Annotated in this window: 54 protein-coding genes and 2 pseudogenes (1 of these 56 running past the window's edge); 35 read left to right on the top strand and 21 right to left on the bottom strand. The window is 67.0% G+C overall.

The genetic code is table 11. From position 1 onward, the window contains the following. From AC50X6_RS16095 to pdxS, 5 genes are all read left to right on the top strand, one after another. Positions 1-321 carry the end of a DNA polymerase III subunit alpha gene (locus AC50X6_RS16095; protein WP_494967176.1) on the top strand. 3,180 nt of this gene lie to the left of the window's left edge, so 321 of the gene's 3,501 nt are visible here — the last part of the coding sequence; the start codon falls outside the window, past its left edge; it ends in the stop codon at positions 319-321. Between the two features lie 106 nt (positions 322-427). Continuing rightward, positions 428-2,434: a threonine--tRNA ligase gene (thrS, locus tag AC50X6_RS16090; protein ID WP_494967175.1), complete on the top strand. Its 2,007-nt coding sequence runs from the start codon at positions 428-430 to the stop codon at positions 2,432-2,434. Between the two features lie 9 nt (positions 2,435-2,443). Then, entirely contained in the window at positions 2,444-3,067 is a 624-nt protein-coding gene (locus AC50X6_RS16085; protein WP_494967174.1) for an HIT family protein, read from the top strand. Further along, positions 3,057-3,695 (top strand): phosphatidylinositol phosphate synthase, encoded by a 639-nt coding sequence (pgsA, locus tag AC50X6_RS16080; protein ID WP_494967173.1) that lies wholly within the window; start codon positions 3,057-3,059, stop codon positions 3,693-3,695. The genes AC50X6_RS16085 and pgsA overlap by 11 nt, the downstream gene beginning before the upstream one ends. A gap of 172 nt (positions 3,696-3,867) precedes the next feature. After that, a complete protein-coding gene (pdxS, locus tag AC50X6_RS16075) occupies positions 3,868-4,794 on the top strand; it encodes a pyridoxal 5'-phosphate synthase lyase subunit PdxS (RefSeq protein WP_494967172.1) in 927 nt (308 codons plus the stop codon). Positions 4,795-4,874: 80 nt separating this feature from the next. Here pdxS and AC50X6_RS16070 read toward each other — a convergent pair whose 3' ends face one another. Continuing rightward, a complete protein-coding gene (locus tag AC50X6_RS16070; RefSeq protein WP_494967171.1) occupies positions 4,875-6,923 on the bottom strand; it encodes a M3 family metallopeptidase in 2,049 nt (682 codons plus the stop codon). Between the two features lie 82 nt (positions 6,924-7,005). Between AC50X6_RS16070 and AC50X6_RS16065 the strand changes: the two genes are divergently transcribed. Next, positions 7,006-8,301 carry a CapA family protein gene (locus AC50X6_RS16065; RefSeq protein WP_494967170.1) on the top strand — a complete coding sequence of 432 codons (1,296 nt, stop codon included), beginning with the start codon at positions 7,006-7,008 and terminating at the stop codon, positions 8,299-8,301. Between the two features lie 152 nt (positions 8,302-8,453). Beyond that, entirely contained in the window at positions 8,454-9,290 is an 837-nt protein-coding gene (locus AC50X6_RS16060) for an alpha/beta fold hydrolase (RefSeq protein WP_494967169.1), read from the top strand. A 221-nt stretch (positions 9,291-9,511) separates the two neighbouring features. On the opposite strand, the pseudogene AC50X6_RS16055 reads toward AC50X6_RS16060, so the two are convergent. The 6 genes and pseudogenes from AC50X6_RS16055 to AC50X6_RS16030 all read right to left on the bottom strand — a co-directional run. Further along, positions 9,512-9,715 (bottom strand): annotated as a pseudogene (locus AC50X6_RS16055) (GNAT family N-acetyltransferase); the annotation flags it as partial. 203 nt (positions 9,716-9,918) lie between these two features. After that, on the bottom strand, positions 9,919-10,188 hold the full coding sequence (locus AC50X6_RS16050) for a putative antibiotic biosynthesis monooxygenase (protein WP_494967168.1): 270 nt from the start codon (positions 10,186-10,188) through the stop codon (positions 9,919-9,921). A gap of 53 nt (positions 10,189-10,241) precedes the next feature. Then, the gene (locus tag AC50X6_RS16045; RefSeq protein ID WP_494967167.1) at positions 10,242-10,409 is read right to left on the bottom strand and encodes a hypothetical protein; all 168 of its coding nucleotides are present in this window, start codon (positions 10,407-10,409) and stop codon (positions 10,242-10,244) included. Positions 10,410-10,928: 519 nt separating this feature from the next. After that, the gene (locus tag AC50X6_RS16040; protein ID WP_494967166.1) at positions 10,929-11,204 is read right to left on the bottom strand and encodes a DUF8691 family protein; all 276 of its coding nucleotides are present in this window, start codon (positions 11,202-11,204) and stop codon (positions 10,929-10,931) included. A 405-nt stretch (positions 11,205-11,609) separates the two neighbouring features. Then, complete coding sequence (locus AC50X6_RS16035) at positions 11,610-12,302, bottom strand: hypothetical protein (protein ID WP_494967165.1); 693 nt, start codon at positions 12,300-12,302, stop codon at positions 11,610-11,612. A gap of 127 nt (positions 12,303-12,429) precedes the next feature. Beyond that, a complete protein-coding gene (locus AC50X6_RS16030; protein WP_494967164.1) occupies positions 12,430-15,084 on the bottom strand; it encodes a winged helix-turn-helix domain-containing protein in 2,655 nt (884 codons plus the stop codon). A gap of 271 nt (positions 15,085-15,355) precedes the next feature. Between AC50X6_RS16030 and AC50X6_RS16025 the strand changes: the two genes are divergently transcribed. Beyond that, positions 15,356-15,598, top strand: coding sequence for a hypothetical protein (locus AC50X6_RS16025; RefSeq protein ID WP_494967163.1), 243 nt, complete (start codon positions 15,356-15,358; stop codon positions 15,596-15,598). Positions 15,599-15,741: 143 nt separating this feature from the next. Here the strand turns inward: AC50X6_RS16025 and AC50X6_RS16020 are convergent, their stop codons facing one another. Both AC50X6_RS16020 and AC50X6_RS16015 read right to left on the bottom strand, forming a co-directional pair. After that, on the bottom strand, positions 15,742-16,488 hold the full coding sequence (locus tag AC50X6_RS16020; RefSeq protein WP_494967206.1) for a type 1 glutamine amidotransferase: 747 nt from the start codon (positions 16,486-16,488) through the stop codon (positions 15,742-15,744). A 98-nt stretch (positions 16,489-16,586) separates the two neighbouring features. After that, positions 16,587-17,891 carry a Mur ligase family protein gene (locus AC50X6_RS16015; protein ID WP_494967162.1) on the bottom strand — a complete coding sequence of 435 codons (1,305 nt, stop codon included), beginning with the start codon at positions 17,889-17,891 and terminating at the stop codon, positions 16,587-16,589. A gap of 81 nt (positions 17,892-17,972) precedes the next feature. Between AC50X6_RS16015 and pdxT the strand changes: the two genes are divergently transcribed. The 9 genes from pdxT to AC50X6_RS15970 all read left to right on the top strand — a co-directional run bounded on the left by pdxT (position 17,973) and on the right by AC50X6_RS15970 (position 27,990). Continuing rightward, positions 17,973-18,674, top strand: a complete 702-nt coding sequence (gene pdxT / locus AC50X6_RS16010; RefSeq protein WP_494967161.1) for a pyridoxal 5'-phosphate synthase glutaminase subunit PdxT — start codon at positions 17,973-17,975, stop codon at positions 18,672-18,674. Positions 18,675-18,677: 3 nt separating this feature from the next. Continuing rightward, entirely contained in the window at positions 18,678-19,433 is a 756-nt protein-coding gene (locus AC50X6_RS16005; RefSeq protein WP_494967160.1) for a YebC/PmpR family DNA-binding transcriptional regulator, read from the top strand. Then, a complete protein-coding gene (ruvC, locus tag AC50X6_RS16000; protein WP_494967159.1) occupies positions 19,430-20,017 on the top strand; it encodes a crossover junction endodeoxyribonuclease RuvC in 588 nt (195 codons plus the stop codon). The genes AC50X6_RS16005 and ruvC overlap by 4 nt, the downstream gene beginning before the upstream one ends. Positions 20,018-20,108: 91 nt before the next feature. Then, on the top strand, positions 20,109-20,759 hold the full coding sequence (gene ruvA / locus AC50X6_RS15995; RefSeq protein WP_494967158.1) for a Holliday junction branch migration protein RuvA: 651 nt from the start codon (positions 20,109-20,111) through the stop codon (positions 20,757-20,759). Further along, positions 20,752-21,864, top strand: a complete 1,113-nt coding sequence (gene ruvB, locus AC50X6_RS15990) for a Holliday junction branch migration DNA helicase RuvB (RefSeq protein ID WP_494967157.1) — start codon at positions 20,752-20,754, stop codon at positions 21,862-21,864. Before ruvA ends, ruvB begins: the two co-directional genes overlap by 8 nt. 244 nt (positions 21,865-22,108) lie before the next feature. Then, the gene (gene yajC, locus AC50X6_RS15985) at positions 22,109-22,546 is read left to right on the top strand and encodes a preprotein translocase subunit YajC (protein WP_494967205.1); all 438 of its coding nucleotides are present in this window, start codon (positions 22,109-22,111) and stop codon (positions 22,544-22,546) included. A 105-nt stretch (positions 22,547-22,651) separates the two neighbouring features. After that, positions 22,652-24,412 carry a protein translocase subunit SecD gene (gene secD, locus AC50X6_RS15980; RefSeq protein ID WP_494967156.1) on the top strand — a complete coding sequence of 587 codons (1,761 nt, stop codon included), beginning with the start codon at positions 22,652-22,654 and terminating at the stop codon, positions 24,410-24,412. Further along, entirely contained in the window at positions 24,413-25,432 is a 1,020-nt protein-coding gene (gene secF / locus AC50X6_RS15975) for a protein translocase subunit SecF (RefSeq protein ID WP_494967155.1), read from the top strand. It begins immediately after the preceding gene. A gap of 164 nt (positions 25,433-25,596) precedes the next feature. After that, the gene (locus AC50X6_RS15970) at positions 25,597-27,990 is read left to right on the top strand and encodes a RelA/SpoT family protein (protein ID WP_494967154.1); all 2,394 of its coding nucleotides are present in this window, start codon (positions 25,597-25,599) and stop codon (positions 27,988-27,990) included. Positions 27,991-28,002: 12 nt separating this feature from the next. Here the strand turns inward: AC50X6_RS15970 and AC50X6_RS15965 are convergent, their stop codons facing one another. The 3 genes from AC50X6_RS15965 to AC50X6_RS15955 all read right to left on the bottom strand — a co-directional run bounded on the left by AC50X6_RS15965 (position 28,003) and on the right by AC50X6_RS15955 (position 31,318). Further along, the gene (locus tag AC50X6_RS15965; RefSeq protein ID WP_494967153.1) at positions 28,003-28,707 is read right to left on the bottom strand and encodes a hypothetical protein; all 705 of its coding nucleotides are present in this window, start codon (positions 28,705-28,707) and stop codon (positions 28,003-28,005) included. Positions 28,708-28,803: 96 nt separating this feature from the next. Beyond that, complete coding sequence (locus tag AC50X6_RS15960; RefSeq protein ID WP_494967152.1) at positions 28,804-30,444, bottom strand: DUF349 domain-containing protein; 1,641 nt, start codon at positions 30,442-30,444, stop codon at positions 28,804-28,806. A gap of 61 nt (positions 30,445-30,505) precedes the next feature. Continuing rightward, positions 30,506-31,318: a peptidylprolyl isomerase gene (locus tag AC50X6_RS15955; protein WP_494967151.1), complete on the bottom strand. Its 813-nt coding sequence runs from the start codon at positions 31,316-31,318 to the stop codon at positions 30,506-30,508. Positions 31,319-31,577: 259 nt separating this feature from the next. On the opposite strand from AC50X6_RS15955, the gene hisS reads away from it, so the two are divergent. From hisS to AC50X6_RS15940, 3 genes are all read left to right on the top strand, one after another. Next, positions 31,578-32,936 carry a histidine--tRNA ligase gene (gene hisS, locus AC50X6_RS15950; RefSeq protein WP_494967150.1) on the top strand — a complete coding sequence of 453 codons (1,359 nt, stop codon included), beginning with the start codon at positions 31,578-31,580 and terminating at the stop codon, positions 32,934-32,936. A gap of 124 nt (positions 32,937-33,060) precedes the next feature. Continuing rightward, on the top strand, positions 33,061-34,863 hold the full coding sequence (gene aspS, locus AC50X6_RS15945) for an aspartate--tRNA ligase (RefSeq protein ID WP_494967149.1): 1,803 nt from the start codon (positions 33,061-33,063) through the stop codon (positions 34,861-34,863). A 70-nt stretch (positions 34,864-34,933) separates the two neighbouring features. Beyond that, positions 34,934-35,773, top strand: a complete 840-nt coding sequence (locus AC50X6_RS15940; RefSeq protein WP_494967148.1) for a GNAT family N-acetyltransferase — start codon at positions 34,934-34,936, stop codon at positions 35,771-35,773. A gap of 10 nt (positions 35,774-35,783) precedes the next feature. Here the strand turns inward: AC50X6_RS15940 and AC50X6_RS15935 are convergent, their stop codons facing one another. From AC50X6_RS15935 to AC50X6_RS15910, 6 genes are all read right to left on the bottom strand, one after another. Then, positions 35,784-36,281 carry a hypothetical protein gene (locus AC50X6_RS15935; RefSeq protein WP_494967147.1) on the bottom strand — a complete coding sequence of 166 codons (498 nt, stop codon included), beginning with the start codon at positions 36,279-36,281 and terminating at the stop codon, positions 35,784-35,786. A 51-nt stretch (positions 36,282-36,332) separates the two neighbouring features. Next, positions 36,333-37,001 (bottom strand): class I SAM-dependent DNA methyltransferase, encoded by a 669-nt coding sequence (locus tag AC50X6_RS15930; protein WP_494967146.1) that lies wholly within the window; start codon positions 36,999-37,001, stop codon positions 36,333-36,335. Positions 37,002-37,038: 37 nt separating this feature from the next. Next, entirely contained in the window at positions 37,039-38,301 is a 1,263-nt protein-coding gene (locus AC50X6_RS15925) for a P-loop NTPase family protein (protein WP_494967145.1), read from the bottom strand. Next, on the bottom strand, positions 38,283-39,047 hold the full coding sequence (locus AC50X6_RS15920; RefSeq protein WP_494967144.1) for a phosphotransferase enzyme family protein: 765 nt from the start codon (positions 39,045-39,047) through the stop codon (positions 38,283-38,285). The genes AC50X6_RS15925 and AC50X6_RS15920 overlap by 19 nt, the downstream gene beginning before the upstream one ends. An 83-nt stretch (positions 39,048-39,130) precedes the next feature. Next, entirely contained in the window at positions 39,131-39,340 is a 210-nt protein-coding gene (locus AC50X6_RS15915; RefSeq protein WP_494967143.1) for a hypothetical protein, read from the bottom strand. 300 nt (positions 39,341-39,640) lie between these two features. Continuing rightward, complete coding sequence (locus AC50X6_RS15910; RefSeq protein ID WP_494967142.1) at positions 39,641-40,552, bottom strand: alpha/beta fold hydrolase; 912 nt, start codon at positions 40,550-40,552, stop codon at positions 39,641-39,643. Positions 40,553-40,745: 193 nt separating this feature from the next. On the opposite strand from AC50X6_RS15910, the pseudogene AC50X6_RS15905 reads away from it, so the two are divergent. Further along, positions 40,746-40,952: pseudogene (locus tag AC50X6_RS15905) on the top strand (AAA family ATPase); the annotation flags it as partial. A gap of 247 nt (positions 40,953-41,199) precedes the next feature. Here the strand turns inward: AC50X6_RS15905 and AC50X6_RS15900 are convergent. After that, a complete protein-coding gene (locus AC50X6_RS15900; RefSeq protein WP_494967141.1) occupies positions 41,200-41,847 on the bottom strand; it encodes an acVLRF1 family peptidyl-tRNA hydrolase in 648 nt (215 codons plus the stop codon). 98 nt (positions 41,848-41,945) lie between these two features. On the opposite strand from AC50X6_RS15900, the gene AC50X6_RS15895 reads away from it, so the two are divergent. From AC50X6_RS15895 to nusB, 14 genes are all read left to right on the top strand, one after another. Next, on the top strand, positions 41,946-43,454 hold the full coding sequence (locus AC50X6_RS15895) for a replication-associated recombination protein A (protein ID WP_494967140.1): 1,509 nt from the start codon (positions 41,946-41,948) through the stop codon (positions 43,452-43,454). 194 nt (positions 43,455-43,648) lie between these two features. Next, the gene (gene rpsD, locus AC50X6_RS15890) at positions 43,649-44,275 is read left to right on the top strand and encodes a 30S ribosomal protein S4 (RefSeq protein ID WP_326966120.1); all 627 of its coding nucleotides are present in this window, start codon (positions 43,649-43,651) and stop codon (positions 44,273-44,275) included. A gap of 144 nt (positions 44,276-44,419) precedes the next feature. After that, positions 44,420-44,794 (top strand): DUF948 domain-containing protein, encoded by a 375-nt coding sequence (locus AC50X6_RS15885; protein WP_494967139.1) that lies wholly within the window; start codon positions 44,420-44,422, stop codon positions 44,792-44,794. Between the two features lie 21 nt (positions 44,795-44,815). Continuing rightward, positions 44,816-45,070, top strand: a complete 255-nt coding sequence (locus AC50X6_RS15880) for a DUF6167 family protein (RefSeq protein WP_494967138.1) — start codon at positions 44,816-44,818, stop codon at positions 45,068-45,070. Between the two features lie 150 nt (positions 45,071-45,220). Continuing rightward, entirely contained in the window at positions 45,221-47,899 is a 2,679-nt protein-coding gene (gene alaS / locus AC50X6_RS15875; protein ID WP_494967137.1) for an alanine--tRNA ligase, read from the top strand. Between the two features lie 2 nt (positions 47,900-47,901). After that, positions 47,902-48,531 carry a Holliday junction resolvase RuvX gene (gene ruvX, locus AC50X6_RS15870; RefSeq protein WP_494967136.1) on the top strand — a complete coding sequence of 210 codons (630 nt, stop codon included), beginning with the start codon at positions 47,902-47,904 and terminating at the stop codon, positions 48,529-48,531. Further along, positions 48,512-50,092 (top strand): endolytic transglycosylase MltG, encoded by a 1,581-nt coding sequence (gene mltG / locus AC50X6_RS15865; RefSeq protein ID WP_494967135.1) that lies wholly within the window; start codon positions 48,512-48,514, stop codon positions 50,090-50,092. The genes ruvX and mltG overlap by 20 nt, the downstream gene beginning before the upstream one ends. Continuing rightward, positions 50,089-51,042: a shikimate dehydrogenase family protein gene (locus tag AC50X6_RS15860; RefSeq protein WP_494967134.1), complete on the top strand. Its 954-nt coding sequence runs from the start codon at positions 50,089-50,091 to the stop codon at positions 51,040-51,042. Before mltG ends, AC50X6_RS15860 begins: the two co-directional genes overlap by 4 nt. A 26-nt stretch (positions 51,043-51,068) precedes the next feature. Next, entirely contained in the window at positions 51,069-52,268 is a 1,200-nt protein-coding gene (gene aroC, locus AC50X6_RS15855; RefSeq protein WP_494967133.1) for a chorismate synthase, read from the top strand. A gap of 47 nt (positions 52,269-52,315) precedes the next feature. After that, the gene (locus AC50X6_RS15850) at positions 52,316-52,855 is read left to right on the top strand and encodes a shikimate kinase (RefSeq protein WP_494967204.1); all 540 of its coding nucleotides are present in this window, start codon (positions 52,316-52,318) and stop codon (positions 52,853-52,855) included. A gap of 12 nt (positions 52,856-52,867) precedes the next feature. Continuing rightward, complete coding sequence (gene aroB, locus AC50X6_RS15845) at positions 52,868-53,959, top strand: 3-dehydroquinate synthase (protein ID WP_494967132.1); 1,092 nt, start codon at positions 52,868-52,870, stop codon at positions 53,957-53,959. After that, positions 53,959-54,474, top strand: a complete 516-nt coding sequence (locus AC50X6_RS15840; protein ID WP_494967131.1) for a tetratricopeptide repeat protein — start codon at positions 53,959-53,961, stop codon at positions 54,472-54,474. Before aroB ends, AC50X6_RS15840 begins: the two co-directional genes overlap by 1 nt. A 166-nt stretch (positions 54,475-54,640) precedes the next feature. After that, positions 54,641-55,204: an elongation factor P gene (gene efp, locus AC50X6_RS15835; RefSeq protein ID WP_326966112.1), complete on the top strand. Its 564-nt coding sequence runs from the start codon at positions 54,641-54,643 to the stop codon at positions 55,202-55,204. Beyond that, positions 55,204-55,614 carry a transcription antitermination factor NusB gene (gene nusB, locus AC50X6_RS15830; RefSeq protein ID WP_494967130.1) on the top strand — a complete coding sequence of 137 codons (411 nt, stop codon included), beginning with the start codon at positions 55,204-55,206 and terminating at the stop codon, positions 55,612-55,614. The genes efp and nusB overlap by 1 nt, the downstream gene beginning before the upstream one ends. A gap of 90 nt (positions 55,615-55,704) precedes the next feature. Here the strand turns inward: nusB and AC50X6_RS15825 are convergent, their stop codons facing one another. Continuing rightward, positions 55,705-56,955: a PrsW family intramembrane metalloprotease gene (locus tag AC50X6_RS15825; RefSeq protein WP_494967129.1), complete on the bottom strand. Its 1,251-nt coding sequence runs from the start codon at positions 56,953-56,955 to the stop codon at positions 55,705-55,707. A gap of 141 nt (positions 56,956-57,096) precedes the next feature. After that, a partial coding sequence (locus AC50X6_RS15820) for an HNH endonuclease signature motif containing protein (protein WP_494967128.1) occupies positions 57,097-57,671 on the bottom strand: 575 nt, incomplete at its 5' end.

Raw genomic sequence — 57,671 nt, 5'->3', positions numbered from 1 at the left:
ATGCGCGGCGGACGGCGGGTGGTGTTCATCAGCATCGACGACGGTACAGGCTGCGTGGACTCGGTCTTCTTCCACGAGGCCCAGGAACTGGCCGGACCGCTGCTGTTCGGCACCCGGCTGCTGCTGATCCGGGGGACCACCCGCCGGACCGGTCCCCGCGGCATCAGCATCAGCGCGAGCATGGCCTGGGACCTGAGCCGCACAGACACCCTGCCGTTCCCGGTCCCGGCGGCCGGGATCCCGGAACAGCCGGAACCGGAGCCGCCCGGTGCGTTGGACGGGATCAGGCGAAACCTCGCCATTACCGGGTTTGGAGGCTGAGCGGCGCGTTGGGTGGCCTCTGCAGAAACCGATAGCATGGATGAGGCTGGCTGTGGTCCCCGTATGCCACAAGCTACGAAGCCTTAACCTTGAATAGGAGACACCCGTGTCAGATGCCCAGCAGATCACCCTTCTCGTCGATGGCGAAGAGACCAAGGTGACTACCGGGACCACCGGCGCGGACCTCTTCTTTGAGCGCCGCGACGTCGTAGTGGTTCGCGTCAACGGCGCTCTGCTGGACCTGGACCAGCCGCTGCCCGAGGATGCCACCATCGAGGCCGTCACCATCGACTCCCCGGACGGGCTGAACGTCCTGCGCCACTCCACAGCCCACGTTATGGCCCAGGCCGTGCAGCAGCTGCGCCCCGATGCCAGGCTGGGGATCGGCCCGTACATCACCGACGGCTTCTACTTCGACTTCGACGTCGAGGAGCCGTTCACCCCGGAAGACCTGAAGACCCTGGAAAAGATGATGCAGAAGATCATCAACCAGAACCAGAAATTCGTCCGCCGTGTGGTCAGCGAGGATGAGGCCCGCGAGGCAATGAAGAACGAGCCCTACAAGCTCGAACTCATCGGCCTGAAGGGTGCAGGCTCGGACGCCGACGGCTCCGCCGTCGAGGTGGGCGGCGGCGAGCTGAGCATCTACGACAACGTCGAGCGCAAGGAGGGGACCACCGTCTGGTGTGACCTCTGCCGCGGCCCGCACCTGCCCAACACCAAGCTGATCTCCAACGCCTTCGCCCTGACCCGGTCCTCCGCGGCGTACTGGCGCGGCAGCGAAAAGAACAAGCAACTGCAGCGCATCTACGGCACCGCCTGGCCCACCAAGGACGCCCTCAAGGCCTACCAGGAGCGGATCGCCGAGGCCGAGCGCCGCGACCACCGCAAGCTGGGGGTGGAACTGGACCTGTTCTCCTTCCCCGATGAGCTGGGCTCCGGCCTTCCGGTGTTCCATCCCAAGGGCGGCATCATCCGCAAGGCGATGGAGGACTATTCCCGCCAGCGCCATGTCGAGGCCGGCTACGACTTCGTTTACACCCCGCACATCACCAAGGGCCACCTCTACGAGGTCTCCGGCCACCTGGACTGGTACCGCGACGGCATGTTCCCCCCGATGCATATTGACGCGGAACTCAACGAGGACGGCACCGTCCGCAAGCCCGGCCAGGACTACTACCTGAAGCCGATGAACTGCCCCATGCACAACCTGATCTTCCGTTCCCGCGGCCGGTCTTACCGCGAGCTGCCGCTTCGGCTGTTCGAGTTCGGTTCCGTCTACCGCTACGAGAAGTCCGGCGTGGTGCACGGCCTCACCCGCGTCCGGGGCATGACCCAGGATGACGCGCACATCTACTGCACCCGCGATCAGATGAAGGATGAGCTCACCAAGACGCTGAACTTCGTCCTCGCCCTGCTCAAGGACTACGGCCTGAACGACTTCTACCTGGAGCTCTCCACCAAGGACCCGGAAAAGTCGGTGGGCCCGGACGAGATCTGGGCGGAGGCCACCCGGACCCTGGCCGAGGTCGCCGAGGAATCCGGCCTGGACCTGGTCCCGGATCCGGGCGGCGCCGCGTTCTACGGCCCCAAGATCTCCGTCCAGGCCCGTGATGCGATTGGCCGGACCTGGCAGATGTCCACGATCCAGCTGGACTTCAACCTGCCGGAACGCTTCGAACTGGAGTACCAGGCGGCCGACGGCACCCGCCAGCGGCCGGTCATGATTCACCGTGCGCTGTTCGGCTCGATAGAACGCTTTATGGGTGTCCTGACCGAGCACTACGCCGGCGCCTTCCCGGCCTGGCTCGCCCCCGTCCAGGTGGTCGGCATTCCGGTCGCCGAGACGTTCAACGACTACATGTTCGACGTCGTCGGCCAGCTTAAAGCTGCCGGCATCCGGGCCGAGGTCGATATTTCCTCGGACCGCTTCCCGAAGAAGATCCGCACGGCCAGCAAGGACAAGGTCCCGTTCGTGCTGATCGCCGGGGGAGACGACGCCGACGCCGGTGCCGTGTCGTTCCGCTTCCGCGACGGCAGCCAGGACAACGGCGTGCCCGTCGCCGAGGCCGTCCAGCGGATCGTGGACGCCGTCCGCGACCGGACCAGCTAGGGGACGGGCGTGCAGGAGAGACCGGCGGCCGGTCCGGAATACCCCGGCGACGACGGCGTGACGGACGACTTTGGCCTGGCGGGGGTTCCGGACGCGTTCCAGCGCCTGTGGACCCCGCACCGGATGGCGTATATCAAGGGCGGGCAGCACCAGTTCAAGAACCCGGACGACTGTCCGTTCTGTGTCGCTCCCGAGCGTGAGGACGCGGATTCGCTCATCGTGTACCGGGGGCGGAGCTGCTACGTGGTGCTGAACCTGTTCCCGTACAACCCCGGCCACCTGCTGGTCTGCCCGTACCGGCACATCCCGGACTACACGGACCTGACCGTGGCGGAAACGGCGGAGTTTGCCGGGCTGACCCAGACCGCCATGCGTGTGCTGCGCAAGGTCGCGAATCCAAGCGGTTTCAATCTGGGCATGAACCAGGGTGTGACCGGCGGGGCCGGAATCGCCGGCCACCTGCACCAGCATGTGGTGCCGCGCTGGGGCGGGGACGGCAACTTTTTCCCGATCATTGCCCAGACCAAGGCCATCACCCAGACCCTGGCCGAGGTCCGCCAGCAGGTCTCCGAGGCCTGGCCCGGGGACATGCCGTCCCGGGAAGAACCAACCAGGGGGACGGATGCTGAATAGGCACGCGCGCGGCTTCTTCACCGCGCTGTTCTCCCCGCTGGCCCGCTGGCTGCTGCGGATCGGTGTCTCCCCGGACGCCGTGACCATTGTGGGCACGCTCGGCGTGGTGGTGGGCGCCCTGGTGTTCTACCCGCTGGGCCAGCTCTGGTGGGGCACGCTGTTCATTACTGCTTTCATCTTCTCCGATGTCATCGACGGCATCATGGCGAGGATGCAGGAGAGCGGCGGGCGCTGGGGGAACTTCCTGGACTCCACCCTGGACCGGGTCGCCGACGGCGCGCTGTTCGCCGGTGTCGCGGTCTGGTTCTTCACCGGAGGCGCGAATACCGCCATCGCGATTGCCGCCGTCGTCTGCCTGGTCCTGGGGATGGTGGTGTCCTACGCCCGGGCCAAGGCCGAGGCGCTGGGTTTCCATGCCAACCTGGGCGTTGCCGAACGCGCCGAACGGCTCGTTTCCGTGCTGGTGGTCACCGGCTTCACCGGCCTGGGCCTGCCGGTGATCGTGCTCTTCGTGACACTGTGCCTCCTGGCCGCGGCAAGCCTGGTGACCGTGGTGCAGCGGATCGTTGCCGTGCACCGCCAGTGGCTCGCTGAAACCGAAGGCACGGCCACCGAACCGGCCGTCTGAGCACCCGAGTCCGGCGTGCCCCGACGGCCGTAACCGGAGTTCAGCGGCGTCGCGGCGGGGTACTAGTATTAGCTCTACCGGCCAATGGATCCGGTAATCCGGGGTGTGCGTGGCGGTACTGGTGTGCCGTCCGTGCCCCGGCGAGGTCATCTATCTACCCATAGGGGTTTTTGTGTCTACACCTGATGTAAGCAGCGAAGCCGGCGCGTCCGCCCAGAGCATCACGGGCAGCAACCGCGTCAAGCGCGGCATGGCGGAGATGCTCAAGGGCGGCGTCATCATGGACGTTGTCAACGTCGAGCAGGCCCTCATCGCCGAGGATGCCGGAGCCGTGGCAGTCATGGCGCTGGAGCGTGTTCCCGCCGACATCCGCGCCCAGGGCGGCGTCTCCCGGATGTCTGATCCTGACATGATCGAGGCGATCATCGCCGCCGTGTCCATCCCGGTCATGGCCAAGGTCAGGATCGGCCACTTCGTCGAGGCCCAGGTCATCCAGACCCTCGGCGTGGACTACATCGACGAGTCCGAGGTCCTGACCCCGGCCGATTACGCGAACCACATCGACAAATGGAACTTCACCATTCCCTTCGTCTGCGGTGCCACGAATCTCGGTGAGGCCCTGCGCCGGATCAATGAGGGCGCGGCCATGATCCGTTCCAAAGGCGAGGCCGGCACCGGCGACGTCTCCAACGCCACCACCCATATGCGCCAGATCCGCTCGGAGATCAAGAGGCTCGCCGGCATGGCAGAGGATGAGCTCTACGTCGCCGCCAAGGAACTGCAGGCCCCCTACGAACTGGTCAGGGAAGTGGCCGCCACCGGCAAGCTCCCGGTGGTGCTGTTTACCGCCGGCGGCATCGCCACCCCGGCCGACGCGGCCATGATGATGCAGCTCGGCGCCGACGGCGTGTTCGTCGGCTCCGGCATCTTCAAGTCCGGCAACCCGGCCCAGCGGGCCGCCGCCGTCGTGAAGGCCACCACCTTCTTCGACGATCCGGAAGAGATCGCCAAGGCCTCCCGCGGCCTGGGCGAGGCCATGGTCGGCATCAACGTGGACGAGATCCCGGCCCCGCACCGCCTCGCCGAGCGCGGCTGGTAAAACGTCTTTCCTCCATCGACTGCTCCGTAACGGCCCTTATCAGGGGTCAAAGCGGCGTTTACGGAGCAGTCGATGAGGGGTCAGTCGAGGCCGCGGCGCCGAATTAGCGGCCCGAGCTCTGCGTCGCGTCCGCGGAAGGCCCGGAAGGACTCCAGCGGATCGCGGCTGTTGCCCCGGGACAGCAGCTCGTTCCGGAAGAAGTCCCCGTTGGTGCGGGTGAGGCCGCCGTTGTCCTTGAACCAGTCCACCGTCTCGGCGTCCAGCACTTCGCTCCAGATGTAGGAGTAGTAGCCGGCGGCGTACCACCCGCCGGCGAAGATGTGCTGGAAATAGCCCGTCCGGTAGCGCGGCGGGATCAGGCTGTGCGCCACCCCTGCCGCGGCCAGCGCCTTCGCCTCGAACTCGATCGTGTCCGCCGGCACATCGGCGCCGTCCAGCAGATGCCAGGCGAGGTCCAGCAGGGCGGCGCCCAGATATTCGGTGGTGCCGAAGCCCTCGCCCCAGAGCCGGGCGGCGTCGAGACTGTCCACCACCTCCTGCGGCAGCGCCTCGCCGGTGGCGTAGTGCCGTGCGTAGTTGGCCAGCACCTCCGGCCACATGATCCACATTTCGTTCACCTGCGAGGGGTACTCCACAAAGTCCCGCGGCACGGACGTGCCGGCGAACCGCGGGTACGTGACGGCGGAGAACAGGCCGTGCAGGGCATGGCCGAACTCGTGGAACGCGGTGCGGAGTTCGTCCAGGGTCAGGAGCGTGGGTTCGCCGGCCGGCGGCTTGGAGATGTTGAGGTTGTTGATCACCACGGGCCGGGTATCGAGGATTGAGGACTGCTCGACGAGGGAGTTCATCCAGGCCCCGCCGCGCTTGGAATCGCGGGTGTAGTAGTCGCCCAGGAACAGACCCAGTCCGGTACCGTCCGGGTTCCTCACTTCCCAGACCCGGACGTCCGGGTGGTAGCCCGCGAGGTCGGTGCGTTTGTGGAACGTGATGCCGTAGAGGGCGTTGGCGGCGAAGAAAACGCCGTCGTTGAGGACCCGGTCCAGCTCGAAGTAGGGGCGCAGGGCCTGCTCATCCACGGCGTAGCGTTCACGCTTGACCCTGGCCGAGTAGAAGGCCCAGTCCCAGGCTTCGAGCGGGTGGCCGGCGATCCCGGCCAGCGCTGCGGCTTCGGCATCGGCGTTCCGGACGGCCGCCGGGGCCAGCGTGTTCAGCATGGTCTGGACGGCCTCGAAGTCGGGGGCGGTCTGCCGGTCCACCATGAGTTCGGCGAAGTTCGCGAAGCCCAGCAGCCGGGCCTTTTCGGCGCGGAGCCGCACCATGTCCTTGACCAGGTCCTGCACGTCGAGGCTGCCGCCGTCGCTGCCGCGTCCGATGGAGGCCTCGTAGAGGCGCCGGCGGACGTCACGGTTTTCCAGGGCGGCCAGGGCCGGCTGGTTGCTGGGCTGGATGAGGGTGAGCAGGAATTTGTCCCCGTGACCGGCGGTGCGGGCGGCTTCCGCGGCGCTGGCGACGTCGTCAGCCGGCAGGCCGGCCAGCTCGGCGGAGTCGTCCAGCAGCAGCGAGGCGGACTTCATCCCTTCCTTGACGCGCTGGCCGAACTCGGTGCCCAGCGTCGCGAGCCCGGCGTTGACGGCCATGAGCCGCTCCTGGCCGGCCCCGTCCAGCGCGATGCCGGACTGGCGGAACTCCTTGAGGTACTCGTCCACCAGCCGCGCCGCCTCGCCGTCAAGCGCCGCCTCGCCGTCGAGTACAGCCTCGCCGTCGGGCACAGCGGAGTCCAGAGCGGCGAAGCGCTCGAAGAGGCCACGATTGAGGTAGACGGCGTCCTGATGCGCCGACAACAGCGGGGACAATCGGGTCTCCAGCTCCAGGATCGGGTCCGAGGCGTCCGCCGAGACGAGGGTGTAAAAGGCTGCCGCGGCACGGCCCAGCAGCTGGCCGGACTGCTCCATGGCCAGTGCGGTGTTCTCGAAGCTCGCTGGTTCCGGGTTGTCCACGATTGCCTGGATCTCGGCCAGTTGCTCCGCGAGACCGGCCTCGACGGCTTCGGCGTAGTGCGCGTCCTCGATGTCCGCAAACGGGGGCAGGCCGAACGGCAGGGTGCTGGGGCTCAGCAGGGGGTTGGTCATGAAATAACTCTTTCATGTAATGCTGCGGTTCTCAATGGACGGCTAAGCGTGTTGTGGTGGCGCCCGCCGTAGGATGCCCAGTATGGGGAATACCAACTCAACTCTTCGCGGACGGCTGTTGGCCGTGGCCGCGGCAGCGTCGCTCGTGGCGTCCGTAGCATCCTGCGGCGTCATCGCCCGGCCGGACCACGGCAGCCCGACTTCTTCAGCGGCCGCCGGCGCCACGGCAGCAACAACGCCGGCGGAGCCGCAGGCGTCGAACGGCCAGCCGCCGACCTCGACCCCGACGGCGTCGACCACCCCGACGCCGACCCCGACGGCGGGTAAGGGTCCCGCCTGCCCGGCCGTCCGCTGCACCTCCGTTGTCCTCACCGGGGACATGCTGGTCCACGCCCAGCTGTGGGAGCAGGCGCGTGCCGATGCCCTCGCCACCGGGGCGAAGGGACTCGACTTCGGCCCTCTGCTGGAGGGACAGCGGAGGTATATCGAGAAGAGCGACCTCGCGATCTGCCACCAGGAGACTCCGGTGGCCGGACCGACCGGACCGTTCTCGGCGTATCCCTCCTTCAACGTTCCCCCGCAGATCATTACCGCGGCCCAGCAGGTGGGCTACCAGGCCTGCACAACGGCCAGCAACCACACCATCGACCGCGGGACCGCCGGACTGGTGCGCACTCTGGATGCCCTCGACGCGGCCGGGCTGCAGCACACGGGCTCATACCGGACCGAGGCCGACGCGCAGGACGTTATGATACTGCAGACCGCCGCGGCGAAAATCGCGGTGATCGATGCGACGTACGGGCTGAACGGACAGCTCCCGGAGGCGGCCTGGCAGGTGGACATGCTTGACCCTGACGTCATGATCGCCAAGGCGAAGAAGGCCCGGGACCAGGGTGCGGACATCGTGCTCGGCGCCATGCACGCCGGTGAAGAGTACTCGAGCGTGCCCAACGCCGAGCAGCAGAGCGTCGCCCACGCCCTCGCGGACAGCGGCCAGTTCACCATGATCTACGGCCATCACACGCATTCGGTGCTCCCGATCGAGCAGTACAAGGGGACCTGGATTGTCTACGGCCTGGGCAACGGGGTCACCGAACTTTCGCCGAACTATGTGGTGAACAACGAGGGCCTGCTGGTCCGGGCCCAGTTCAGCCAGGACGCCGCCGGAAAGTGGACCGCCTCGGACCTGGGCTGGGCGCCGTCGGTGATTGTCCGCGGACCATACCGCTGGTGCTCCGTGGCGTTCGACGCCCCGCAGGGTCCCTGCGCCGGTGCCGCGGCCGACGCCGCCACCCGCCAGCGCACCCAGACCGTGGTGGAGTCGATGGGCGCCGCGACGGCGGGAGCCCACGAATTGCTCATCACCAGGGAACCGTAGCCGGCGGAGGACCAGCAGATCCTGGGTGTTTCGGGCGGCGGCTCCACGGCCCGTGCGTTCTCTCTTGTCGTGATACCGACCGGCGAATACCGTGGTGATGGCGCGGGGAAATCGGTAGGTTTGCTCCTGTCGTTCGCGGACAGGAGGCCTGCATGGCGAAAGTATCGACGGCGGACCGGGAACCGCGGTCGGGGACCTTCCGGAACGGGATGGACTACCTGGCCTGGGGCAGCGGCCCCAGAACGCTCCTCTTCATCCCGGGCGGCCCGGGGAGTGCTGTGCCGAAGGGGCTCATACGGGGGATGTTCAGGCAACAGTTTGAGCCATACCTGAACGCCGGATACGCCGTATGGTTCGTAACCCGCCGCCGCGGCATGCCAGCCGGGCACACGATTGCCGACATGGCCGAGCACTGCGCGCAGCTCATTGCCGAGGACTTCGGCGGACGGGTCGACGTCGTCGTGGCTGAATCCTTCGGCGGAATGATCGGACAGTACTTGGCTGCGCTGCATCCAGGCTCCTTCGGGCGGATGGCCCTCCTCATCACCGCAGCCGAGGTCAGCGCCTGGGGCAAGGACGTTGATTCCCGTCCGGCCGCAGCCCTGGCCCGGGGTGACATCGCCGGGGCCGGAACGGCCTTTGCGGAGTACCTGATTCCGGGGGACGGCAAACTGTGGTTCCGCCGGCTGCTTGGGCCGCTCATCGGCCGCAGGCTGCTCGCCGGCTCCGACTACCCGTCGTCGGACATCCTGACCGAGGTTCAGGCGGAGCTGAGATTCAACTCGCGGGAGGTGCTTCCGTGCATTGAGCCGCCTGTCCTGCTCGTATGCGGCGACAGTGACCGGTTCTTCCCGAGGGAGGTCGTGAGCGAAACAGCAGAGCTGATCCCGGATTGCATCCTCGTCTGGTATTCAGGGAAGGGCCATCTCCGGGTGGGCTCAAGCGGCCGAGTCCACCGGGACGTGCTTGGGTTCGCTGGCCGCAGCTGACCCGCGGCCGGGAGGAGCGGCGCTAAAGCTGGCTTGAGTCCAGCTCCGGAGTCATATAAGACACTGTTGGGGTCGTCTTCGTTGTCCGCAAAAGAGCGGGCAAAAGCTGAAACCATGACGCTGGTACAGCCGCCGGACCGGAGCGAAAATGCCCTGGCTTCCGGTTTCAGGTAGAGGCGTTCATATTCTCCACGCCGGGCTTCGGCCAGGATGTGGGTCAGCAGAAGGGCGGCGCTGCCGCGGCCTTGTGCGTAGGCTGCGATGTGCATGGACTTGATCTCGCCCTGGCCCTGCTGGAGCCTTTCCGGCGCCCCACAGCCAAGCAACTCGGCATCCTCCCGCCCGGTCCAGAAGGTGATGGCCGGCCCCAGGAGCGCCGCAGCATCGAGGGTATGCACGCTTTCGGCCGGCGAGGCGGCAAACATGGCCGCAAGGTGCTCGCTCAGGAGTTGCTGGACATCCGCGCGGCCGAGGTTGTCCCGCTCAATCCGGATCATCGTGAACTGCTCCTCCACAGAATCTGAATTCGGTCATCCCATCTACCGGCTTACAGGACTTTAATAAGCTAGCGCCATGGAACGACGCTTGATTCTGCACCAGGGTCCGTCTTCTCGTCGACCCCACATTGCTATCTTTGGGCGGTTCGGGCCAGCAGGCGCCCGTGGAGCCGGTGCAGGTTCGGCATGATTCCGTAGATAACGATTGGGACGGCGACAATGGCGAGCACGAAGGTACGCAGGACAGAAGGCAGCCTCGCTAGCCAATCGCCGAACACGAGGTTGAGGACAGTGAGTGTGGGGAACACAGCCAGCCAGATCATAGGCGCCACTTGGCGCCTGCTCGGGGGCGAGACCTTGGCGGCCTGCGGTGCTGTGGTTTGGTCTGCGTTGATTGCCATGGCGGCCGCGGATCCTTCGCCGGCGGCGGTGATGACTTGGGCTCGTGGGTTGGCTAGGTCGCGGGCCACCCGGCCTCGTCGGCATCGCAGCCTAGGCCGATGAGGAGGTCGATGTGCGGGACGAAGCGTGGTGGCACGAAGAGTGCGCCGCGACGGATGGTGCGGCCGTCCTCCATCTCGACACCGCGCAGGTTTTCCTCTTCGATCAGGATCCGATTCACCGTTACCTCGACGATTCCGATCGCCCGCCCGCTGTCGGACGATTTGTGCGTAGCGAACGGTGTCGGGCGAACCGCCCAGAACGCCAGGCTGCATATCGCTCACCTCGTAGCCGTGGCATGAGGCAGTGCAGAACGTCGCGCGCCCACCTGTCACCAAGACCGGTGATATCGGGCAATTCATCGCGCAAACCTGTGGCCACGAGCAGCCGCCGTGCAAAAACTCGCTGACCGTCTGAAGTCAGAACCCAGAACCCGGATTTGCCGCACCGCACAAGTTCCGTGACGGACCCATCGAGGAAGTCGCCGCCGTAGCCTTTCACTTCTTCGCGTCCGAAGGCCAACAGCTCACCGGGCGCCACCCGTCCCGCGACAGGAACCCATGCATGTGCGGGGCTGGACCGCGCCGGGGACCAGGCCGCGGAGGTCCTCAGCGTTTTTCGGCGGACAGGACGGGCGGTTGCACGTCCGCGCGAAGTCGCGCCACAAATGGGCCAGAAAGCCGGGTCCCACAATTCGGGATCACCCCGGAATGGGCTGACCCGACCCGATGCGTGCCCTCCCGACTGATGGGTCGATGGCCTCCACGGAGATCAGGATGACGCCGAGGTCCCGGACCTTCATCAGCAGTCCGTGCAGCGCTGCCTGGTCCGGGACGAAACCGGTCAGGCTTGTCGTGCCGTCGCTTTCGTGGGTCAGTGTGAGGTCACCGATCCAGGCAGCCCAGTGGTCGTCGAGGTGTCCGTCGACCCGAAGCCGGTAGCCCGTGGGCACCGGTCGTTTGGGGGACTGGGTCATGAGGACCCGACCTCCGCCGTCGCCTTGCTGGTTCGGCTGCTGCCGCTCCATCGGATGATGTACTCCGCGACCGTGAGGTTAATGGCCCAGGCGGCGCCCAGCATCAGAAGGCCCCGCCCGGCTGAACGGTGCCAGCGCGGCCAGCGGCGCCGAACCCGGGGCGAGAACTGGAAGGCCCGACGAACGCGTAGGTGATTGCGCTGATGATGTGAAGGACCACGGGCATTGGCGAGGCGGTCATGCGGGGATTCGCAGGCATGAGCTGCGGACCGCCGGACAACTCGACCAGCCGCAGAGAGCCGGCTATCGCGGGTACCAGGGCGAGGGCGACGAGTGCGATCGGCACCCACCGGCCCGATGTGCCCGTCCTTGCTGCCGGGTGCGTGGGGTGCGTAGGGTGCGTGGTCACTTGGCGCCGGCCGGGTCGAGCGGTGAGCTGGCGACCTGGGGCAGGGATTGACCGGCCGCGGTACGCTGATCGCGCCACAACGAATAGCCGAGGCCGACCAGGGCGACGCCGGTGGGAATGGCGAACAGCCTGAAGTTGATCTGCGGCAGCAGGGGGATCGCGAGGATTGCGACGGCGCCGACGGCGAGGAGCGCGGCGGCCCATCGGGCGAGGATGCGGGCGCGGAAGAGCGCGATGCCGAAGAGGAGGCCACCGGCCAGGTAGCCGACGCCGGCGAGCTGGCTGAGCTGTTGCATCAGGCCGATGTCGCCGGTCGCGTGGCCGCCGGGAACGGCCACGGCGAGGACGTCGGTGACGTATCCGGGTGAGGTGCCAGTGATGGAGGGGAAGACGACCACACCAACGACTTCGGTGCTGAACATGAGGAGGAAGCCGGTGGCGAGCACGAGGTACCCGATCAGGCCGAGGACTCCGGTCCGCGTCACCTGGCGCAGGTACATGCCGGTGATGCCGGCGAGCGCCAGGGCGGCGAAGAGCGCCTTCATCGTCTGGCGCACCTTCCACTCGGTCGTGGAGATGAAGGCGAGGTCCAGGTGAGGGTGGTTGATCTGAACGCCGATGTACAGCAGTCCTGCGACGGCGGCGGCAACGCCGGCCGCCCGGGTGAGGGTGGTGGTGGTGATGGTCATGTCCGGCTCCCTGGTTCTGGGTTTCCGTGGCCGGGCGCCGCGGGATGACTCAAATCTAGGGACGGACGGGGTGACCCGGCGTCACCCCACGATGTGACTGACAGGGTGAGATCCGGTGGCGGGCAGGCTACATCAAGCCGTGATCGTGGGAGGTGCGGACCGCCGCCCGGCGGCTGTTGACGCCGAGCTTGGTGAAGATGTGCTTGGTGTGGGTTCGCAGCGTGTTGAGCGAGATAAAGAGCGCGCGGGCGATCTCGGGCCCGCTCAGCTCACTGCCAAGTAGCCGGAGCACCTGCAGCTCCCGCTCGCTGAGCGAGTCAACGGCCGACGTCGGGAGCTCCCCTGACCGGGGAACTGGCGTTGGGGACCCCTCACCCAGGGCGATGAGCCGGGACGCGTGGCCGGCGGCGTCGGCGCCGTGCGTGGCCTCGCGGAGCAGCACCATCATGGGCGCTCCTTCGTCCAGGAAAAGCCGCACATACTGATCTGCCTCGGGTGCCTCGGCGAAAGCGCGGCCCAGTGCCTCGCGGGCCTGCGGCCGGTGTCCCTGCGCGTCCTGTGCCAGTGCCTGCAGCATGCGGATCTCCACCAGGCTTCCGGCGCGTCCGGATGATTCGGCGGCCTCAAACAGCCGGTCCAGCAGGCGACGTGCACGGTCGATCGATATTGCGTGGGGGCGTGCCCGGTGCTGCGCGATGAGCAGCCGGACCAAGGTGAGGTGGTCGAACTCGCTTAGATAGCTGGCATCGTCCGTGACGGAAACGCCTCGATCGCGTGCCCAGTCGGCAGCTTCCGGCATCTTGCCCTGCGCGATCCAGACCCGGGCCTTCATCGCCGCGATAGGGCGAACGTCCGGGAAGAAACCCGGCCGGTAGAGTTGCTCCGCCTGGTCCAGGAGCCTGATGGCGCTGTCCGGGTCTCCTTCGGCCTGGGCAACCAGTCCCAATGCCACGAACCACCGGTAGCGGCTCTCGGTCATCGGTGCATGGTCCAGGAATACTGCGGCGGTCTCGAGGTGTCGCTTGGCTCTGCCGAGGTCTCCGGCTTCGCGGTAGATCTCGCTTAGGCCCACGTGCAGGTCGGCGGCTGCCCGCGCCACGGGCTCGCCCTGGGTCTCGGCCAGCTGCAGCGCACTCTGGTAGAGCAGGCGTGCCCTGCTGAGTCGACCTGCCGCGAGCCACATGTCAGCGAGCACCACCGTGCTGCTGAGCTCGTCGACCAGGTTGCCGGCTGCGTGCAGGCTTGCCACAGCCTCCGTGAACGTCTGCAGCGCGGTCGGCACGTCCCCCCTCGCCCACGCGGCGAGCCCCAGAAACCCGGCCGCAGCTCCCCGCGCAAGATGGTCGCTGGGGCGGGCTAGGTCAAGTGCGTGCCGGGCGTGCTCCGACGTGCCTGCCACATCGCCCCGTGCTTGGGCGAGCGAGGCGCGGTAGACGGCGATGGTCGCCGGCAACGTCTGGAGCTCTTCGGTGTCAGGCCAGGGGGGAGCCGCCCCGTCCTGCACCGCAGCCATCGCCCGCTCGGCGTCCGCGAATCGTGGCTCGACGCTGGTGAGGTCACCGGACAGCATGAGCATAAATCCGTAGAAGGCGCTGAGCACCGGGCTGCGCCGGACGGCGGCGTCGGGGAGCGCCTTCAGCCAGCCGAGCAGCATCGCATCCTGCCGGTTGCGGCGGATCGTCGGCGCGGCCAGCTCCATGAGGTGTGCCGCGCGGTCGAAGTCCCGGGCAGACAATGCATGCCCGACGGCGTCCCCTGCCATATCGTGGCTCTCATACCAGCGGCTGGCGCGCTGATGCAGCAGCGGAATCTGCTCGGGCCGCTCGCTGAGCAGGCGTGCCCGCAGCACGTCGGCGAAGAGGTGGTGGTAGCGGTACCATTCCCGCCGGCCGTCCAGAGGTACGGTGAAGAGGTTGGCGCGCTCCAGTGCCACGAGCATGTCGCTCCCGTCGTCGCGGCCGGTGACGGCGTCACAGAGCGGCCCCGTGAGCCGGTCGAGAACCGCTGAGTGCAACAGGAAACTGCGGACTGCGTCGGGTTGATGCTGTAGGACCTCCTCGACCAGGTAGTCGACGATATACCGGTCGTTCCCGGCGAACCGGGCGATGAAGCCTGCGACGTCTTCGCGCCCCTGGAGAGAGAGGGCAGCGAGCTGAAGCGCGGCAATCCATCCCTCCGTTCGCTGCTCCAATGCCGCTACCTCCTCCGCGGCGAGGTCCAGTCCCGCCACCTCATTGAGGTACGCGGCGGCCTCCTCCGACGTAAAGCGCAGCTCCGCAGCTCGGATCTCGACCAGCTCGCCGCGCACCCGCAATCGAGACAGTGGCAGATCGGGGTCGGCGCGGGTGCTGATCACGACGTGCACGTGCGGCGGAAGGTGTTCCAAAAGGAAGGCCATCCCGTCACCGACATCGCGGCTGTCAACCGAGTGGTAGTCGTCGAGCACCAGCCATACACCGTTCGGTGCCGCGGCGAGCTCGTTCAACACGGTGTTGAGCACATGCTCGGTCGGCATTGGAGAAGACGCAATGAGCTCAAGCGCAGTCGATCCGACGCTGGGCATCGCCGTTTGGAGTGCGGTCACGACGCCGGTCCAGAATGAAGCCGGCTCGCTGTCCGCCGCATCGAGCGAGAGCCACGCCACGCAACGGCCTTCGCCAGGTGTCTCGCCCAGCCACTCGGCGAGGAGCGTCGTCTTGCCGAACCCGGCGGGGGCGGACAGCAGAGTCAGCCTCGACTCGGCTCCGCGACGCAAACGCTCACTGAGTCGTGGGCGGGTCACAAGACCACCTCGCAGCTTCGGGACGTACAGCTTGGTTGCAATCATCGGGCGTGCCATGCGATCCCCGTTCCAACGTGCACAACCGTGTCCGAAGTGTGCGGCTGATAGCACCAGCGTACCGGGGCTGGTGTTCAGGGGCATGTACGCACGGACCGAGAGCTGTCGCTGTGCCAGGGTTTGAGAGCGCCTGGAAACAAGTGAAGAGCGCCTCGAATTCGAGATCACCACGTGCCCTCGCCGGACCGTCGCGATTCCGGATGAACGTGGCCGGATGGACGACGGCGCCTTCGTTGCGGAAGTGATCGAGCAGGGCATCTTCCGCAACGGGATCCCCGGCAGATTCACGGAAGGCTACGGTGTTGACCCTTCAGACGCTGCGGACGTCTTCGACGAGGCCGGGCTGGCCACCGTGGTGATGGCATCCACCCACGGTTCGCCACCCGCCTGGAAGACCAGATCGAAAGACTCCGGCAAGAAAATCCTGCGGCCTACGAAAGGACGCTGCGCGTTTTGAAAACCACTGCAGCCGATCCGAGTCCTTTCGGCACCGCCGGGCATCCGCAGCTAATCGAAGTCAACCCGGCGTGACACCCGGTAGGACCGCGACTTGCCGACTCGGCGCTGACTCAGTGCTCACTCTGAGCCGGCTCGGCCGCTTCAGCGTGGCCGGCGGGCCGCGTGTTCGCGGGCGAGGGCCGCGTAGGAGTCGTCCGGTGTACCGGGGGAGAAGGTGCCGTACTTGCGTTCGACGGCGGTCCGGATGAGGAAGTCCGCCAGCGCCGGGTTCTTGGGCAGCAGGGAGCCGTGCAGGTAACTCGCCACGATGTTCCGGTAACGGGCGCCTTCCTGGCCGTCGTCGCTGTTGTTGCCGGTGCCCCTGGCCGTGGTTCCCAGCGGCGAAACGCCGGGGCCAAGCATGGTCTGGCCGCTGTGGTTCTCGTAGCCCAGGACGGTGCCGAACTCGGGGGAGGACACGGAGACGTTTCCGATCAACCGCTCGTCCGTGCCGTGGGTCTCTACGTCCAGGATGCCGATTCCCGGCAGGACCGAGCCCGTCCGGGTCCTGAAGAACTTCCCGAAGAGCTGGTACAGGCCGCAGATCACCAGCATGGGCGTGCCGTCCTCCGCCAGTTCCTTGAGGGCAGGCCCCCGGGAGCGCAGATCGTCCTGGATGACCAGCTGGCCGCTGTCCTGCCCGCCGCCGCCGACAACCAGGTCAACATCCGCCGGGAACGCGTCTCCCACGTTGTACTCGAGCAGTTCGGGGGTATAGCCGTGCCAGCGCAGGCGCTGCGCGAGCACCAGGGCGTTGCCCCAGTCGCCGTAAATGTTCATGTCCCGCGGGTACAGCTGCAGGACACGGATGCTGCCCTTGCCGGGCGCAGCGGATTCCTCCGGCGGCAACTCGTGGCCGAAGGAGAGCCTGTGCCCGGGCACGCTGGACTCTGTCTGCTTGGATTCGGGCAGCTTGGACCCGGGCTGTCCGGATTCGGGCTCGGGGGTCATGAGACCACCTCCACTGTGGTGATTTTGGCCAGCTCGCGGCGGATGGCCAGCATGGCTGTGTAGGTGCAGAAGATCCGCTTTGGTTTGTCCTTGGCGCCGCGGATGAAAGCGGCCAGCGCGGGTGCGATCTCGGTGTTCACCGCACCGATGGCGACGTCGTCGTACTGCAGCCGCAACGCCATGTCGTAGGCGCGGGAGCCGGTCAATCCGTCCACGCCGCCCGCACGGAGGGTATCGAATTCGACGTCCCACAGCCAGGACATGTCCCGGCCGTCCGCGTAGTTGTCATTGATCGCGATCATGGTGGCGTAGCCGGCGGCCGGGAAGGATTTCAGGCCCAGCCGGAAACCGCTGGGGTTCTTGACCAGCACCAGTTCCAGCGGCAGGCCATCGACCACGAGGCTTTCGCCGCGGCCAAACGCCGGCGCCACCCTAGACAGCGCCGTGAGCAGTCCGGCCTGGTCGGTGCCTGCGCCGCGGGCGCCTGAAATCGCCCGGGCCAGGGTCAACGCGGCGGCGGCGTTGAAGATGTTGTAGACGCCGCGCAGGTTCATTGCGGTGGTGACGGTGACGCCGTCGTACTCGAAGTCCGCATTGTCCGGACCGACCCTGCGCAGCACGACGTCGGCGGACGGCTTTGCGGGGGACGGCGGCACCGGGCTGCCGGGGGCGGCCCGCATCTCGTCGTCGTTGGGGAAGGTGCCCAGCAGCGAATCATCGAGGCCGAAGTAGAGGACGCCGGGTCCGGTGAGGGTGTCCGTGTTCAGCGTTTCCGCGATTCGGGCGACGCGGGGGTCCTCCCGGTTCAGCACAACGGTTTCCGTGGTTTTGGCGGCAACGTGCTGCAGCAGCTGCGCGGTCTTGTCGATCTCCCCGAAGCGGTCCAGCTGGTCCCGCAGGACGTTCAGCAGAAGGCTGTAGCGCGGCGGCACCTGGTTGACGAAGTGCACGGCGTGCGCCTCATCCAGCTCCAGCACGGCGACGTCGGCGCTCAGCCGGCCCCGCCAGTCCACCTCGCCAAGCAGGGCGGCGGCCACGCCGCGGGTGAAATTGCTGCCGGTGCGGTTGGTGAAGACCGCCAGGCCCTGGCTCTCGAGCAGCTCCACCACCATTTTGGTGGTGGTCGTCTTCCCGTTCGTACCGCTGACGACGGCAACGCCCAGCGGCAGGGAGGACAGGGTCCTACGCATAAAGCCGGGGTCGATTTTTTCGACGACCAGCCCGGGGAGGGCAGAGCCTCCGCCCCTGAGCCGGGAGACCCGGCGGACGAGCTTGCCGAGCGGAACGCTGAAGTAAAACATGCTTTGTAATATATCCCAGCGGCGGCATGGAAGCCTGCCGGGCCGGGGTGCCGGGGGTGTTCGGGCCACTATGCTGGTCGGATGACCAACCCCTCTTCTGCGCTTCCTTCCCGCGCGGGTGCAGGCCTGCGGATCGGCGTGCTGGCACTCCAGGGCGATTTCCGCGAACACCTGCACGCGGTGGAAGCAGCCGGTGCCACCGGCATCGGCGTCCGGCGTCCCGCCGAGCTCGACGGCCTCGACGGCCTCATCATTCCCGGCGGCGAATCGACCACCATTGACAAGCTCGCCGGGATCTTCGGGCTCCGGGACCCGCTGCGCGAACGCCTCCGGGCCGGGCTGCCGGCCTACGGTTCCTGCGCCGGCATGATCCTGCTCGCGGACGAGATCACCGACCCGGCGAGGGACCTCGCCGGCAACCCGCAGCAGACCTTCGGCGGCCTGGATATTACGGTGCGCCGCAACGCCTTTGGCCGGCAGCGCGAGTCCTTCGAAACGGACCTCGACTTCAGAGGCCTGGAGTTCAGCGCCACGGAGCACGGCGTGGCGCCTGTTCATGCGGTCTTCATCCGCGGGCCGTGGGTGGAGCGCGTCGGGGACGGCGTGGAGATCCTCGCCACGGTGGAACCAGGCAGGGCGTCCCACCCCGAAGCGCTGGCCGGGACGGCTAGAATTGTGGCTGTGCGCTCCGGCAAGCTGCTGGCGACCTCCTTCCACCCGGAAGTGACGGGAGAGAAGCGCGTGCACGAACTGTTTATTCGAATGATCAGAGGAGAAGCGTAAAGTATGTCAGGCCACTCCAAATGGGCGACGACCAAGCACAAGAAGGCCATCCTCGACAGCCGCCGGGCCAAGTCGTTCGCCAAGCTGATCAAGAACATCGAAGTGGCCGCCCGGATGGGAGGCCCGGATCTTGCCGGCAACCCGGGCCTGGAACTGGCCGTCACGAAGGCCAAGAAGACCTCGGTTCCCGCTGACAACATCGACCGCGCCATCAAGCGCGGTGCCGGCCTCACCGGCGAAGTGGTGGACTACACCGAGATCATGTACGAATGCCGCGGGCCGCAGGGCTCCGCGCTGCTGATCGAGTGCCTCACGGACAACAAGAACCGTGCCGCCTCGGAAGTCCGCCTCGCCATCTCCCGCAACGGCGGCACCATCGCCGATCCCGGGTCGGTCAGCTACCTCTTCTCCCGCAAGGGTGTTGTGTCACTGCCGAAGAACGGCCTGACCGAGGATGATGTCCTGATGGCCGTGCTCGACGCCGGCGCCGAGGAAGTCAAGGATAACGGTGACAGCTTCGAGATCCACTCCGAACCGACCGATCTCCAGGCCCTTCGCGATGCGCTCAAGGAGGCCGGCATCGAGTACGAGTCCGACGAAGCCGAGTTCGTGCCCTCCATGGAGGTTCCGCTGGACCTCGAGGGTGCCAAAAAGTTCATGAAGCTCGTGGACGCGCTAGAAGAACTCGACGACGTCCAGAACGTCTACAGCAACGCCGACCTCAGCGACGATGTACAGGCCGCACTGGGCGCCGAGTGAGCCTTCGCGTCCTCGGCGTCGATCCGGGCCTCACCCGCTGCGGGATCGGCGTCGTGGACGTGGAGCGGAACCGCCGCGCCACCCTGGTGGCGTTCGGCGTCGTCGGAACCCCTCCCGGGGAAAGCCTGGACCAGCGGCTGCTGGTCATCGCCACCTCGATCGATGAGTGGCTGGACAAATACGAACCGCACGTCCTCGCCGTCGAACGCGTGTTCTCGCAACTTAATGTCAGTACCGTGATGGGGGTCGCGCAGGCATCCGGCGTCGTGATCGCCGCGGCTGCCCGCCGCGGCATCCCGGTGGCGCTGCACACGCCGTCGGAAGTCAAGGCCGCCGTCACCGGCAGCGGCAGGTCCAACAAGGAAGCCGTCACCAAACTGGTCACCAAGATCCTGCGGCTCGACGCCCCGCCCCGCCCGGCCGACGCCGCCGACGCGCTGGCGCTTGCCATCACCCACGCGTGGCGTGCCGGCAGCGGAACTTCCAACGAGGGCGCCGTCAGCACCGGACCGGGCAGCCGGGCCCTGACCCCGGCCCAGCGTGCCTGGGCGGACGCCGAGGCCAAAGCGCGGCGTTCACGCTGAATGTCCGGCTGTACCGGCGCAGAGCTTGGTAGGGTATTCGTAGATATGTTCGATAGCCGGCATTTGCCGGCGGTATTTCAGGAGCCCGGCCTTGATCAGTTTTCTCCGCGGAACCGTAGCGCACGTCGGTCTGTCCTCCGCCGTGATCGACCTCAATGGTGCCGGCATGAGCGTGAACGCCACGCCACAGACGCTCAGCAGTCTCCGCATGGGCGAGGAGGGAAAGCTTTACACCTCGCTGATCGTGCGTGAGGACTCCCTGACCCTCTTCGGCTTTAGCAGCGACGACGAACGCGAAGTCTTCGATGTGCTCCTCAGCGTCAGCGGCGTCGGCCCCCGGCTGGCCCTGGCCGTGCTGGCCGTCCACGAGCCCGAAGCCATCCGCGTCGCCGCGCACTCCGGCGACGGCAAGGCGTTCACCAAGGTGCCCGGGATCGGGCCCAAGGTTGCGGGCCGGATCGTGCTGGAACTGGCAGGAAAGCTCATTCCGCATGGGACCGCAGGCGCCGCTGCCCCCGCGGCGTCCTCCTCCTCGGAAGCTGTCTGGAAGCCGCAGGTGGTCGCCGCCATGACGAGCCTGGGCTGGTCCGAAAAAGATGCCGTCACCAGCATTGACAAGTCCCTCGCCGACTCTCCCGAACTCGCAGGGAAGGGCAACGTGGCCGAGATTCTGCGCGCCACCCTGCGCTGGCTGGGCCAGGACGGCGCCCGAGCCGGGAACAGGGTAGGCACCCGTGGCTGAGCCGTCGCTCGTGGCCGGGGGAGAGGAGCCGGAGGAACGCGTCATTGAGGCCGCTCTCAGGCCCAAGAACCTGCACGACTTCGTCGGCCAGCACCGGGTCCGCAAGCAGCTCTCGCTCGTGCTGGAGGCCTCCCGCATGCGCGGCCGCAGCGCGGACCACGTGCTGCTCTCCGGCCCGCCGGGCCTGGGCAAGACCACGCTGTCCATGATCATTGCCGCCGAGATGAACGCCCCGCTGCGGATCAGCAGCGGCCCGGCCATCCAGCACGCCGGAGACCTGGCCGCCATTCTCTCCTCGCTCTCCGAGGGCGAGGTCCTCTTCCTCGACGAGATCCACCGGATGTCCCGGCCGGCCGAGGAAATGCTGTACATGGCGATGGAAGATTTCCGCGTCGACATCATCGTGGGCAAAGGCGCCGGCGCCACCGCCATCCCGCTCGAACTGCCGCCCTTCACCCTGGTGGGTGCCACCACCCGGGCCGGACTCCTGCCGGGGCCGCTCCGCGACCGCTTCGGCTTTACCGGGCACCTCGAGTTTTACTCCGTTGCCGAACTGGAACTCGTGCTCCGGCGCTCCGCCGGACTGCTGGACCTCAAGGTCAACTCCGCCGGTTTCAGCGAGATCGCCGGACGCTCCCGCGGCACACCCCGGATCGCCAACCGCCTTCTGCGGCGCGTGCGCGACTGGGCCCTGGTGCACGGCATCGAGCAGATCGACGCCCGCGCCGCGTCCGCGGCGCTGGACATGTATGAGGTGGACAAGCGCGGCCTCGACCGGCTGGACCGGGCCGTCCTCGAGGCGCTCATCACGAAATTCGGCGGCGGACCGGTGGGCCTGTCCACGCTCGCGATCGCCGTCGGCGAAGAGACCGAGACGGTGGAAACCGTTGCCGAGCCGTACCTGGTCCGCGAAGGGCTGCTGGGCCGCACTCCGCGCGGCCGGATTGCGCTGGCCCCGGCGTGGACCCACCTCGGATTTGCAGTGCCGCCCGGAATCTTCAGTCAGGACCCGCTTGAGCTGTTCCAGGCCGGGGAACTTGAGCCGGACATGGCGGACGGCCGGGGAGAAGAAGCCGATCCGGAATGGATCCGTAACAGTCAGTAGCACCACCCCGTGGCCTTTTCCCTTTAGACTGGAATGACGCTCGGCACGTTCGGGTCTTTGTTTCTGTGCGCGGCCCCCGTCTGGCCGCCGTTGGCTGGGCATGGTTTTTCCGGCAGTCCTTCCGCCAGGTCCACTGCCCGGGGGACTGTCCGGGGGCGCCGGCCGCCCGGTTGGCCCGGAGCGAAGCAGACGTTGCCGATGACCAGCTATGCAAGTACAGAATGGAATTTTTCCCGTGGATCCAATAAACATCCTGCTGTTCGTCATGCTCGGACTCTTCGTCTTCACGATGTTCCGCCGCAACAAGAAGACCAAGGAGCAGGCAGCCACGCTGCAGTCGCAGTTTGCTCCGGGCGTGGAGGTCATGACGAGCTTCGGCCTGTTTGGCCGCATCGTCGAGATCGACGACGACGAGAATAAGGTCCTGCTGGAACTCTCTCCCGGCAACACCGCGACGGTGCACCGCCAGGCCGTCACCAAGATCGTTGAGCCGGTTGTTGTGGCCGAGGAGCCCACTGTGGTACCCGACGACGCATCCTCGCTGACCATCGAGAAGACGGACAGCCCCGCCCCCGTTATCGAAGCTCCGGGCAACGAAGCTCCCGTCAACGGTGCTCCCGTCAACGAAACTCCCGACGAAACCCTGCGCCGCCTCAATGACGAAGGCAAAAAAGGCAGCTAGTCTGCCCTTTGAGCCATCCCGCGCAGCAACTGCTGCGGGCAACCGCCGGTGCGGGTCTCACCGCCCGCGCCGGCGCTCCTTGCGTCAATAGAAGAAAGATCGACAATGGCACGAACTGGCCCCAAAAACACAGCCCTCAGGGTGCTTGTCTGGCTTGGCGTAATTCTCGCCGTCCTGACTGCACTCCTGGCGGGCGGCACCATGGCCGGCCAGGCGAGCTGGGCTCCCAAGCTCGCCCTGGACCTTGAAGGCGGCACCCAGATGATCCTGGCGCCCAAGGTTGAGGGCGGTTCGGACATCAACGAAGAGCAGCTCAACCAGGCCGTGTCGATCATCCGCCAGCGCGTGGACGGCTCGGGCGTAGCGGAAGCTGAAATCAGCACGCAGTCCGGCCGGAACGTCGTCGTCAGCCTCCCCGGTACCCCCTCCAGGGAAACCCGCGCGCTGATCCAGGCATCCGCGGACATGAACTTCCGGCCGGTCATCCAGGCCGGCCCCGGCGCAGCAGTCCCCGCGGAGTCACTGACCCCGGAAGAGAAGCTGCCCAAGCCCGCCGCGGAGCCCGCCAACAGCAGCGATGAAAACTGGATCACCGCCGACGTCTACAAGAAGTTCGAGACGCTCAACTGCGACACCCCCTCCCAGGACAAGCAGGAACGCTCCGACCCGGCCAAGCCGCTGGTCACCTGCGAACCGGCGTCCGACAACTCGCCCGCCATCAAATACATCCTTGGTCCGGTCGAGGTCAAGGGCTCCAACATCAAGGGTTCCACGTTCCAGCTGCAGCGCGGCGCGCAGGGAGCTGTGACCAACGAGTGGGCGGTGAACATCCAGTTCGACGACACGGGAACCGCCAAGTTCAAGGAAGTCACTGAACGCCTCTACCAGTTCTACGTCGCCGCCGGCGGCCAAAGCGGCTCGGACCCGAAGGCCCAGTTCGCCATCGTCCTCGATGACCAGGTCATCTCGGCACCGCGTTCCCTCGCCGTCATCACCGACGGCCGTCCGCAGATCACCGGCGGGTTCACCGAGCAGTCCGCGAAGGCCCTCTCCGACCAGCTCCGTTTCGGTGCCCTGCCGATCAGCTTCGAGATCCAGAGCGAACAGCAGATCTCGGCCACTCTCGGCGGGGAGCAGCTCCGCATGGGCATGCTCGCCGGACTGATAGGCCTGCTGCTGGTGGTGGTTTACTCGCTGTTCCAGTACAGGGCGCTGGGCTTTGTCACCGTAGCCTCCCTCCTGGTGGCCGGCGCGCTGACCTACCTGGCCATCGCGATCCTGGGCTGGACCGAAAATTACCGGCTCTCACTCGCCGGCGTTGCGGGCATCATCGTGGCCATCGGCCAGACGGCGGACTCGTTCATCGTCTACTTCGAACGAATCCGTGATGAGCTCCGTGAAGGCCGCGGCCTCGTCTCCGCTGTAGAGAACGGCTGGAAGCGTGCCAAGCGCACCGTCCTGGCGTCCAAGGCGGTAAACCTGCTGGCCGCCCTGGTGCTGTACTTCGTGGCAGTGGGCAACGTCCGCGGTTTCGCCTTTACCCTCGGCCTGACCGCGATCGCCGACCTCATCGTCGTCTTTATGTTCACCCACCCCACCCTGCAGATGCTTGCCCGCACCAAGTTCTTCGGTGAAGGCCACCCGCTGTCGGGTCTGGACCCGAAGCGTCTCGGCGTTGTTCCCCTGTACCGGGGTGCAGGCCGGCTCCGCGTGCCGGAGGACCGGCCGGCGGTTGCAGTGCGTTCCAAGAACACCGGCGCCACGGCTGAAGCCGAGCGCAGGTTGACCATCGCAGAACGACGGCTCGCGGAACGACAGGAACAGCTAGCTGGTTCCGCCAAGAGCCCGTCCAAGGAGGGCAAGTAAATGGCCAGTTTCGCTAATTTCGGTAACGAGCTTTACAGCGGCAAGCGCTCTTACGGCTTCGTCGCCTCCAAAAAGATCTGGTTCCTGATTGCCGCCGTCGCCGTCGCGCTCTCGATCCTGCTCCCGGTCGCCAAAGGCGGCTTCAACCTGGGCATCGAGTTCCGCGGCGGCTCGGAGTTCACGGTCTCCAACGTCAAGACGACGGATACCGCCGTCGGCGAGAAGTCAGTGGAGGACGTAGTCCCCGGCAGCATCCCCCGCGTCGCAAACGTCGCAGGCAACACCATGCGGATCCAGACGGACAAGCTCACCGACGAGGAGACGCTCCGGATCAAAGAGGGCCTGACCACTGCCTACGGTGTTACGGACAACGAGGTGACCTCGACCTTCGTCGGGCCCACGTGGGGGGCCGACGTCACCAAGCAGGCTCTGCTGGGACTCGTCATCTTCGTGGTGCTCGCCGCCATCCTGATGGCGCTGTACTTCCGGACCTGGAAGATGTCACTCTCGGCGATTGTCGGCATGCTGGTGACCATGTTCATCACCGCGGGGGTGTACTCCCTCAGCGACTTCGAGGTGACGCCGTCGGCCATCATCGGCTTCCTGACGGTGCTCAGCTACTCGTTGTACGACACCGTGGTGGTGTTCGATAAGATCCGCGAAAACACCGCGGACCTGCAGGTCTCCACGCGGCTCACCTTTGGTGAGGAAGTCAACCTCGCCGTCAACCAGACCCTGGTGCGCTCCATCAACACCATGATGGTGGCCATCCTTCCGGTCGGAGCCATCCTCTTCATCGGGGCGGGGCTGCTAGGCGCCGGGACACTGCGCGACCTCTCGCTGGCCCTGTTCGTGGGCATCCTGATCGGCACGGCGGCAACGATCTTCATCGCGGCCCCGCTCTATGCCTGGCTGCGCCAGAACGAACCTGACCTTCTCAAGCAGGCCCATCGGGTGCAGCACCGCCGCGCAGAGACGGCGGCCAGGAACGCCTCATCGGCGACGCCCGCCACGGCCTAACCGGCGACGGTGCCCCTTGAACGGGTACCACCTGAATCGGATCCGCGGGCCGGAGAACGTCATCCCTGACGCTCTCCGGCCCGCCGCCGTATCCCCGCCGGTTATCGAAGTATCCTGCTGCGGGAATAGACTTGAATAATTAACGGGTTGTGAGAGGTGCTCCATTGGAAGAACGTTCGACGCCGGTGCCGGCAGCACCAGCGGAAAAGGGTCCCGGCCAGAGTTCACGGACTGGTGTAGTGACTCCCGGACGCGCCGATCCGCCGGTCCCCGTTGACAGCTCGGGAGCCCGGCCCACCTTCCCCGGCCGGCGTGAACGTACCCGGTCCCGGCTCGCCCGGCTGACAGGCCGAGGCGCCCCCGCGTACTCGCCGATCCTGGAGCCGCTGCTGCGGACCGTCCGGGTCAACAACCCCAAGGAAGACTTCGACCTCATCCAGCGCGCCTTCGTCGTCGCCGAACGGTGCCACCGCGGCCAGAAGCGCAAGAGCGGCGATCCGTACATCACACACCCGGTGGCCGTGGCCACCATCCTCGCCGAGCTGGGCCTCAGCGGCACCACGCTCGCCGCGGCCCTGCTGCACGACACCGTCGAGGACACCTCATATACGCTGGCCGATCTCAAGGCTGAATTCGGACCGGAAGTCGCCATGCTGGTGGATGGTGTCACCAAGCTGGACAAAGTCAGTTTCGGCGAGGCCGCCCAGTCCGAGACCGTGCGCAAAATGGTCGTGGCAATGGCCAAGGACATCCGCGTGCTGATGATCAAGCTCGCGGACCGGCTGCACAACGCCCGCACCTGGCGGTTCGTCTCCGCGGAGTCCTCGGCGCGCAAGGCCCGCGAAACCCTCGAGATCTTCGCCCCGCTGGCCCACCGGCTCGGCATGAACACGATCAAGTGGGAACTCGAAGACCTCTCATTCGCGGCACTGTACCCGAAGGTTTACGAGGAAATCGTGCGGATGGTAGGGGACCGGACCCCGGAGCGAGAGAAGAACCTTAGCGTTATCCGGAACCAGATCACGGACGATCTGCGCGATGCCAAGATCAAAGCCACCATCACCGGGCGGCCGAAGCACTATTACTCGATCTACCAGAAGATGATCGTCCGCGACAAAGACTTCGATGACATCAACGACCTGATGGGTGTCCGTGTCCTGGTGGACTCCGTCCGGGACTGTTACGCGGCCCTCGGGGCCATGCACTCGCGCTGGAACCCGCTGCCCGGCCGGTTCAAGGACTACATCGCGATGCCGAAATTCAACATGTACCAGTCGCTGCACACAACGGTGATCGGCCCTGGCGGCAAGCCGGTGGAAATCCAGATCCGCACCCACGAGATGCACCGCCGCGCAGAATACGGCGTCGCCGCGCACTGGAAGTACAAGGACCAGCCGAACCGCGCGGCCGCCGGACCCGGAAGCCCGCGTGACGGCGACATGGGCTGGCTGCGGTCCCTCGTCGACTGGCAGCAGGAAACCTCCGACCCCGGCGAGTTCCTGGACTCCCTGCGGTTTGAAATCAACGCCCGGGAAGTGTTCGTCTTCACTCCCAAGGGCGAGGTCATGGCACTGCCCGCGGGCTCCACACCGGTGGACTTCGCCTACGCGGTCCACACCGAGGTGGGCCACCGGACCATCGGTGCCCGCGTCAACGGCAAGCTCATTCCGCTCAACAGCGAACTGAACCACGGCGACTGGGTGGAGATCTTCACCTCCAAAGCCGAAGGCGCCGGGCCCAGCCAGGACTGGCAGCACTTCGTCAAGAGCGCCCGCGCCCGCAACAAGATCAGGCAGTGGTTCAGCAAGGAGCGCCGCGAAGAGTCAATCGACCGCGGCAAGGATCTGCTGACCAAGGCCATGCGCAAGCAGAACCTTCCGCTGCAGCGGCTCATGACGCACGATGCCCTCGCCGCGATCGCCGAGGATTTCAAATACATCGACATTTCCGGACTCTACGCGGGGGTGGGTGACGGCCACACCTCCGCCCAGTCCGTCATGGAACGCCTCGTGGAGAGCCTCGGCGGAAAAGACACCCCGGAAGACCACCTCACCGAGGTTTCCATCCCCACCCAGGTCACCAAGGCGCGGTATTCAGATTCCGGCGTGGTGGTCCGCGGTGTGGACGACGTCTGGGTCAAGCTGGCCCGCTGCTGCACTCCCGTGCCGCCGGATCCGATCCTCGGCTTCGTCACACGAGGCTCGGGCGTCTCCGTGCACCGGACCGACTGCACCAACGTCTCGGGCCTGCTGGAGCAGCCGGACCGGATTGTGGAGGTGGACTGGGCACCCACCCAATCGAGTGTGTTCCTGGTGGAAATCCAAGTGGAGGCGCTGGACCGCAAATCCCTGCTCTCCGACGTCACCCGGATCCTCTCGGAGAACCACGTCAACATCCTGGCCGCCAGCGTGCATACGTCCACGGATCGTGTGGCAATCTCCAAGTTCGCCTTCGAGATGGGCGACCCCAAGTACCTCAGCCACGTACTCAGCGCCGTCCGCCGCATCGATGGTGTGTTCGATGTCTACCGCACTACCGGGAACCGGCGGCGCAGCTAGGGTGCACGCCAGCTAGGGCGGCTGCCCGGCCTGCGTCTGGCCGTGCTGGACGGACGCGATCTTTGCCAGGGCTGCCCTCTTGTGCGGCATCCTCGGCGTGGCGTCTACGGCGAGGGCGAGCAGCCGCAGTCCCAGGCCAAGCTCCGGGCGGCCCAGAAGGGCGCCCAGCGCCGGCACGGCGCGTTCGGCGTCCACATGCAGAGCTATGTCCACGGCGGTCCGCAGCGGAGTGGAGACCATCAGCCCGCCCAGGCTCACGACGTCGAACGGTCCGAGCCGCACTTCGTGGAAGGTGCAGCCGCGCGTGGTTCTCAGGCCGGAGATTCTCCGGCTGGCATCGACCAGCAGGGCGAGACGGTCCGGCTCCGGAGCGCAGCCAAAAATCCAGGCCGCCGTCATCCTTCCGGCCACCACCCGCTGGCGGATTCCCGGCCGGATCAGGACGGCGGCGGCGCGGGCCCGGAGATGCGGGGTGGGCAGGGTCCCGGGCGGCAGGTAGCCGTGCTGGTAGAGCTGCGTCAGCACGCCGTCGGACGCCATGGCCTGCAGCTCAGGCCAGGAGAACAGCGCACCGGGGGAGTAGAGCTCGCCGGGCGGCGGATCTGGCGCAGCGGTAAGGGCCGGCCGGACAGCCGTGCCGCGTGTGGGCAGGGCGCCGGGAGCTCGATGGGCGCCGGGAGGAGCGGGAGGGGCGGGGGAACCGGGCGTGAGGGCCATTTAGCCATCGTGCCGCGCCCGGGGCCAACAAAACAGGCCCCGTCCCGGTCATGTGGATAACCGGATCGGAGCCTGCGGATGGTGAAGGAGAGGCTGTCAGGAGAGCTCGCTTGCGGACTTCTCGAGCTGCTCCAGCCATGCCTCGCGGGCTTCGAGTGCTTCCCTGGCGGCCTTGATTTTGCGCTGGTCCCCTGCCGTCTCGGCCTTGGCAAGGTCGTCCCGGAGTCCGGCGATTGCCGATTCCAGCTGGGTCAGCGCGCTGTTGGTGCGGGCCTTTGTCTCCGGGTTGGACCGCTTCCAGTTCTCATCCTCGGCGTGGCGGACGGCGTCCTCGACTTTCCGCAGCCCTGCCTCGGTCCGGCCCATCTCGGCGCGCGGCACCTTGCCGGCCTCTTCCCAGCGGTCGCGGATGGACTGCAGCGCCTTCTTCGTGGCTGCGAGGTCCTTGACGGGCAGCAGTTCGGCGGCTTCCACCAGCAGTGCTTCCTTCACCACGAGGTTCGCGCCGAATTCCTGGTCGATCTCGTCGTTGGCCGTCTGGCGGTGGGTGAAGAAGACGTCCTGCGCTGCGCGGAAGCGCGCCCAGAGGGCGTCATCGTCCTTGCGGCTGGCGCGGGGTGAGGCCTTCCACTGGTCCATCAGGCGGCGGTATTCGCCGGCCGCGAACCCCCAGTCGGTCGAGGTGGAGAGGGCTTCCGCCTCGGTGATCAGCTTTTCCTTGGCTGCCTTGGCCACGGAGTTGTTGCTGTCCAGCTGGGAGAAGTAGGCGCGGCGGTGGCGGTCAAATACCGTGCGGGCTGCGCGGAACCGCTTCCAGAGGGCGTCCTCGTTGCTGCGGCCGAGCCGGACTCCGCTTTTCTGTGCAGTCTTCCAGCTTTCGAAGAGTTCATTCATCCGGGCGCTGGAGGTCTTCCACTGGATCTGCGCCGGGTCGTGACCGGCGATCTCCTCGGCCTCGGCCACGATTGCCTCGCGGGCCGCCAGTTCGGCGGCGCGGACAGCGTCATGTTCGGCCTTCTCAGCCTTTTCGAGCTCGCCAATCTGCGTGGCGAGTGCGTCCAGGCGGGTCTCGGCGGAGCGAAGATCGCCCACCATGTTCCGCTCGGCCAACTGTTCGCGCAGGTGGGTGACAGTCTTCTGCATGTCAGTGCTGGGAGCCTTGGAGCTCACCCGCTGTTCGAGAAGGACGATTTGCGCGACGACGTCGTCGTACTTGCGTGCGAAGTAGCCGAGGGCTTCGTCATCGCTGACATCCGGGTACTGGCCGACGGGGTATTCGGTGCCGTCCACGGTCAGGAACACATGGCCGTCGCCTTCGACGCGGCCCCAGCGGGCGGCTTCGGCGAGCGAGGCAGCGGAGGACACGGGCGCCGGCGGGGCAGCGGCGGCGGCCGGCGCAGGCATTGCCTTGGGCCGGGCGGCGAACGCGGCCGGTGACGGGGCGGGACGCGCGGGAGCGGCGGGTGCTGGTTGCTCGGCCGGCGCAGCCACCTCGGTCCCGGGTGCTGCGTCCTTGGCGGGAACATCCGTCGCGGGAGCCTCCGGCTCGGGAACGGCTTCCGCTTCCGGAGCCGCGGGAGCCTCTGCCTGGGTGTCCGTGTCTGTGTCTGTGGGAGCGTCTGCCGCCGGTGCCGTCGCCTGTTCTGCGGCCGGTTCTACGAACCCGGCATCGGCTTCGGTCTCGTGGGCAGCTGCTGCTGCTGACACTGTTTCGTCGGATTTCTGACTGTCTGTCACCGCTAGAAGTCTTTCGCTTGGAGGGAAATACCGGGGCCGCCGCCACAAGGGCAACGGCTGGCTACTTCAGAGAGAACGAGTCTATCGTGACTGGTTCAACGGGTGCGCCGTCTGTGGCGTTATCACCCGGTTTGAGGCCGGCAGCGGCAATGGTGCCCACCACGTCGAGGCCGGAGGTCACCTTGCCCACCACCGTGTACCCGCCGGCGGCGTCTGCCGGAATAACGGTGTCCTTGTACACGATGAAGAACTGCGTGCCGTTGCCGTAGGCGTTTCCCCCCGTGCGTGCGACGGCGATGGTTCCGGCCGGGTAGCTGTTGTCCGCCGGTGTGTTCTCCAGCGGTCCCCAGGTGTAAGCCGCGTCACTGCCGCCGTCGCCGCCCTTGGAGCCGCACTGCAGCACCCCGAACGTCTCGGCCGTGGTGAGCCGGTGGCAACTGAGGCCCGCGTAGAAGCCCTGGTCCGCGAGGGACTTAAAGACGGCTGCCGCCTGCGGGGCCTTCGTACCGTCGAGTTCGACGCCGAGCGCGCCGCTGCTGAGCTTGAGCTCGCCGGTGAGGGTCTTGCCGGCCGCGGTCTCCGGCTTGGGGATGTTCTCGCCGTTGCCCGGGCTGGCCGGGGGACTGGCCGACGGCGTGGCGGACGGGGAGGTCAGTCCGGCCTGCGTGGCCGCGTATTCATCCTCCGTGGGGTTGGAGGAGAAAACCGTCAGCTGGAGGACGAGGGCGGCCACGATGGCTGCGGTTCCCGCACCAACGGCGAGGACGTTGTCGCGCTTGCGGCGCTTGTCCTGCTCGCCGCGCAGCTCGCGCTTGGCTTCCATCTGCTGGACGCGCCGCTTGGCGTCGCGGGCGCTCCGTGAACTGGCCGCCAAAGGTCCTCCTGGTTGTAGGGCCGACACCGGAACGGGCGCAGGGCGCCGTCGGAGGTTCAGCTGTAAATCTGCCGGCAAACCTGCATTGCCCGGCCGCATTGGAGAAGCACGCGACGAAAGCATAAACTGACTGCCGCACACAGTTTATGCACGACTGGCCGGTCCGCCGCCTATCTGCTCACCGTTTCGGACAGCCTGTTTCGGAACAGTTTGCGGCGAAATTGCCCCGGCCGGCGTTACCCGAGGAGAGAATTCCACCATGGCACGCACCGCCTCCCTGTCCGGATTCCCCGAGTGGCTTCCCGAGGAACGCCTGGTGGAGCTGCATGTGCTGGACACCCTGCGCCGGATTTTTGAACTCCATGGCTTCTCCTCGATCGAAACCCGTGCCGTGGAAACGCTGGGCCAGCTGCTCCGCAAGGGCGAGATCGACAAAGAGGTCTACGGGCTGCGCCGGCTCCAGGACGAGGAGGGCGACGGCGGCAACGCCGCAGCGGCACCAGCCACGGGCGATCCGCACGCCCTGGCCCTGCACTTCGACCTCACCGTGCCGTTCGCCCGCTACGTCGTGGAGAACGCCGGCTACCTTGCCTTCCCGTTCCGCCGCTACCAGATCCAGAAGGTCTGGCGCGGCGAGCGTCCGCAGGAGGGCCGCGCCCGCGAGTTCACCCAGGCGGACATCGACGTCGTGGGCGACGGCGAACTGCCGTTCCGCTACGACGTCGAGATTGCGCTGGTGATCGCCGAGGCCCTCAACGCCCTGCCGATTCCCGACTTCCTGCTCCGGATCAACAACCGCAAGCTGGCCGAGGGCTTCTATAACGGCATCGGCCTGACCGACACCGCTGGCGTGCTGCGCAGCATCGACAAGCTCGAGAAGATCGGCCCGGCCAAGGTGGCCGAGCTGCTCAAGTCCGAGCTTGGCGCCACCGACGAACAGGCCCGGTCCGCGCTGGAGCTCGCCTCGATCCGGACCGGGGACACCTCGTTCGTGGCCGAGGTCCGGGCGCTGGATGTCAGCAACGACCTGCTCGAGGAAGGCCTGGCCGAGCTGGAGCAGGTCATTGCGGCCGTGGTCCAGCGTGCCCCCGGCAAGGTCGTGGCGGACCTCAGCATCGCCCGCGGCCTGGACTATTACACCGGCACCGTGGTGGAAACCGTCCTGGTGGGCCACGAGCAGCTCGGCTCCATCTGCTCCGGCGGGCGCTATGACGCGCTGGCCAGCAAGGGCAGCCGCACGTTCCCCGGCGTCGGGCTCTCCATCGGAGTGACCAGGCTCGTCTCGAGGATCCTCAGCCAGGACCTCGCCAGGGCCACACGATCCGTGCCCACCGCGGTGCTGGTGGCGCTCACCACGGACGACAGTTGGGGCGGCGCGCAGGACGTCGCCGCGGCGCTGCGCAGCCGCGGCATCGCCACCGAGGTGGCCGCGAAGGCCGAGAAGTTCGGCAAGCAGATCAAGTTCGCCGACAGGCGCGGCATCCCCTTCGTCTGGTTTACCGACGACGAGGGCAAGCACCAGGTCAAAGACATCCGCTCCGGCGAGCAGGTCGACGCCGATCCGGCCAGCTGGGCACCGTCCGGGGAGGACCTGCACGTCCGCGTCCGCAAGGCCTGAACCGACCGCCACCCGGTGGCGGCGGGGCCGGCGCCACCGGGTAAACTCGAACGGGATCGTTCCCGCAGCGATCCCCTTGAACATGGATAATGTTTTCCCTCTGTCTTCTTCAGAAAGGCGTGCTGTGCTGCGCACACATGACCTCGGATCCCTCCGCTCCGAGCACATTGGACAAACCGTAACCCTCGCCGGCTGGGTCGGCCGGCGTCGTGACCACGGTGGTGTCGCCTTCGTTGACCTCCGCGACGCATCGGGCGTCGCCCAGGTGGTGGTCCGCGAGGAAGAGGTCTTCCACGGACTGCGCAACGAGTACGTGCTGCAGATCACCGGCACCGTCTCCCGGCGCCCCGAGGGTAATCAGAACCCGGCGCTGGCCACCGGCGAGGTCGAGGTCATGGCCGAGAAGGTCATCATCCTCAACACCTCCGATCCGCTGCCGTTCCAGATCGACGAGCACGTTGAAGTTGGCGAGGAAGCACGCCTCAAGCACCGTTACCTGGACCTGCGCCGCCCCGGTCCCGCCCGCAACCTGCGCCTGCGCTCCGAAGCCAACCGCGTGGCCCGCGAGCTGCTCCACCGGGACGGTTTCGTCGAGATCGAAACCCCCACGCTCACGCGTTCGACGCCGGAAGGCGCCCGCGACTTCGTGGTCCCCGCCCGCCTGGCGCCGGGTTCCTGGTACGCGCTGCCGCAGTCCCCGCAGCTGTTCAAGCAGCTCCTGCAGGTGGGCGGCTTCGAAAAGTACTACCAGATCGCCCGCTGCTACCGCGATGAGGACTTCCGCGCGGACCGCCAGCCGGAGTTCACCCAGCTCGACATCGAAGCCAGCTTCGTCGAGCAGGACGACATCATCGAACTCGGCGAGAACATCGTCAAGGCGCTGTGGAAGCTCATTGACGTCGAAATCCCGACGCCGATCCAGCGCATCACGTACCACGACGCGATGGCCCGCTACGGCTCGGACAAGCCGGACCTGCGTTTCGGCGTGGAGCTCACCGAGCTCACCGGGTTCTTCAAGGACACCAACTTCGGCGTCTTCAAGGCCCCCTACGTCGGCGCCGTCGTTATGCCGGGCGGGGCCTCCCAGCCGCGCCGCACCCTGGATGGCTGGCAGGAGTTCGCCAAGCAGCGCGGGCACAAGGGACTGGCGTACGTCCTTTTCAAGGACGACGGCGAATTGGCCGGCCCCGTGGCCAAGAACCTCACCGACACTGAGCGGGCCGGACTGGCCGGCGCCGTCGGCGCCAAGCCGGGCGATTGCATCTTCTTCGCCGCCGGCGAGAAGTCCGCCGCCCGCGCCCTGCTGGGCGCCGCCCGCGTGGAGATCGGCCACCGCACCGGCCTGATCAACCCGGCGGACTGGGCCTTCGTGTGGGTTGTCGACGCCCCGATGTTCGAACCGGCCGCAGCGGCGGTCGCTTCCGGCGACGTCGCCGTCGGTGCCGGCCAGTGGACCGCCGTGCACCACGCGTTCACCTCGCCCAAGCCCGAGTTCATGGACAGCTTCGACAAGGATCCCGAATCCGCGCTGTCCTACGCCTACGACATCGTCTGCAACGGCAACGAAATTGGCGGGGGCTCCATCCGTATCCATCAGGCCGACGTCCAGGAACGGGTTTTCGAGCTGATGGGCCTGGCCAAGGAAGATGCCCAGACCAAGTTCGGTTTCCTGCTGGAGGGCTTCAAATTCGGCGCGCCTCCGCACGGCGGCATTGCCTTCGGCTGGGACCGTGTGGTCGCCCTGATGGCCGGTGTTGAGTCCATCCGCGACGTCATCGCGTTCCCGAAGTCCGGCGGCGGTTTCGACCCGCTGACCCAGGCTCCCGCGCCGATCACGGCGCAGCAGCGCAAGGAAGCCGGCGTCGACTTCAAGCCCGAAGCCAAGGCGGCGGCGCCGAAGGCAGAAGACGTCAAAAAAGCCGAGTAGCCCCAGAGGCTGCACACGAGAGGCTCCCCGGGAACCCGGGGAGCCTCTGCTGTTGGAAGGATGGCAGGACATGGCAGATCCGTTGCTACCGGATCTTGGGGCGCTGATGGATGCAGCCTGGCCTGCCGCCGAACGGGAGGAATCCGGCGGCTGGGTGCTCCGCGCCGCCTCCGGCGTGACGCAGCGCGCCAACTCGGTGTGGCCCCGCGAGCCTGGCGCAGACGCGCACAAACACCTCGCCGCACTGCCGTCGGCACGGCTCTGGTACCGGGACCGCCGGCTGCCGCTGATCTTCCAGATCGTCGATGGCCCGCGCTACGCGCCGCTCAACGCTGTACTGGATGCGGAGGGCTTCACCCGCCAGTCTGAAACGCTGGTCCTGGTCCGGGACGCTGTGGGGGATTCGTCGGAGCCCGCTGCCGGCGTCGAAATCTCCGCCGTCGACGTCAGCGCCGTCGACGTCAGCGCCGTCGAAGTCAGCGCCGTTGAAATGAGCACAGCACCCTCCGCCGAATGGCTGCGGCTCTGGTGGAGCGTGGACGGTCGCGGCGATGAGGCGGCGATGGCCGTCGCCCGGGAAATTCTGGTGGGCTGCCCCTCGCTGTACGCGCTCGTGCGGGACGACGACGGCGACGCTGCCGCCGTCGGACGTCTGGCAGTTCCTTCCGGCGGCAGGGGCGGACTCTACTGCCTGGCTACCCGGCCGGATGCCCGGCGGCAGGGCCACGCATCCCGTGTCCTGCAGGCCCTGCTGCTCGAAGGAGCCCTGCGCGGCCTGAGTGGCTACTGGCTGCTGGTGACGGCGTCCAATCCGGGCGCCCGCGGGCTGTACGCACGGGCCGGATTCCGTGAAGCCGGCCGCTACCTTTACCGGCAGGAACGGCCGAAGCGGCACCTGACCGGCTGCTGAAAAGGCGCCGTCAGTTTGCCCCGGCGTCTGCCGCTTCCCGGGATTCCCGGTGCCGAAGGAGCCGGGCGGTGATGGCAAACGCCAGCAGGAACGAGACAAGAGCATACGCGGTGCCGGCTGCAAGGATGGCCACCGGGTCAGCGCCCCTCCAGAGCAAGGCCCCGGCTGTCAGCAGGACCGACGCCGAGCAGGCACCCCAGGCTGCCGCCCGGGTTTGTTCCTTGACGGACGGGAAAGGCGAGTTCCAGGCCTGCACGAACAAGGCCACAGCGGACCCTGCTGCGGGGGCCAAAGACATCATGGCACCGGCCGGCAGACCGGCCAGGACCGGGAAGATCCCGAACCCTCCGGATCCCATCCCGAGCTCCGGCTGCACAGCCAGCTGGACCGCCGAGATCACGCTCAGGACAGCGCCCGCACCCGCGCCGGTCACCGCGCCGGCAAGGATGGCGAGCAGGAAGAGCGGGACCAGCAACGATCCGAGTTTTTGTCCCGCTGTTTTAGGCATGGCCCCACCCTATCGGCCCCGTCACCCGGGTCCCCGGAATTCGCCGGGGGGCTATGCTTCCATGGCTGTCGCCATGGCTGGCCGGTGAGCGAGAAGTACTGCCTGGGGCGCCTTCTCGAGGGCACCGGGCCGGCGTGTCATTTGAGCGATCACGTCGAAACCGGCGACTGTCAGGTGATCGGTGATGACCTCTGGCGTGAAGAGGTGTGCTTCCATCGACACGTCGTGCCCATAGGCGCGCGAGAGGTGGCGATGTCCCTCGCCGACCTGGAAGCCGAGCATTGCATAGCCCCCAGGTGCCAGGACACGAAAGAACTCGGCGAATATCCGGGGCAGGTCCTTGGGGTGTGAATGGATGATCGAGTACCAGGCGAACACTCCACCCAGCTGCCTGTCCGCGTAGGGAAGATCCGACAGTTCGGCGACCTCAAAGCTGAGCTCAGGATAGGTGCGTCGGGCCACGGCAATCATTCCTGCGGACACGTCAATCCCTGAAATGTCGAGTCCCAGGGACGACAGCAACCGGCACATCCGGCCCGAACCGCAGCCGGCGTCGACCGCAGATCGGATATTTCCCGTGTTCACGTACGCGGCGAACGCTTCAATCATGCCCCGGTCCGCCGGCGCCTCGAAGCCCGCGTCAGGCAGCAACCTCGCGTAGCTCTCGGCGACCGTGTCGTACCCTGACCGGACGATGGCAAGACGATCATCAACATTCATTTGTAAAGGCTACCGGGCTGCTCCGGCGCCGTCTTTGCTAGGGTCGGCACGCGTTGACCGAGCGGAGCAGCGGCCCGGCCAGCCATTCCTCGACGTCCTGCTGCGAAACCAGCCGGACAACGGTGAGCTGCGGGTAGTCACGGACGAGGCGGGGTACTGCGGCGGTATACTTTCGCCTGGTCCGAAGGGCCCAGCGCAGGATGTGATCACGATCGGTGAAGACTGACCAAAGGGGCGCTTCGCGGTTGCCGTTCCATAACTCTTCGCGGCTCCACCGCCGTCGGATGGTCCGTCGGAGGAGGCGGGGAAATGTGACGCGTACAAAGGGAAGGTCGAGCCAGACCAACAAGTCTGCGCTCTCCGCGAGCAGCGGTCGCGCGGCGTCGTACTGCCACTCGGTGGTCCACGAGTCGGCCTTGACGAGTGCGCGCACGTCAGCGAGAAATTCCGGTCGGGGCGTCCAACCCGGTCCATGGAAGATCGCATCGATTTCTGTGTGCGAACCTCCTGTTATGGCGGCGATCCGCCCGGCGAGCGTTGTCTTTCCCACTCCCGATACCCCTGCCACGAGCACGCGCTTCGGGGGATGTGGAAGCGGGTCACTGTGGGAATGCATGTGTAGAGCATAGACAGAAGTGTCCTGTTCGCTGGTCCACGGCCCGTGCGGAAGCGCCTGCGAGCCGCGGACCATGCCGCCGGCGCGGGCGGGCGGGGCGGCCCCTGTTTGTGCCAGCGGTTCGCCAGCGATGACCGCTAGGCGGGGGTCACCGGGCTCCGTGGCTCCTGCATGACGCTCCTGCCCAGTTACTTCCACGCGCGCCGGCCGGCACCCGCGGAACTCCGCGGTTCCCTGGGGCTGAAACGGGCTCCGGAGCCGAGTAACTGGGGAGGAACGTCGGCACCCGGGGAGTATGGGGTTGCCGTCGCGGAAGAGGCTGGCCCCTCTGCCCAGCGCAACGCCGTAAAGGACGAAGTAGGCGAACAGCGAGGTCAGGAACCGCTTGGTAGAGCCAGCCTTGGTGGACCTCGGGAACATTGGCCAGATACTGGCAGTCGCGGCACCCCAAACATCCACAGCCGCGGCAAGCAGCGGGGCCCCGTAGCCGGTGTGGGCGACGATATGCATTCCGATCATCAGCATGGAGCCCACAATCGCCGGCTGGTAAACATCATGGACACCGGGCAGGGCCGCTGCGTTGGTCGATGTGGCGCCGATCGAATCGGCACTGCCCAGAAGCGCCTGAGCCTGTGCCGGTGACGGGCTGCCCGTTGTCTCGTCAACTATGAAGCTTCGATGCACCCGTCCGGATTCCAGACTGCCTGCGCTGACACTTTGTCGCGATCGCGGCGGTACATGGCGGAGTGGTCGAGGAAATCTGTCCGTCCGGTAGCGGCAGCGCGATGGTCCGTGAAGTCAGCAAGTTCGTCCAGCCTGACCGCCAGGGTTTTGAAGACGTCCCGGTGCTCAAAGGGGAGGCCGTAGGCCGTGATCAGGGCATCAAGGCGGGCAACTCGATCACTCACGCCGGGGGCAGTAGCGCCGCCATTTTCTCCCAACGGCACCAGGCGATATGCCAGGTAGGCGAAGTCCCAGATCCTTGGGCCCGGTGAGGCTGTATCGAAGTCGATGAGCGCCGCCAGCCGCCCGTCCCGGAACACCATGTTGTACGGCGCGGTGTCGTTGTGGCACACGACCTCCGGCGGTTGATGGGTGGGTATTTGCCACTCCAGATCTGCCTGGGCAAGTCCTACGCTGGCGTCGTGGATACGTCGCAGCAAGGCCCCGGCGTCGTGCAGGATTGACGGTTCCCACACCCAGTCCGGCAGCGGATAATGCGCGGCGTCACCGGGTATAAAACTGAGGACTTCCCGGCCGTGAACGTCCATGCCGAGAACTTCCGGTACTTCGGTGATACCCGCGGCCCGGATGGCATCGAGGAACGTGTGCACGGCGGGAGTCCACGGCCCGGAACTCCGCCGCACGGTCCGGCCCAACCTGGTCACAAGGGTCGAATTGCCGCCGGCTAGGGTCTCTTCGTCATCCATCCGTCCAATCTATCCCTGCCCGGTTGCCCGACGAACAAGCACCAACAGGGGGTCAGGCGCGCGGCGCACCACGCCCGCGCGTGCTACCGGGGCGCCACGACTATCTGGACGTCGTCTTCAGACAGAACGATCCCCGGATCATCAGAGCGCAGCACCCGGTATTCGACCCCGTAGCGCCGCAGGAGGTCTTCGTAGAAGTCCAGGTCGGCTGGCAGATTCGTTGCCGTGTTCTTGAACCACGATTCGGCGGTGGGGTTGATCCCGCGATCGTAAACCGATGCATCAACGGTCATCGGGTCCCGGTACGCGGCATCAGCCCGATCGTTGGCACGCCGCCACGCGGTCCAATCCGCTGGACCTAGCCGGCCGCTGTTCGCCAGACCATTCGCGAGGGCGAAGATGCCGGGGAAGAGACCACGACGGTTGGGGGATACTGCCTGATAACGGACGTACTTGGGCCGCTCGCATTGTTCCACGACGCCAAGCCTTCCACGGGGAGACCTCGTGCGGAAGCCGGCCGCAGCGCCGGGCCGCGGACACCGGCCTCTGCCTCGGGATTTCCGGCGCCACGTTTTCCGGCGCCGCCGGACACCTCACCCGGACCACAGGTCATCCAGCAGCGATTGAACGTGCGCTGGCCGCTCGATGTTGGCGAAGTGGCCGCAATGCGGGATGGATACCAGCCGGGCGTGCGGCACGATCTCTGCCAACCGGACCAGGTCAGACGGAGGCGTGAACACATCCCTGTCCCCGCGGGTCGCCAGCACCGGACAGCGGATGCCGCTCCACTGGCGAAAATCGTAGTGCGCCGCGGCCCGGGCAGCAGCGCAGAAGCTGGCCGGCCGGGCGTCATCGCCGAGCCCGCGGATCACCCCCGCGGGAATGACCGCGGAGTCTGCGAAAAATGGGGACATCAGCGCTCCCATCACCGGTGTTGCGCCGACTGAACGGACCAGTGCCGACCCCGCCGGGCCGAGGGCCGCCATGGAGCGCATAAGCAGCAGCATGCCGGCAAACGCCGGGAGCCCGGACAGGTTGCGCAGCGGCCTCTGCGCAACCGCGGACATTCCGAATGTGGTGGCTGATATGGCGGCGACGCTGGCGGTCTGCTCCGGCCACGCCGCGGCAATGTGCAATGCCAGGAAGCCGCCCATGGAGTGGCCCACCAGGTTCCAGCGGCGGTAGCCGAGCGAGTTCAGTATCCCGGTGACTGCGCGTGCCATCTCCTCGATACTGAAGTGTTCCGGCCGGGCGCCCTCCGTGGATTCACCCCAGCCCGGCAGATCAATCAGCACCCGGGCATGGGCCGGCGTCCCGGAAAGCAGCGGGCCGAAAGAAGTCCAGGATCCCGCGGCGCCGTGAAGATAAACATCCGGTGTGCCAGACGCAGGGCACCGGCCTCCGGCGCCCTGCTGCACCCGCACCGTGCAGGGACCCAGCTCCGTGCGAAGGACGAGCCGCCGCAACGTTACCGCTCCCGTGGGGGCGCTCTGCTGAACACTCATGGTCGCCTGCTCTCCTGCTCTTGGTCTCAGGAAATGATTCGGAGCCGCAGGAGTGCCGGACCGGACCGGGCCGGAAGATTTCTCTCCGTAATCCAGGACAACATCGGGCGGTGCAACCAGGCAGCGGCTGTCGTTCCGGAACCCGAGCCGTGGCGGGGCCGGGGGCTACAGGCCAGATGCCGTGCGCGCAAGGATGGGCGCATGCCCGTCCCCAACTACCCGATCAGACGGCTGGCTGAGGATCCCGCACATGCACTGGACCGCCGACGGGTGGCCGGCAGTCCTGCCGCCCGTCGCCCAGGTCCTTGACCACGGGCTCGATCTGACGTCGGCCACCGTCCTGGTCGGCGAAAACGGATCAGGAAAATCGACGCTCGTAGAGGCCATCGCATTGGCCTACGGTTTGTCTCCCGAAGGCGGGTCGACCGGCGCGCAGCACACCACCAGATCCACGGAATCCGTGCTCGCCGAGCACCTGCAGCTTGTCCGCAACGCTGGTGCCACCCGGCGGGGCTACTTCTTGCGTGCCGAAACCATGCATGGATTCTTCACCTACCTCGAAAAAACCCGAACACGTCCGTGCCCGACATCGCATTCCATGACTTGTCCCACGGCCCGGGCCCGGCCGGTCCAGGCTTCCGGCGTACTTACGCCGGCGGGTCGGTCACCACGATCCGCACCGCGCACAAATCCGCGGCGGCCTTCTTCAGGACCGCCGCGCGGGGATCCGGGACGTCCAGGAACGCCAGCCTTGGCCGCGCGGCGTATTGCTTGAGCACCGGCTCGGCGAGGACCTCCCCGGCAAGGGTCCGGTCCCCGCCGGGCGCGACGTACTCGATCCGGTGGTCCGCGAAAATCCGGGCGGCGTGCTCCGCCACGGCCTCGACGAGGGCGTCGGCCTGGTTGGCGCGACGCCGGGCGAAGCGCTGCTGCGACCAGCCGCCGGCCGCCGTCCGGGACTGGACATGGCGCGTTCCCGTCTTGGAGGCGAGCACCGCGCCGCCGCTGACCACGGCCACCGAGTACCCGCCGCGGCGGACCAGAACGGCGCCGATGCTCCGCTGCTGGCACGCGAGGGACGCCAGCCGGGCTGCGGCGTCGCCGCCGCGGCCGGGACGGCCGTCCACGGGCCACGGCGCGTGGAGCAGGGCCACAGCCCCGTCAGCGGCGAGCAGCTGCAGGCCGCCGTCGAGCTCTTCTTCGCCCAGCTCGCCGTGGCTCGCGGCGAAGCGCTCCAGCCAGCCGGGCAGCCGGGCGCCGGAGACGAACGCCACACGGGTCTCAGGGCTTGCCATGGGTGTGGGTCTCCATCGTGAGGGCGAAGGTGTCGGGGTCAGCGGTGTCGGGGTCAAAGGGTGTCAGGGCGGGAAGGAACTAGAAGTAGCCTATCTATGTGGATGATCTCTTTGGCGCAGGGCAGGATAACGCCGGCGGAAACGACGACGACGGCGAGGGCGCCGCAGCCGCAGGCCGGCCCGCCGGTCACCGGACTTCGCCGCGCAGTCCGCTTGCCGTCCGGATGCGGCCGCGCACACTCGATGATGTGGTGGGCCAGCAGCACCTGCTGGGCCATGGGTCGCCGCTGCGGCAGCTCGCCGCCGGGACGGACGCCACCGGCCCCGCGGGCCCCAGTTCGCTGATCCTCTGGGGACCGCCCGGCACCGGGAAGACCACGCTCGCGCACGTCATCGCCAAGGGCCCGGGCCGGAAGTTCGTGGAGCTTTCCGCCATCACCGCCGGCGTCAAGGACGTCCGCCGCGTTATGGAGGAAGCCCTGACGGCCAGGGATCTCTTCAAGACCACCACTGTGCTGTTCCTGGATGAGATCCACCGCTTCAACAAGGCCCAGCAGGACGCACTGCTGCCCGGTGTGGAGAACCGCTGGGTGGTGCTGGTGGCGGCGACCACCGAAAACCCCTCCTTCTCCGTGGTCTCCCCGCTGCTCTCACGGTCCCTGCTGCTGACCCTCAGACCCCTCACCGACGGCGACGTCGAGGGCCTGCTCCTGCGGGCCGCGTCGGACGTCCGCGGGCTCGGCGGTCAGGTGGAACTCGACGCTGAGGCCCTGGCGCACCTGGTCCGGCTCTCCGGCGGGGACGCCCGCAGGGCGCTGACCGCGCTCGAGGCGGCCGCCGGCGTCGCGTTCGGTGATGCAAAGGACGCCGACGACATCGACGGCATCGCCGGCGCGGACGCCGCGGACGGCGCGGACGACGTCGACGGCATCGCCGGTGCGGCCGGGGCCGGCATGGCAGAGCCAGCACCGGTGAGGATCGAACTGAAGCACACCGAGCGGGCGCTCGACGTCGCCTCGGTGCGCTACGACCGCGCGGGCGACCAGCACTACGACGTCGCCAGTGCTTTCATCAAGTCCATCCGCGGGTCCGACGTTGACGCTGCCCTGCACTACCTGGCCCGGATGCTCGAGGCGGGGGAGGACCCGAAGTTTGTGGCCCGGCGCATCGTCATCTCCGCGGCCGAGGACGTCGGGATGGCCGATCCCACGGCGCTGCAGACAGCCGTCGCCGCTGCGCAGGCCGTGCAGCTGATCGGCATGCCGGAAGGCCGCATTATCCTGGCCGAGGCCGTGGTCCATCTCGCCACCGCGCCGAAGTCCAACGCGGCATACCTGGGCATCAACCAGGCGATCGCCGACGTCCGGGCCGGGCGCGGCAACGGTATCCCCGCGCACCTGCGCGACGCCCACTACCCGGGGTCCAAGCAGCTCGGCCACGGTCAGGGCTACAAATACGCCCACGACGCCCCGCACTCGGTGGCCACGCAGCAATACCCGCCGGATGACCTGGTGGGCCGCAACTACTACGAGCCGACAGCCAACGGCGCCGAGCGGGACATCTCCACGCGGCTGGAGCGGCTGCGCAGGATCATCCGGGGCAAGTGAGCTTCTGGTAGGCTTGTTCGTTGTCTGGCAAGGCACGGACGCACAATCCACCGGTTCTCAGCAGTTCACGCTGTTCTGAGTTTATTCCGGAGGGCTGGCGCCTGGTGCCCAGTAGCAAAAGGCAGCGGTTGGCCGATGCTCTCCATGATGGAGGCCAGTAACACTGACACACCGCAGATATTGGAAGGACACAAGTGGCTAACAACACTCGTGCTCGCCGTACCGCACGCCTTTCGCGTGCACTCGGCATCGCTCTGACCCCCAAGGCCGCCAAGTACATGGAGCGCCGCCCGTACGGCCCCGGTGAGCATGGCCGTGCCCGCAAGAAGCAGGACTCCGACTACGCCGTACGTCTGCGCGAAAAGCAGCGTCTGCGCGCCCAGTACGGCATCCGCGAAGCCCAGATGACGCGCGCCTTCGAGGAAGCACGCCGCACCAAGGGCCTGACCGGTGAAAACCTGATCGAACTGCTCGAGATGCGTCTCGACGCCCTCGTGCTGCGTGCAGGCTTCGCCCGCACCATCGCCCAGGCCCGCCAGCTGGTTGTGCACCGCCACATCCTGGTTGACGGCATCCGCGTTGACCGCCCGTCGTTCCGCGTCGCCGCAGGCCAGCTGGTCCACGTCCACAGCCGTAGCGAGCCCATGCCCCCGTTCCAGGTTGCAGCAGCCGGCGCTCACCGCGACGTCCTGCCGATGGTTCCGGCTTACTTGGACGTCAAGCTTGACGCCCTGCAGGCCCGCCTGGTGCGCCGCCCCAAGCGCTCCGAGGTCCCCGTGACCTGCGAAGAGCAGCTTGTCGTGGAATTCTACGCACGCTAGATCCAACGCAACACCTGACAAAGAAGCCCGTGGCACGCGCCGCGGGCTTCTTTGTATGTAAGGTACTTGGGGGAGTTCTGCGGTTGCCGGCTGGATCAGCCGGTGGAAGCCGCAGCAATACGACGTAACAAGGAGATGAAGACTATGTCTGGTGGCGATATTGCCGGCCTGATCGCGGCCGGGGTGTTTGCACTGCTGGTCGTGCTGCTCGCCGTGCCGATTCTGAAGCTCGGGGGAGTGTTTGACGAAGTACGGACATCCATCCGTTCAATCAGTGACGGCGCCACCCCGCTGATGGACGAGGTCACCGCCACCGTCTCCACCACCAATCAGCAGCTGAAGAAGGTGGACGGGATCGCGAACAACGTCTCGGACGCCTCAGCCAACATCTCGGCGCTGTCCTCGCTCGTGGCCGCCACCGTTGGCTCGCCGCTGATCAAGGTGGCCGCCTTCAGCTACGGCGTGCGCTCCGCCTTCACCGCCCGCAAAAAGCCCGCCACCGGCCGCCGCAGCCGCTAAGCCCAGCTGGAGAACCTGACTATGAACAGAATCATCTGGATGGGCATCGGCGTCGCCATCGGCGTCATCGCTTTCCGCAAGATCACCGAGACCCGGTCCAATCTGGGCCCGGAGGGGCTGAACCGGGCCGTGGGACGGCTCGCCGACGGACTTTACGACTTCGCCGACGCCGTTCGCGAGGGCATGCAGGAGCGCGAAACCGAACTTCGCAGTGCCCTGGGTATTGACGCTGGCGCTGATATCGCCGTCGGCGCCCGGGATGCAGTCCGGCGCTAGCCGGGGGAGAATTAATCCGGGGGAGAATTAATACGGCCGGCACCCGGAGAACGTTGAGCCGGCACGGCCGACGGCCGGGATCAGACTGTTCCGCGGACTACGCGCGTGGACCACGACCGCAATGAATATTGAAGGGTACGTAATCAGCTCATGAAGTCGCAGGAGATCACCAAGCGCTGGATCGACTTTTTTGTCAGCAAGGGCCACACGGCGGTCCCCTCCGCCTCACTGGTCTCCAGCGACCCTTCCCTGCTGTTCACGGTGGCCGGCATGGTCCCGTTCATCCCTTACCTGACCGCGCGTGAGGAAGCCCCCTTCAAGCGGGCCACCAGCGTGCAGAAGTGCATCCGGACCGGCGACATCGAGGAAGTCGGCAAGACGGCGAGGCACGGCACCTTCTTCCAGATGTGCGGCAACTTCTCCTTCGGCGACTACTTTAAGGAAGACGCCATCAGGTTCGCCTGGGAACTGCTCACCAGCAGCGTTGACGACGGCGGCTACGGCCTTCCGCCCGGGCAGTTGTGGGTCACCGTCTACGAGGAGGACGACGAGGCCGAGCAGCTCTGGCTGAAGAACACCGGCATGCCGGCCGGGCGGATCCAGCGGATGGGCAAGGCGGACAACTACTGGTCCACCGGCCAGCCAGGTCCGGCCGGTCCCTGCTCCGAGATCTACTATGACCGCGGACCGTCCTACGGCGTCGAGGGCGGCCCGATCGCGGACGAGAACCGCTACGTCGAAATCTGGAACCTCGTGTTCATGCAGTACCAGATCGACAACGTCCGCTCAAAGGTGGACTTCGACATTACCGGCGAACTGCCGAAGAAGAACATCGATACCGGCCTCGGCATGGAACGCCTGGCCATGATCCTGCAGGGCGTCGAGAACATGTACGAGACGGACCAGGTCCGCCCCGTGATCGACCGGGCCGCAGCACTGTCCGGCCGGGAATACACCTCCGCCGAGTCCCCCCGGGACCCGCACCACACCGACGACGTCCGGATGCGCGTCGTCGCCGACCACATCCGATCGTCGCTCATGCTGATCGCCGACGGCGTCACACCGTCCAACGAAGGCCGCGGCTACGTGCTGCGCCGCCTGATCCGCCGCGCAGTGCGCTCCATGCGCCTGCTCGGCGTCGAAAAGGCCTGCCTGCCGGAGCTGCTGCCGGCCTCACGCGACGCCATGAAAGGCGTCTACCCGATCGTCGAGACGGACTTCGACCGGATCAGCCGGATTGCCTACGCCGAAGAGAAGGCGTTCCTGCGCACCATCGCCTCCGGCACGGCCCGCCTCGAGGACGCCGTCAAGGAATCCCAGGCCGCCGGGCACCCGCTCTCCGGCGCCGACGCCTTCGCCCTGCACGACACGTACGGCTTCCCGATCGACCTTACGCTCGAAATGGCGGACGAGGCCGGGCTGAAGGTCGACGAACCCGAGTTCCGCAAGCTCATGCTGGAACAGCGCCAGCGCGCCCAGGCCGACGCCAAGGGCAAGAAAGGCGCCCACGCCGACCTCAGCGCCTTCCAGGAGCTGCTTACCGCCGGCGAGACCGTCTTCACCGGCTACACCGAACTCAGCGGCGGGTCCAGGGTCCGCGGCATCCTGGCCGGCGGCCGGAAGGTTGCCCAGGCCTCCACGGGCGAGGAAATCGAACTCGTCCTGGCCGAGACGCCGTTCTACGCCGAGGCCGGCGGCCAGGCGGCCGACACCGGGCTGATCACCGGCGACGGCTTCATCGTCGAGGTCCTGGACGTCCAGCGCCCCATCAAGGGCCTGAGCGTGCACAAGGCAATCGTCCGCGAAGGCGAAATCGGTGTCGACGCGCAGGTCCAAGCAGCAGTGGACCGGGAACGCCGCCACGCCGCCGAGCAGGCGCACACCGGCACCCATATCGTGCACGCGGCCCTGCACCAGATCCTCGGCCCGGAGGCGCTGCAGCGCGGCTCCTTCAACAAGGCCGGCTACCTGCGCTTCGACTTCGCCTGGGGCGAAGGCCTCAGCGCCGCCACCCGGTCCGAGATCGAGGAAGTCTCCAACATCGCCATCCGGAACAACTACCCGGTGGAAACCAAAGTCATGGGGCTCGCGGAGGCCAAGGCCCTCGGCGCCATGGCGCTCTTCGGCGAGAACTACGGCAACGAGGTCCGCGTCGTGGAGATCGACGGCGCCTGGTCCCGTGAACTCTGCGGCGGCACCCACGTCGGGAACACCTCGCTGATCGGCAGCCTCTCCCTGCTGGGAGACCAGTCCGTCGGGTCAGGAAACCGCCGCGTCGAGGCTTTCGTGGGCATGGAGGCCTTCCGGCACCTTGCAGCCGAACGTGCCCTCGTCACCGAGCTCACCGAGCTGCTCAAGGTACCGTCCGGGCTCCTCGCGGAGCGGATCGCCAGCACCCTCAGCAAGCTCAAGACGGCCGAGAAGGAACTCGACCGGCTCCGCAAGGAGCAGCTCACGGCCGCCGCCGGCCGGCTCGCCGGAACTGCCCAGGACGCCGCCGGCGTCAAGGTCATCGCCCACGACGCCGGCCAGGTCAACGGCGCGGATGAGCTGCGCGGCCTGGCCCTGGACCTGCGGACCCGGCTCGGCTCCGAGCCCGCCGCCGTCGCGGTGACCGGCGTCAGCAACGACCGCCCGGTTATCCTGATCGCCGTCAACGACGCTGCCCGCGCGGCCGGCGTCAAAGCCGGCGCACTCGTGCGCCTGGCAGCCGGAATCCTCGGCGGCGGCGGCGGCGGCAAAGACGACGTCGCGCAGGGCGGCGGCACCGACACCTCAAAGGTCGGCGCGGCTCTCACCGCCGTCGTCGACGCCATCGCCAAGCGCTAGACATGACTGAAGCTGCAGTGCCCGGCGACTACCCCCAGGGCGTAAAGCTTGGGGTCGACGTCGGTACGGTCCGGGTGGGCGTCGCGGTCTGCGACCGCGACGGTATCCTGGCGACCCCCCTGCGGACCCTGGAACGGAACACGAAGAAGAATACCGATGTGCGGATCCTCGCGGCCCTGGCCGTTGAGCTCAACGCGGTCGAGATCTTCGTGGGCCTTCCGCGGACGATGAAGGGCGAGGAGCATGCGTCCGCCCGGATGGCCACGGAGTACGCAAAGTTACTGGCCGGTAGACTGAGGGAGGGCGGTTCCGGGATGCAGGTACGGCTCGTGGACGAGCGGCTGAGCACGGTCACGGCGCACCGGAACCTGCGCGAGGCTGGCATGAGCAGCCGAAATCACCGTAAAGTGGTTGATCAGGTTGCGGCCGCAGGTATTCTGCAACATGCGATCGATATGCAAAAGGCCAGGGGGACGGAGGTCGGAAGCCGCGTGTACGCGGAGTCCGCGCCGGGGCCAACCGGAGACGGCGCTCAGGCCGCTCCGGCAGTCAACATGCAATCTGCACACCGCGAACTGCACACACGCGAACTGCACAAAATGGAAGGCTACAGTGAGCCCGGCCAACAATGACGACTCCTCTGGTGAAGCTTTCGGCACCGGCTTACCGCTGACGCGCAAAGAGACCAGGGCCCGCGAGAAGTCCCTCTCGCCGCAGGACCAGGACGCCATCCCGCCGCAGGCTTTCGAGACCGGCGGGGACGCCCCGGCGCCTGCCCCCGCCGTGCCGGCCGCTGCTCCTGAGCGTCCCGCAGCGGCACCCACTGTCCACGACGAGCCTGTGCACCCCGAGCCCGTCCACGACGAGCCATTGCATCCAGAGCCCGTGCACGACGAGCCAGTGCACGACGAGCCAGTGCACCCAGAGCCCGTCCACGATGTTGCCGGCGGCTACCGTGAAGAATCCGTGCTCCACCCGGCCGACGCCGAGTTGCAGCACGGCTACGAACTCCACCACGAGAATGCTCTCCATCCGGACGACGCCGATGGGCAGCACCCGGACGGACCCCACGAGGAAGCCGGGCACGACCTGATGGCCGGAGCCTCCTCTGTCCGCACGCCCAAACGCCCGTCCAAGAAGGTCCGTCGTCGCCGCCGTTTCCTGGCGCTTTTCCTGACCCTGGCTGTTTTCGTCGTCGCAATCGTCGTCGGTGCGCAGTTCCTGAAGCCACTGCTCGGCGGTGACACGCCGGCCGACTATCCTGGCCCCGGCACAGGCGAAGTGACAATTTCCGTCCCGGCTGGTGCCGGTCCCAGGTCCGTGGCCAGCCAGCTCCAGGAGAAAAAGGTCATCGCAAACGCGGACACCTTCCTCAGGGACTTTGCCGCCTCCGGCGGAGCCCTGAGCCCCGGCGACTTCATCATGCGCAACGAGATGAATAATTCGGACGCGGTGGACGTGCTGCTGAACAAGGACAAGGGCAAGGTCATGTACTTCGCCCTCAGCGCCGGACTCAGGGTAGGTGAATCCCTGCAGGCCATCGCCGAGGGCACCGGGCTTCCGGCATCGGAACTCAAGACCCTCGCCGATTCCCCCGCGCAGTTCGGCGTCCCGGCCAAGTCGAAGAACCTCGAGGGCTTCCTCGCCCCGGGTGAATACCGGTTCCCGCTCGGCACCCCGGCCAAGGACATCCTCCAGAAGCTGGTCACTACCACATTGGACGAGCTTAAGTCCCAGGGCGTCACTGATCCGGCCAGGCAGTACGACGTCATCACGATAGCCAGCATCGTCCAGGCCGAAGGCGGCCAGGCTGAATACGGCGATGTGGCCGGCGCCATCTACAACCGGCTCAAGGCCAACAACACCGAGACCAATGGGCTGATCCAGTCCGATGCCACGGTGACCTATGGCCTGGGTATCCGGAGCTTCAACATCGATGAAGCGCAGAAGGCCGACAAGTCCAACCCCTACAACACCTATGCCAACACCGGCCTGCCGGCGGGACCCATCGGATCGCCCGGTAAGACGGCTATCGATTCCGCCGCCAAACCCAAGACCAACGATTTCCTTTACTGGGTGACCATCAACCTGGACACCAAGGAGACGAAGTTCTCCAAGACCCTCGCGGAGCACAACACGCACGTTGACAAGTACAACTCCTGGTGCGAGGCCAATCCCGGACGCTGCGTGTGACGTTGCGTGCCGCCGTCCTCGGGCATCCGATCGGCCATTCGAAGTCCCCGGCCCTGCACCGGTCTGCCTACACCTACCTCGGGGTGGCGATGGCCTACTCCGCGATCGATGTGACCGAGGCGAACCTGCCGTCCCTGATGGTCCGGATCCGGGAAGCGGTGGGCCAGGGCGACAGCTGGCGCGGGCTGTCCGTCACCATGCCGCTGAAAACCGCGATGGTGGCCGAGGTGGACGAGGTCCGCGGCGTGGGCCGCGCGCTCGGCGTCATCAACACCGTCGCCTTTGAGCCCGATGATTCCGGACGAGGACCTTCCGGTGCCAACAGCGGCACCACCCGACTCGTCGGGTACAACACCGACGTCGCCGGCATCGTCAACGCGCTGCGGCACGCGCGGGCGGCGTCCGCTCCCGTCGCCGTCATCCTCGGCGGCGGCGGGACCGCTGCCGCCGCCATCGCGGCCCTCACGGAACTCGGCGCCCTGTCGGCGGAGGTCTATGTGCGGGATGTCGGCCGAGCGGCAGAGGCCCGCGCCGCGTCCGCCGCCGTCGGACTTCCCATAACGGTGCTTCCGATCGTTGGCGCGGCGGCCGCCGTGGCCGCGGCCGACGTCGTCATCTCAACCCTGCCGCCCCGCGCCGCGGACGCCCTGGCGGTGGACCTGATGAAAGAATTTGAGCGGGAACTCACGCAGCATGCGACGGGGGAGGATACGCCGGACGCCGCGCGGAAGCACCCCGGAGTCCTGCTGGACGTTGCCTACGATCCCTGGCCCAGCCGGATCGCCTCCGTGTGGCAGAAGGCGGGCGGAACCGTCGTTCCCGGCCTCGAGATGCTGATCTACCAGGCGGTGGAACAGGTCCGCCACTTCACCCGGCTCGGCGACGCCGTGCCAGCCGGGGTCATAGATGTGATGTGTGACGCAGTGGGGGCACCCCGGCGGGTGTTCTGAGCGCCTTACATGGCAGGATGGATTGTATGTTGCGTTGGTTGACTGCCGGAGAATCCCATGGTCCGGCATTGGTCGGAATTATTGAAGGCGTGCCCGCCGGTGTTGAACTCACCAGTGCCCGGATCGTCGATGCGCTGGCCCGCCGCCGGCTGGGCTACGGCCGCGGCGCGCGGATGAAATTCGAGCAGGACGCGGTCACCATCCTCGGCGGCGTCCGCCATGGCGTGACCCAGGGCGGCCCCGTCGCCATCCAGATCGGCAACACCGAATGGCCCAAATGGGAGCAGATTATGTCTGCCGACCCCGTGGCCCCGGAGATCCTCGCCGACCAGGCACGCAACGCTCCGCTGACCCGGCCGCGCCCCGGCCATGCCGACTTCACCGGCATGCAGAAATACGGCTTCGACGAGGCCCGGCCCGTACTGGAGCGCGCCAGCGCCCGTGAGACCGCCACCCGCGTGGCGCTCGGCGCCGTGGCCGCCGCGTTCCTAGGGCAGCTCGGCATCGAACTTGTCTCGCACACCGTGTCGATTGCCAGCACCGCCGTCCCGGAAGGCCGGCCGCTGCCGGTCCCGGACAACGTCCTGGCCCTCGACGCCGACCCCCTGCGCTGCTTCGACCGCGAAACCTCCGATGCGATGGTGGCCGAGGTGGACACAGCGCACAAAGAGGGTGAGACCCTCGGCGGTGTAGTGGAAGTCCTCGCCTACGGACTGCCGCCGGGACTCGGCAGCTACGTGCACTGGGACCGCCGCCTCGATTCGCGCCTGGCAGGCGCCCTGATGGGTATCCAGGCGATCAAGGGCGTCGAGGTGGGCGACGGGTTCCGCACCGCCTCCCGGCGTGGCTCCGCCGCCCACGATGAGATCGTCAAGGACGAAAACGGAAAGATCATCCGCACGTCCAACCGTGCCGGCGGTATAGAAGGCGGCATGAGTATCGGCGACGTACTGCGCGTCCGTGCAGCCATGAAGCCGATCGCCACGGTCCCGCGGGCGCTGAAGACCGTCGACGTCAGCACCGGGGAAGCCGCCAGGGCCCACCACCAGCGCTCCGACGTCTGCGCGGTGCCGGCCGCCGGCGTCGTCGCCGAGGCCATGGTGGCGCTGGTCCTCGCCGAAGCGGTCACGGAAAAATTCGGCGGCGATTCGGTGCAGGAAACCGCCCGAAACCTCAAGGGTTATCTGGACAACATTCCGGCGTCCCTGGACTCGATCGGGCTGTAGTGCCGGCAGTGAACACAGTGGACAGGCCCACTGCCCTGATCGGGCCGATGGCGGCCGGCAAGTCAGCCATCGGGCAGCAGCTCGCGCTGCGGCTGGGGGCGGCCTTCGTGGACACCGACGCCGTGATTGTTGCCGCCCACGGAACCATAGCCGAGATTTTCACCGGCCGCGGCGAAATCGCTTTCCGTGAGCTGGAGGCGCGGGCAGTGGCACGGGCGATCGAGCATGGCCAGGGCACCAACACGGTCATCTCCCTCGGCGGCGGCGCCGTGCTGGACTCCGGCACGCAGCAGCTGCTGGCGCTGTGCACAGTGGTGTATCTCGAATGCGATGCGGGCACCGTGGCGGAACGCATCGCCAGGAATTCGGCCCGGCCGCTCCTGGCCGGGGACGCCATGGAACGCTGGAAGATACTGTTCGCCACCCGGCGGCCGGTCTACGAACGGCTCGCCGACCTGGTAGTCGATGTCCGGGTCGGAACCGTCCCGGACATCGCCCGCCGGCTGGAAGATGCGCTGCGGGAACTGGCCGCCCGGAAGATGCCCGGCGGCACCCATGACAGCGGCCCCAATAACAGCGGCGACTAAGGAAGCTAAAACGTGACTACCGAATCAACCGTCATCCTCGTCACCGGGCAGACACCCGGCGAGAAGTACGACGTCGTGGTGGGCCGCGGCCTGCTGTCCAGCCTCCCGGGCCTGCTGGGGGAGCGCGTCAAGCGGGTACTGGTGATCCACCCGCGGGCGCTCCGGCTGACCGGCGACACCGTCCGGGAGGAGCTCGCCTCGGCCGGCTTCACGGCGCTGACCGCCGAAATCCCCGACGCCGAGGAAGGCAAGCACATTGAGGTGGCGTCTTTCTGCTGGCAGGTGCTGGGCCAGAACGACTTTACCCGCTCCGATGCCGTCGTCGCCGTCGGCGGCGGGGCCGTGACCGACCTCGGCGGTTTCGTGGCGGCCACCTGGCTGCGCGGTGTCAAGGTCATCCACATGCCAACCAGCCTGCTCGGCATGGTGGACGCGGCCGTAGGCGGCAAGACCGGCATCAACACCGCGGAAGGCAAAAACCTCGTCGGAGCCTTCCACCCACCGGCGGGTGTCCTCGCGGACCTCGACACCCTGGACACGCTGCCCAGGAACGAGATCATCTCCGGCATGGCCGAGGTCATCAAATGCGGCTTCATCGCCGATCCGGCCATCCTCGAACTGATCGAAAAGGACCCGGACGCCGTCGCCGACCCCCGCTCGGATACCCTGCGGGAACTGATCGAACGGGCCATCACGGTCAAGGCGCGGGTGGTGTCCGCGGACCTCAAGGAAACCGGCCAGCGCGAGATCCTCAACTACGGCCACACCCTGGGCCACGCGATCGAACTCGCCGAGCGCTACTCCTGGCGCCACGGCGCCGCCGTGTCCGTCGGCATGATGTTCGCCGCCGAACTTGCCCGCAGCGTCGGCCGCCTCAGCGACGCCGACGCGGACCGGCACCGCACTATCCTCGAAAGCCTTGGGCTGCCCCTCACCTACCGGCGGGACCGCTGGCAGGCCCTGCTGGACGGCATGCGGAGAGACAAGAAATCCCGCGGCGACCTGCTGCGCTTCGTTGTGCTCGACGGCATCGGACGCCCCGGCATCCTCGACGTCCCCGACACCTCCCTGCTGTTCGCCGCCTACCAGGAGATCGCCTCCTGATGCCGAACCTCGCAGGCACCAGCGACTGGCCGGACGGCGGATTCCCCGGGATCCGCATCAATCCGGAGAACCTGGTGCCCCAGATCGTCAACCAGGACACCGTCGCCGACGCCCTCGCGGCCTCGACGGACCCGGGAGGACTGATCTTCGTGCGGCTCGTCGAAGGGCATGCCGCGGAAGCCGCGGAACTCCTCGCCGAAGCCCGCTACAAGGACCCGGATTCGCTGCGGCTGCGCATTTTCGAAGCCGACGTGCTGCGCGTTACCCACCGGGCCGACCGGGCCGTGGACCTGTTCCGGCAGTTGCTGGCCGAAACCCGGGGCACCGCCGATGAAGCGGCCATCCTCGAGCACCTGGGCCGCTCCCACTTCGCCGGCGGCAATATCGCCGCCGCCGTCGAATCTTTTGCCAAAGCGCTGGACCTGCGGGTGGCCGGTTCCGCCGACGCTGCCATGATCTACGCCGCCACGGTGGAACTGCAGCGCGCCCGCGAAGTCTTGGATCTTGCCTCCTGAGGATGCTTCGTGGCCCGGCCGGTGGCCCGTCCGGCGGCGGTCCGGCTAGACCGGTAGAATGGTTCTTGGATTTTTGATAAATACGCGCTGGCAGGCCGTTGGGCATGCTTGCCTGGCATAACCGGCTCGCAGCTCGAACCCGTCAGAGAAGAAACCAGAGGATACAGTGGCAACCACTAACGACATCAAGAACGGAACCGTTCTCAAGCTTGAGGGCCAGCTCTGGAACATCATTGAGTTCCAGCATGTGAAGCCCGGCAAGGGCGGCGCGTTCGTGCGCACCAAGATGCGCAACGTGATGTCCGGCAAGGTCGTCGACAAGACCTTCAATGCCGGACTCAAGATCGAGACCGCCACGGTTGACCGCCGCGACTACCAGTACCTGTACCAGGACGGCGTCGACTTCGTATTCATGGACACGTCCGACTTCGACCAGCTGACCGTCTCCGGCGCGACAGTGGGCGACGCCACCAACTTCATGCTCGAGAACCAGATGGTCAACATCGCCATCCACGAAGGCAACCCGCTCTACATCGAGCTGCCCCCGAGCGTCGTACTGGAGATTACGTACACTGAGCCGGGCCTGCAGGGCGACCGCTCCTCGGCCGGCACCAAGCCCGCCACACTCGAAACCGGCTACGAGATCCAGGTGCCACTTTTCGTCGAGAACAACACCAAAGTTAAGGTGGACACCCGCGACGGCAGCTACCTCGGCCGGGTCAACGACTAGTGAGTGCACGCGGTAAGGCCCGCAACCGGGCCCTGGATGTTCTCTTCGAGGCGGAGCAGCGCGACGTCTCGGCGTTCGATGTATTGAAGGCCCGCCGCGAGCAGACGGATCAAATCGTCAACCCGTACACGCTTGACATCGTTGAAGGCGTCGTCTCCCACCAGATTGCGATTGACGAGTTCCTGGAAACCTATTCGCAGGGCTGGACCCTGGAGCGGATGCCCGCGGTGGACCGCACCATCTTGCGGATCGGCACCTGGGAATTGCTCTACAACGATGACGTCCCCGACGGCGTTGCTGTCAGCGAGGCCGTGGCGCTGGCCAAGACACTTTCCACGGACGAGTCGCCGTCGTTCATCAACGGCCTGCTGGGCCGGCTGCAGCAGCTGAAGCCTTCGCTGCTGGCTTGAAACCCCTTCCAGTGTCCAAGAGCCCCGTTCAGGTGATCCTGAACGGGGCTCTTGTTTTGTCCGGGTCCTATGTCCGGCCGGTCGGCGTACTTAGCGGATGACGGCGGCCCGGAGGACGGCGACGTCGGCCAGCTGGTGCTTTTCGTCGATTTGGTGGGCGCGCACGTTTGGTCCGCTGAGGATCCGCTGCCGGGTGAAGGCGAGCCGGGTGGCGGCATGGAGCAAGGCCTTCATCTGCGGGCCCCGGCCGCCGGACCTGGCCCAGCGCAGGGCCGAGCGGCGGCCGGCGCCGGTGGCCAGCAGATCCACCTCCGCCGCGGTGAACCAGCCCGCCGCCGCGTACTCGCGGAGCCGCTGCCGGGTCAGTCTGTTCTCCGCGACCCGCAGCAGCACGATCACCAGCACGGCCAGCATGAAGATTGGAACCTGTACCAGTACGTACTGCGCCAGAAAGTTCCGGCCCATGCTGTTCCAGCCGCTGTGCAGCAGCATCGCCGGAACCAGTCCGACGCCGAACGCCGCCACTGCCAGCCCCGTGTTCCCGCGCCGCGCGGCGAAGCCCATGATCAGCCCGGTGGTGCCAGTGAAGATGGCGTGGGCGAAGGGCGACATCACCCCGCGGAGGAAGAAGACCATGGCCAGCTCCGTGCCAGGGTCGCTGGACTCGGCGATGGCGCGGCCGAAGTAGAGGATGTTCTCGGTGAAGGCGAAGCCGCCCGCGACCGTGAAGGCGAACACCACGCCGTCGACTGGCCCGTCGAAGTGCTTCCGGGCGAACAGCACCAGCAACAGCAGTCCCAGCGACTTGGCGAATTCCTCCACCACCGGCGCCTGGACCGTGACGGCAAAGGTCTGCGCATCCAGCCCGGAGGCGGGTCCGGCCGCGAGGGAAAAGAACGGCTGGATCAGCATCGTCACAGAAATCGAGACACTGGCTCCCCAGATGAAAGCGAAGAGCAACAGCCGCCGGGGTTCGGGTTCCCAGCGGTCGATGACACGTACCGCGAGGAGGACAGCTCCCAGCGGCAGCAGCGAGGCGACGAATCCCACGGCGAAACCGGTGACACCGGTGTTGGCCAGGAGGAAGGGGAGGACCGAGAACAGGCTGACGAATCCGAGCACCACCCCGGCTGCCACAAGGCCGACCGCACCGGCGGAGCGCCTGCTTCCGGCGGCCGGAGGGGCAGGGGACAGGGCAGGCGGCAGAGCGGCACGCAGCCGGCCCGCGGAGTTCACCGGTGCCGGGCGGTAGTTCTCCTCCGGGATATGCCCCATCCAGCTCGGGTTGGCTTGCTCCGGCAGCGGCGCCCGGCGCCCGGACCGAGGATTGTGGCTCGTCATGCACAAGAGCCTATGGGATTTCCTAGGCATCGAGGGTGCGCTGACCCTCGAACTCCTGCAACGGACACGGGTAAACGACCGCTGCAGCGCCGGCCGGCCGGATCATCCAATCAACGAGACACTGTTAGTGCAACTTTCGCGTCAGCTACTGTCCGAGGCCGTCAGGAAAAGGAGCCATTCCGGGGTGGTGCTCTCGGGGGGCTCTGGCCAGGTGGGGTGGTCCGTTTCTGCGGCGGCCCAGGGGTGCCCGGCCGTAAATGAGTGCCAGTCCGGGAAAGGGTCCGGGGGCTGTTTCAGGTCCGGGCTGGGGTCCGGGGTCATGGTCGCGGTCATGTCTGTGGTCATGGCGAGGGACCAATCGGGCCAGTGGGGTGGTTCCCAGTCGTGGTGTTCGCTGGGGTAGTGCCTGTTTGTGGGTGAGGTCCATCCTGGCGGGCTGTCCTTGCCGGCCCCGCTTGGTGTCCAGGCGGTGTTGTGTTTGAGGCGGTGGTGGCGCCGGCATGCTTGTCCGAGGTTGGCGATGCCGGTGGTGCCGCCGTCGGCCCAGGCCAGGAGGTGGTCCGCGTCGTTGTCCAGGGAGTGGTTGTTACAGCCGGGGAAGAGGCATCTGCCGTCGCGGAGCCGGAGCCATTGACGCTGGGCTTTGGTGAGGCGGTAGCTGGTCCGTCCGATTTCCAGGGGCGCTCCGTCCCGGGGGTCGGTCAGGACCCGGTGGA

This window comes from Pseudarthrobacter sp. HLT1-7 (assembly GCF_059383435.1).
Note: the sequence above shows the minus strand (reverse complement) of the source record. Positions and strands in the feature narration are given on the sequence as shown.

Bases quoted from the DNA above. Each gene is read 5' to 3' on its own strand.
- AC50X6_RS15825 (WP_494967129.1), bottom strand. From the start codon at position 56,955: ATGACGAGCCACAATCCTCGGTCCGGGCGCCGGGCGCCGCTGCCGGAG.
- secD (WP_494967156.1), top strand. From the start codon at position 22,652: ATGGCACGAACTGGCCCCAAAAACACAGCCCTCAGGGTGCTTGTCTGG.
- AC50X6_RS15920 (WP_494967144.1), bottom strand. From the start codon at position 39,047: ATGGATGACGAAGAGACCCTAGCCGGCGGCAATTCGACCCTTGTGACC.
- AC50X6_RS16070 (WP_494967171.1), bottom strand. From the start codon at position 6,923: ATGACCAACCCCCTGCTGAGCCCCAGCACCCTGCCGTTCGGCCTGCCC.
- AC50X6_RS15965 (WP_494967153.1), bottom strand. From the start codon at position 28,707: ATGGCCCTCACGCCCGGTTCCCCCGCCCCTCCCGCTCCTCCCGGCGCC.
- aroC (WP_494967133.1), top strand. From the start codon at position 51,069: ATGTTGCGTTGGTTGACTGCCGGAGAATCCCATGGTCCGGCATTGGTC.
- AC50X6_RS16040 (WP_494967166.1), bottom strand. From the start codon at position 11,204: ATGACCCAGTCCCCCAAACGACCGGTGCCCACGGGCTACCGGCTTCGG.
- pdxT (WP_494967161.1), top strand. From the start codon at position 17,973: ATGACCAACCCCTCTTCTGCGCTTCCTTCCCGCGCGGGTGCAGGCCTG.
- ruvX (WP_494967136.1), top strand. From the start codon at position 47,902: ATGACTGAAGCTGCAGTGCCCGGCGACTACCCCCAGGGCGTAAAGCTT.
- pgsA (WP_494967173.1), top strand. From the start codon at position 3,057: ATGCTGAATAGGCACGCGCGCGGCTTCTTCACCGCGCTGTTCTCCCCG.
- AC50X6_RS16005 (WP_494967160.1), top strand. From the start codon at position 18,678: ATGTCAGGCCACTCCAAATGGGCGACGACCAAGCACAAGAAGGCCATC.
- AC50X6_RS16015 (WP_494967162.1), bottom strand. From the start codon at position 17,891: ATGTTTTACTTCAGCGTTCCGCTCGGCAAGCTCGTCCGCCGGGTCTCC.
- AC50X6_RS15930 (WP_494967146.1), bottom strand. From the start codon at position 37,001: ATGAATGTTGATGATCGTCTTGCCATCGTCCGGTCAGGGTACGACACG.
- AC50X6_RS16065 (WP_494967170.1), top strand. From the start codon at position 7,006: ATGGGGAATACCAACTCAACTCTTCGCGGACGGCTGTTGGCCGTGGCC.
- AC50X6_RS15910 (WP_494967142.1), bottom strand. From the start codon at position 40,552: ATGAGTGTTCAGCAGAGCGCCCCCACGGGAGCGGTAACGTTGCGGCGG.
- AC50X6_RS16050 (WP_494967168.1), bottom strand. From the start codon at position 10,188: ATGGCAATCAACGCAGACCAAACCACAGCACCGCAGGCCGCCAAGGTC.
- AC50X6_RS16035 (WP_494967165.1), bottom strand. From the start codon at position 12,302: ATGACCATCACCACCACCACCCTCACCCGGGCGGCCGGCGTTGCCGCC.
- AC50X6_RS15915 (WP_494967143.1), bottom strand. From the start codon at position 39,340: ATGACCGTTGATGCATCGGTTTACGATCGCGGGATCAACCCCACCGCC.
- AC50X6_RS15840 (WP_494967131.1), top strand. From the start codon at position 53,959: ATGCCGAACCTCGCAGGCACCAGCGACTGGCCGGACGGCGGATTCCCC.
- AC50X6_RS15935 (WP_494967147.1), bottom strand. From the start codon at position 36,281: ATGCCTAAAACAGCGGGACAAAAACTCGGATCGTTGCTGGTCCCGCTC.
- alaS (WP_494967137.1), top strand. From the start codon at position 45,221: ATGAAGTCGCAGGAGATCACCAAGCGCTGGATCGACTTTTTTGTCAGC.
- AC50X6_RS15900 (WP_494967141.1), bottom strand. From the start codon at position 41,847: ATGGCAAGCCCTGAGACCCGTGTGGCGTTCGTCTCCGGCGCCCGGCTG.
- AC50X6_RS15940 (WP_494967148.1), top strand. From the start codon at position 34,934: ATGGCAGATCCGTTGCTACCGGATCTTGGGGCGCTGATGGATGCAGCC.
- AC50X6_RS15880 (WP_494967138.1), top strand. From the start codon at position 44,816: ATGAACAGAATCATCTGGATGGGCATCGGCGTCGCCATCGGCGTCATC.
- AC50X6_RS15850 (WP_494967204.1), top strand. From the start codon at position 52,316: ATGGCGGCCGGCAAGTCAGCCATCGGGCAGCAGCTCGCGCTGCGGCTG.
- AC50X6_RS16025 (WP_494967163.1), top strand. From the start codon at position 15,356: ATGGACGACGGCGCCTTCGTTGCGGAAGTGATCGAGCAGGGCATCTTC.
- AC50X6_RS15885 (WP_494967139.1), top strand. From the start codon at position 44,420: ATGTCTGGTGGCGATATTGCCGGCCTGATCGCGGCCGGGGTGTTTGCA.
- AC50X6_RS16060 (WP_494967169.1), top strand. From the start codon at position 8,454: ATGGCGAAAGTATCGACGGCGGACCGGGAACCGCGGTCGGGGACCTTC.
- hisS (WP_494967150.1), top strand. From the start codon at position 31,578: ATGGCACGCACCGCCTCCCTGTCCGGATTCCCCGAGTGGCTTCCCGAG.
- secF (WP_494967155.1), top strand. From the start codon at position 24,413: ATGGCCAGTTTCGCTAATTTCGGTAACGAGCTTTACAGCGGCAAGCGC.